We start from the raw sequence: 54985 nt of genomic DNA, 5'->3' as shown, positions 1-54985 counted from the left end.
TCAGCTGCTTCCTGACCTTTCAGGCCCCCGACTTCAGCTATGACGGCAAGGTCGCCTATGCCGCGATCACCTATTTCCTGCTCGCGCTGTCCTATTCGCTCAACAACGTGCCGTACTGCGCACTGATCACCCGGATGACCGATAGCGAGCGCGAGGGGGTGTCGTGCCAGTCGGTGCGCTTCGCGATGGTGGCGATCGCGTCCTTCTGCGTCTCGGTCGGGTTGCCGATCCTGGTGCGCCATCTGGGGGGCGCGGACATCGCGCGCGGTTACCGCGACGGGGTCGCGATCCTGAGCGCCGCCGCCGTCGTCATGTTCCTGATCTGCTTCCTGTTCGTGCGCGAGCGGGTGGTGGCCGCCGATACCGCGGACGTGCCGCTCAAGGTCGCGATCGCCAACACGCTGAAGAACGACCAGCTGCGCTGGACCTTCCTGATGACGCTGCTGCTGATCGCGATCTTCAATACCAAGGGCGGCGCGGCGCTCTATTTCATCACCTATGTGCTGAAGGGCGATGCGACCTATCAGGCGCTGTTCTTCGGCACCGCGACGGCGGGCGGGTTCCTGGGTTCGATCGTGGTGCAGGCCTTCACCCGGCGATACGACGTGCGCAGCATCTATATCTGGGTGAATCTGATCCTGGTCGCTGGACACTTCGCCGCCTTTTTCGTGCCGGGCGAGTATCCGACCCTGTGGCTGGTGCTGGTCGGGCTGTGCTGCATCGTGCTGGGCTGCACCCTGCCGCTGCACTTCACCCTGATCCAGCTGGCCGACCAATATGGCGAGTGGAAGCTGGGGATGCGCTCCTCGGGCATGAGCTTTGCCTTCAACCAGTTCTTCGTGAAGCTGGCCTGGGCGGTGGCGGGCGCGTTGATCAGCGGGGTGCTGGTCCTTGTCTCCTACAAGGCGGGGGCGGGCAACCAGACGCCGCTGTCGCTGACCGGCATCCGCCTGTTGTCGACGATCATCCCCGGCCTGATGCACCTGGCGCTGGCCCTTGCGATTTCCCGCCTGATCCTGAACCGCGACACGATTGCGCGCATGACCGCCGCCCGCGCCCTATGACCCCTATTCCGGAGCCCCGCCTCATGACCCAGCCGCTTCGCCGTTCCGCCTCCGTCCTGATCGCTGCGCTGCTCGGCTCGGTCGCCATGCCCGCACTCGCGCAGGAGAGGATGACGGTCGATCTGGCCAGCGACACCGGCGCCTTTCACGGCGGCGCGTCGGGCACGCTTTACGGCCTCTACGATGCGCGGCTGCCGCATCCCAATCTGGTCGAGGGCATCGGGCTGCGGACCGTTTCGACCAAGGCGCAGGACGGGCCGCAGCATCCCGGCGCCGATGCGCTGGAGGTGTCGACGCTGCTGACCGATGCGTCGGGCGGCGACACCTATATCTACATGACCGACATCAACCGCGAATTTCCCTATGACTGGAAGACCGGCGACTGCGCCCAGTCGGTGACGAACTATATCGAAAAGCTGCGCGCGCAGGTGCGTCAGGTAAAGGGCATGGCGCCGCGCTACCGCGACCGGATCGTCTTCGTCCCCTTCAACGAGCCCGACGGCAACATGTTCGCCGAAGGGCCCAAGAGCTGCAACAATGTACGCTGGCAGAAGGACCCGACCGCGTTCAACGACGCCTGGGACCGGGCGGTGCGGATGATCCGCCAGGAATTGCCCGGCGCGCGGATTGCCGGGCCGAACACCAGCATCCTCTATCCGGAGGTCGAGGGTTTCCTGCGCCACGCCATCGCGGCCGACACCATGCCCGACATCGTGACCTGGCACGAACTCAGCAACCCGGCGGCGGTGCGGACCAGCGTACGCAAATATCGCGAATGGGAGGACCGGCTGTTCAAGGGTACGAAGTGGCAGGGCCGCCATCTGCCGGTGAACATCAACGAATATGCCTATAACTACCACACCTCGGTCCCCGGCCAGATGGTGCAATGGGTCGCCGCGATCGAGGATTCCAAGGTCGATGCCGATATCGCCTATTGGAATATCGACGGCAATCTCAGCGACTCCGCCGTCCAGGCCAATCGCGGCAACGGGCAATGGTGGCTACTGAACGCCTATGCGACGATGAGCGGCCACACCCTGGCCGTCACCCCACCGCATCCCGACCGGAGCTATACCTTGCAAGGTGTCGCGACGCTCGATTCCGCGCGCCGCCAGATGCGCCTGCTGTTCGGCGGCAAGTCGGGTGACGCCACCATCGCGCTGATGCATGTGCCCGCCAGCTTCGGCGACACGGTGCGCGTCCGCGTGCGCGAGATCGACTGGACCGGCCAGCTGGGCGATTCTCCGCCGCCGGTGGTGGTCGGCGACCGCGTGATGCCGGTGAAGGACGGACAGATCGACCTGACCTTCGGCCGCGATGGCTGGCCCGCTTTGCGCGAGGAAGCGGCCTATGAACTGGTCCTGTCCCCCGGACAGGGCGTACGCCCCGCCGCCGTCGCCCCCCGCTGGCGGCAGGATTACGAAGCGGAAAAGGCGACCCGGCAGGGGCAGGGCCTGACCGTGCGCGGGCCGGAGGGTTCGCCCGATCATGTCGACCGCTTCCATGTCTCGAACGGCTATCTGGTCGAGGGGTTCAAGACCGGGGCCGACGCCGCGCTCGACTTCGCGGTCGATGTGCCGCGCGACGGCCGCTACGACCTGCGCGTCCTCGCCAATAGCTTCAACAAGGATCCGCTGGTCGAGCCGCAGGGGGCAACCAACGTCTTCCTGCGCATCGACGGCAAGCCGGGAGGCGAGACCGAGCTGTTCCTGCCGCTGGGCTACAAGCCCGCTGTGCTCGACCATGCCGATACGGTCGTCAACCTGACGCGCGGTCGCCATGTCCTGACGCTCGCCACCCGCACTCTGGACGGCACGCGTAGGACGCAGGGCAATGCGATGGTCGACCGCATCACCCTGACCGCCGCCGATCCCGCCGTGACCGCCACGCGCTATGACGTGGCGGATGCGGTGGTGAAGGGCGGCAGCGCGACCTTCTGGGTCTATGCCGCGAAGGACGGACTGGCGCGCCTGAGCCCGGACGCCAGCGGCGGCGGCGCGGTGCGCATGGCGGTCAACGGCCGTGAGACGAAGGGCCGCGCCTTCCTGCTCGGCGGGATCAACAAGGTGGTGCTGACCACCACGGGATCGGCGGCTGTTCGTGGCCTGTCGGTGACGCCGGAGAACGGATCCGCGCCCTATCTCTACGAGGCGGAGGATGCGCAGGTCGCCGGGACCGCACGGATCGGCACGGCCTCGCGCGCGAGCGGCGGCCGGGCGGTGTTCGCCATCGGCGGCGCGCCGGGCAACGGCAACACGCTGACCTTCCCCAGGGTGATGGCGCCGCGCGCAGGGACCTATGCGCTGACGCTACGCTTCTCGAACGAGGAACAGGCCAAGGCGACGCACTACAATCCCGATCCGCTCGCCCGCATCGCGCGCATTTCGGTGAACGGCGGCAAGCCGATGCTGGTCAGCGCGCCGCACAGCTTCAACGCCAACAACTGGTGGGAGATGACCGTGCCGGTGGCGCTGAAGGCGGGGGCCAACACCATCCGCATCGCGGGCGAGGAACAGCCCAATTGGGACGGCCGCACCTATGCCTCGCAGAGCTGGCCGGGTGTCCAGCTCCGCTCGGCCTATGCGCCCAATATCGACCGGATCGCTGTTACGCCGATGCCCTGAGGGCGGACCTGCCATGACGGGATGTGGCGGGAGGAGAGGGGTTTGGAAAAGGGGAGTGACATGAAAAAGGGATGGCGTGCGGGACTGGCGGCACTGGCCGTGATGGCGACGGGGGTCGTGCCCGATGGCGCGCAGGCGGACAATCCGATCATCCAGACGCGTTTCACCGCCGACCCGGCGCCGCTCGTCCATGACGGCGTCGTCTATCTCTATACCGGCCATGACGAGGACGATGCCGAAGGGTTCTGGATGCTCGACTGGCGGCTCTACAGTTCGACCGACATGGTCAACTGGACCGACCGGGGCTCGCCCGCCTCGCTCAAGACCTTTCCCTGGGCGCGGCAGGACAATGACGCCTGGGCGCCGCAGGTGATCGCGCGCGACGGCAAATTCTATCTCTACGCCCCGATCAGCGTCGCGGGCGATCCAAAGACGGCGATCGCGGTGGCGGTCGCCGACCGGCCCGAGGGACCGTTTCGCGACGTGCTGGGCAAGCCGCTGATCGCCGCGCGGCGCGGGGCGATCGATCCGACCGTGGCGATCGACGATGACGGGCAGGCCTATCTCTACTGGGGCAATCCCGACCTGTGGTATGTCAGGCTGAACCGCGACATGACCAGCTATGCCGGAGAGATTACCAAGGTCGCCAAGCCGATCGACTATCAGGAGGGCCCCTGGTTCTACAAGCGCGGGCCGCATTACTACATGGCCTATGCCTCCAGCTGCTGTCCCGAGGGGATCGGCTATGCGATGAGCGACCGGGCGACCGGCCCCTGGGTCCACAAGGGGCCGATCATGGACCCCAATGCCGCCTCGACCGGCAATCACCCCGGCATCATCGACTATAAGGGGCATTCCTATCTGTTCGGCTTTCACTACGAGCTGAACTTCGCCCTGACGCCGATCCATCACGAGCGCCGATCGGTGACGTTGCGCGAGTTCCGCTACAATCCGGACGGCACCATTCCGCGCCTGCCCTGGTGGACCGACGAGGGCGTGGCGCAGATCGCAACCCTCGATCCCTATCGCTGGGTGGAGGCGGAGACGATCGCCTGGACCTCACGCATCGGGCGCGACCGCGACCGGCCCTATCGCTGGGCACCGGGCGTCACGACCACGAGCGGGGCGGACGGGCGGGTTCACGTCACCCGCATCGCCGATCGCAGCTATATCAAGATCGGCGGCGTCGACTTCGGACGCGGCGCGGCCAGCTTCGCCGCCAGCGTGGCGAGGGTGCGCGGTCGCCCGACGATCACGCTGCATCTCGACCGGGTCGACGGGCCGCAGATCGGGACACTGGCCCTGACCGGCGGCGACGGCCCGGATTGGGGGACGCAAACCACGGCGGTAACCGGGGCGAACGGCGTGCACGACCTGTTCCTGGTCTTCCACGGCGATGGCGGCGGACTGTTCGACTTCGACCGCTGGCAGTTCCGCCGCCAGTAAGGGGCCGCGCTCAGGCGGCGCCGATGGTCAATGCGATCCGGTCCCCCGCGCGGGTGGCGATGCGCATGCCGTCCTTGGTCGTACGGATCGCTACGGCCCGGCCGCCACGCATGGCCGCGCGGACCCGGCGACCGGCGGGCAGGCGAACGACCAGTTCGCCGCCCAGCGCCGACAGCAGCTCGGCCTGTTCCAGTTGCCCCGCCGCCCAGCGCTGATCGACGGTCACGCCGCCGCGTGCGCGCAGGCCGTGGACGCGGCCGTCGCGCCACGCCGGGGGCAGGGCAGGCAGCAGGGCGATCGCACCGTCATGGCTTTGCAGCAGCATCTCGGCGATGGCGGCGGTGATCCCGAAATTGCCGTCGATCTGGAAGATCGGCCCCTTGTCGGACGGATGCGTGTCGAACAGATTGTCGAGCGTGCTGCCCTGGAAGAAGGCGTCGATCGAACGGCCCGATCGCGCGGCATCGCCCATCCGCGCCCAGATGCAGGTCGCCCAGGCCCGGCTCCATCCGGTCTGCGCCCCGCCATTGTCTTCGCGCCGCTGCATCGATGTCGCCGCCGCCCTGGCCCATGCGGGCGTGCGGCGGGGCGTGAATTCGTCGCCGGGATAAAGTGGGTAGAGGTGCGAGATATGGCGATGGCCTGGCTCCGCCTCGGCAAAGTCGCGCGACCATTCCTGCAATTGGCCGTGGCTGCCGATCCGATACGGCTCCAGCCGCTCGACCAGTCCGTGCAGCTTAGTCGCGAAGGCTGCATCGGTGTTCAACAGGGCGCTGGCGGCGATACAGTTGGCGAACAGTTCGCGGATCAGCGCCAGGTCCATGGTGCAGCCCGTGCTGATCGAGGCGGGCTTGCCGTCGGGGGCGAGGAACTCGTTCTCGGGCGAAATGGAGGGCGCGGTGGTCAGCCGCCCGTCCGTGCCGTTCGCCACCAGCCATGCCGCGCAGAACTCGGCCGCACCGCGCATCAGCGGCCACGCCCGATCGCGCAGGAACGCCCGGTCGCCGCCGAAGGTGTAATGCTGCCACAGATGCTGCATCAGCCAGGGTCCGCCCATCGGCCAATTGGCCCAGATCGGCGCGGCGCTGCCTTCGCCGACCGGATTGGCCATCGCCCAGATGTCGCTATTGTGATGCAGGCACCAGCCGGGCATCCCGTAATAGCTTTGCGCGACCCGTCTCCCGCGCACCGCCACCCGCTCCAGCCAGTCGAACAGCGGGGTATGGCAATCGGCGAGATTGGCGACCTCGGCGGGCCAGTAGTTCATCTCGGTATTGATGTTGGTGGTGTGGTTGCTGCTCCAGGGTGGCCGCACCTCGGCATTCCAGATGCCCTGGAGATTGGCGGGCTGGGTCCCGGCGCGTGAGCTGGCGATCAGCAGATAGCGGCCGAAGTGGAACAGCAGCGCGGCCAGACCCGGATCGCTGGCCCGCGCATTGCCCGCGCGGCGCTCCGCCGTCGTGCCCGTCATGCCGCCCGCCAGCTGCAATCCGGCCCGGCGATAGAGTGTCCGGTGGTCGGCGACATGCGCCGCCCGCAACGCCGCATAGCCGGTCCCCCGCGCCGCCGACAGCGCCGCCACCGCCTTGGCCTCGATCGCCTCGATCGGCAGGTCGGGCGACTGGTCGAAACCGCGAAAGCCGGTGGCGGCGTTGAGGCGGATCTCGATGCTCCGGGCACCGCGCACCACGATCCGGTCGCCCGATACCGTGGCCCGCCCGCCCTCGTTCATGACGTCTGCCACGGCGGCGAACATCATGCCGCGTCCGGCGGCATCGTCATAACGGACCGGATCGGCGACCGAATGATAGTTGGGCGCGGCATAGGAGGGGGCCTTGCCGTGCAGGATCAGCCGGTTGCCCTCCGCCCGTACCGATCCCTTCAGCAGCGTGGCCAGCGAGACGTCGGCGTCGATCGCCCCGCCTTCCGCCGTCATCCGCACCACGACCAGCTGCGCCGGGTGCGACACGAACACCTCGCGCCGGTAACGCGTCCGCCCTGCGGTATAGGCAATGTCGACCACCGCCTGGTCCAGGTCGAGCGCCCGGCGATAGGCGTCGTGCGTCGCGCCGTCATGGGGCAGTTCGATCACCAGATCGCCGATCGGCGCATAGCTGTTGGAATAGGCGCCTTGCAGCTTCTTCGCGCGCGTGTCGGCGGCGTGGTAATCGCCCGCCAGCGCGGCCTGCCGCACTCCCGCCAGCGATCCTTGCGCCTCCGGCTTGGCATCGCTGCCCGGATAGCCGGACCACAGGCTGTCCTCGTTCAGGGATATGATCTCGCGCGCGGGGCCGCCGCGCACCATCGCGCCCAGTCGCCCATTGCCGACCGGCAATCCGTCGACCCAGCGGGCCGCGGGCGCATCGAACCAGAGGCGGTGGGAATCATCGGCCGCAACCGGCTGCGCCCGCAGGGGCAGGGCGCCGATCCCGCCCGCCGCCATGGCGAAGGCACCCGCTTCCAATACGCCGCGTCGCGTTAGATCGGTCATGCATTCCCCTTCCGTCTCATCCCTGGTTCCGGGACGGTGGCGTATTCAAATGCATGAAGAAAGGACAAAATAACGGATCGGTGCGGGAGCATCGAAACCCTCCCGCACCGCCCGCGCATCAGAATGAGAAGCGCACGCCCGCGTCATAGCGCGGCCCGAAATTCTGGTAGCGCAGCAGCTGATTGTCGAACCGCCCGGTCGCAAAATACTTCGCGTTGAACAGGTTGGTGCCCTCGACAAAGACCTGGGCGAAGGGGGTGATGTTCACCGCCACGCTGCCGTCGAACTGGCCGTAGTCGCGCACGAACACCGGCTCGTTGCCCGGACCGCCCGCCAGCTGCTGCAGGAAGCGCTCGCGGCGGTTGTAGGCGATGCGCGCCGACACGCCGAACTTTTCGTAGAACAGGGTGGCGTTCTGCGAATTGCCGATGCCTTCCGCCGCGAAGGACTGGCCGACCTGGCTGACGTCGAACTCGCGATTGGTGGTCACGAAGGTCGCGTTGGCCTGCACGCCGAAGCCGCTCAGCACGCCGGGCAGCCAGTCGAGCGTATGGACCAGGTTCAGCTCCAGCCCCTTGATCTTCAGCGATTCCGCGTTGCGCGGGCGCCGGACGCTGAACTTCGCGGTATTCTGCCCGACGATCAGCCCGCCGACCGGCAAATTGCCCGCATTGGCGATGGTGAACAGTTCCTCGCCAAAGGTCTGGACGATGAAGTCGTCGACCGTCTTGTGGAACACCGCCGCCGACAGGGTGGTGGTCGACGTCGGATACCATTCGAGCGACAGGTCGAAATTGGTCGCGCGGTAAGGCTTCAGCGCCGGGTTGCCGCCGCTGGCGGTCAGTGTGGCGGGGCGCAGCGTGCCGATGTCCAGGCTGGGCGCCAGATCGCCGATGGCGGGGCGCGTCAGCGTCTTGTAGGCGGCGAAGCGCGCCTGCAGCTTGGGCGTCAGGTTCAGCTTGGCGTTCAGGTTGGGCAGGAAGTTGCTGTAGGACGAACGCCGGTCGACCGACACCGCCGCGCGGTTGTTGGCGAAGACGCCCGTATAGGTGGTCGGATCGCCCGGCACCGGCAGCAGGTCGGTCAGCTGCAATTGCTGCCCGGCCGAAACCAGTTCGGTATATTCGTAACGCCCGCCGACATTGATGAACCAGGGAAGCCCGGCGACCGTGCCCTCCAGATCGACATCGGCATAACTGGCGAAGACCTTCTCGCGCACCCGGGCCGAGGGCTGCTCGGTGACCGCATAGCCGTTGGTGCGTGCGAAGATCGCCGCCGTCGTGCCCACCGGCTGGCCGCGCGCCAGATCGAGCGCGGTCGTGGCGGCGGTGCTGGTCAGATAGTTGAAATAGGCCTGTGGATTATAGGTCAGGAAGGTGGTCGGCACGCTGCCGCCCTTCTGCCCCAGCGACCCCAGGGTGAAGGGCGAGAGCAGCGACGGATCGGCCAGCGTCGGATAACCGCAATAGAGGCAGCCGATATTGGGGTCGGATGAGAAGGGCACGTTGCGCTTGTCGCGCGAGGTGCCGGTCAGGCCGAAGCGCAGCGCGGTGACGATGTCCCAGCCGGGCTTCCATTCGGTGTTCCAGCGATATTCCTGGACCTTCTCGGTCACGTCGTTGCCGCTGCGCCCGGCGATATGGGTGCGGCCCAGCGCCGGGTTGGTCAGCACGCCGTTCGCATAACCCGAGGTCGAGGGGATGCCGTTCCCTTGCGCCGCGTTGAACGAATACTGCGTCGGCACGCCGATGACGGTGAAATAGGATTTGCCGCCGCCCGCATTCTTGGCCTGCGAATAGGTGGCGTCGAAGACCATGCGGACATTGTCGGCCGGACGCCATTCGGCGTTGAATCCGGCCTCATAGGTCGTCGTCTCGCGCACCCCGCCCGAGGCGATGAAGTCGGCATTGCCGTTTGTGGTCAGCGAGGTGACGGTGCGGTTCGAATCGATGCCCGCCGCCGTATAGCTGGTCGGCTCGAACCAGCTGCCCAGGCCGCGCGTCGTCGTGTCGCTCTTGAAGCGGTTGTAGAGGCCGTCGACGGTGAAGGTCAGTTCGTCGGTCGGCGCATATTGCGCGACCAGCGTCGCGCCCAGGCGGGTGCGATCGTCGCGCGTCTCGTTCACGTCCTGATTACGCGGCGCATAGACATTGGTGTAGAGCGGCGCGTTGTTGGGCCCGACCGAGGTGCCGGGGATATAGCCGTCGGTGCTGATCGCCCGGATCGAGGCGATACGCTTCTGATAGGACAGCGAGGCGAGCAGCCCCAGCTTGCCGTCGGCGAAGGTGTCGCTGAGCAGGCCGAAGAGCTGCGGCGTGACCTTCTTGCTGTTGCCCTCGTACAGCGCCTTGGCGGTGAAGACGCCCTTGAATTCCTTGAGGGCGAGCGGGCGCGGCGTCTGGACGTTGATCGTCGCGCCGATGCCGCCGCCCTGAAGCGGGGCCTGCGAGCTCTTATAGACCTGCGCGCCGCTGATCAATTCGGCCGGGATCAGGTCGAAGGAGAAGGCGCGGTTGTAATTGTCCGAGGCGAAGCTGCGACCGTTGAACAACACCGTGTTGAAGGCGGGCCCCAGGCCGCGCACGCTGACCGAGGCACCCTCGCCGTTGCTGCGGTCGATCGCGACGCCCGGAATACGCTGGAGCGACTCGGCGACATTGGCGTCGGGGAACTTGCCCAGGTCTTCGGAGGAGATCGCATCGAGGATACCGGCCGCGTCGCGCTTGATCGCGGCGGCCGATTCGATGCTGCGGCGGATGCCGGTGACGATGATGTCGGCCGAGGTGCCGTCGGCTTCGCTCTGGCTGGGCAGGGTGGCGGTCTGGTCCGCCGGTGGCGTCTGGCTCTGCGCCAGGGCCGGAGTGGCCACGATAAGTGCGACAAGTGCGCTGGCCAGCCCTTGGGCGGCGTAGCGGGCGCTGGTCTTTGGATTCCGGGCTTTCTTCAGCATAGCTCTCCCCTATGAAACCGGTGTTCGATGCTTCTTGGCGAGCATCTATGCTGCTCTTGTTAGAAGCTATGTCTGACAAGTACAAGGGTGGGCAGTTCTTCTAGGTATCGGAAGTTTTGGTATAAAAGGCGAAGAGCGGAGCGGGAGAGGCATAGGTGGGCGAGACGGAAGTTCGGCGCGTCGTCGTGGTCGGCGGCGGATCGGCAGGGTGGATCGCGGCCTGTCGACTGGCGGCGCAGGCCCGTCGAATCGGAAGCGGGGTGCAGGTCACGCTTGTCGAGTCGCGCCATGTGCCGACGGTCGGGGTGGGCGAGGGGACCTGGCCGACGATGCGCAACACGCTGGCGAAGATCGGCATCACCGAAACCGACTTCATCCGCTCTTGCGACGCCGCGTTCAAACAGGGTGCGCGGTTCGTCGGCTGGACCGACGGGACGCCGCAGGACGGCTATTACCATCCGCTCAACCCGCCTGCGGGCGCGACCGAGATCGATCTGGCGCCGCACTGGCTGCACGGGGCGGCGGAGAATGCCAGCTTCGCCGACTGGGTGGATTACCAAGCGATGCTGTGCGACGCGGGGCTGGGCCCCAAGACGATCGTGATGCCCGAATATGCGGGTCATGCGAATTACGCCTATCATCTGGATGCGGGCAAGTTCGCCACGCTGCTGCGCGAACATGGCGTCGGCACGCTGGGCATCGACCATGTGCTGGGCGATGTGGTGCGCCCGCAGATGAGCGACCATGGCGATATCGTGCATCTGGAACTGGCCGATGGGCGGACGGTCGCGGGCGACCTGTTCATCGACTGCACCGGCTTTGCCGCGCGGCTGATCGGCGGCGTCTATCAGGTGCCGTTCCGCCGTTGTGGCGATGTGCTGTTCGCCGACCGGGCGATGGCGCTTCAGCTGCCCTATGCGGATGAGGATGCGCCGATCACCTGCCATACGGTGTCGACCGCGCAAGACGCGGGCTGGATCTGGGACATCGGGTTGTGGACCCGGCGCGGCGTCGGCCATGTCTATAGCAGCGCCCACACCAGCGACGATGCGGCCGAGGCGGCATTGCGCGCCTATGTCGGTCCCGCCGCCGAGGGGCTGAGCGCGCGCCGGATCACCATCGATGCCGGACACCGAACGCGCTTCTGGCAGAATAACTGCGTGGCGGTCGGCTTGTCCGCCGGGTTCATCGAGCCGCTGGAGGCGTCGGCGCTGATGCTGATCGAGGTGTCGATGGATGCGATCGCCGACCGCCTGCCGCGCACCCGCGCCGCGATGGATGTGATGGCGCGCCAGTTCAACGCGACCTTCACCCATCACTGGATGCGGATCATCGAGTTCCTGAAGCTGCATTATGTGCTGACCCGGCGCACCGACACCGATTTCTGGCGCGACAATGTGGCGGCGTCGTCCATCCCCGACAGCCTGGCCGAGCGGCTGGAGCTGTGGCGGCACCATTCGCCCGGCCCGCAGGATTTCGATCATGCCCGCGAGGTCTTTTCCTGGCCCAGCTATCAATATGTCCTGCACGGCATGGGTTTCGACAGCCGCCAGCCGCGCATCGACGCGGCCGCTCCCGACACGGCGCTGGCGCAGCGTTTCGTCACGCGGATGGCGCGCGCCAAGGACGATCTGCGCACCCGCGCGCCTCGCCACCGCGAGCTGTTGCGCGCGATCCGCGAACATGGTCTGCAACGGGTATGACCGGCATCACCCCGCTTTCCCCGGCCGCGCATCGCGGGCTGCGCTATAACCGCCATGCCGCAGGAGGCATGCGCCGCTTCGCCCGGATCGGCCTGTCGGAGATTGCGGTCGCGGCCGCCGACATGCCCCTGTGCCTCGCCAAGGACGGCCAGACCGGGCGCTTCAACCTGATCGCGCTGATGAGCCTGGTCGAGCCCGCCAATCTCTTCGTCTTCGGCGGCGGGTTCCAGGCCACCTATGTGCCGCGCGCGGTGATGCTGGGCGGGTTCCGGCTCGACGCGCGCGGGGCGGCGGGGCTGGCCATCGATTCGGCCGACCCCAGCCTGGGCGATGCGGGTGGGCCGCTGTTCGCGGGGGAACAGCCGACGCCGCTGGCGCATGACATCGCCCGCGCGCTCGAACGGCTGGTGGCGGATGTCGAGGCCGCACAGGCGCTGGTCGATGCCTGGGCCGCGCATGGCCTGATCCGCCCGCTGGGCCTCTCGCTGGCCAAGGCAGATGGGGGCGCGCATGATCTGGCGGGGCTCTACACGATCGATGAGGCGGCGGTGCAGGCGCTGCCCGATGCCGATGTGATCGCGCTCCACCGGGCGGACCGGCTGGCCCCCGCCGCCGTCCTGACCGGCTCGCTGGCGCAGGTCGAGCGGTTGCGCCAGTTGCACAATGCCCGCTTCGCGCCCGCCCTGACCGGCTATTCGCTGGATTAGCTTGTTCGGGGCCCGGCGGCGGGGACTCGTGGTGCCGGGGCTTACCCTGATGACGGGGCAGGGGGGACGCAGACCACCAACCCCATGCTGAAGGCCCATGCGGCAGGCATTCGCGACGCCGCGATCACTCCGCGTTGCCCGCGGGGTGTGGTCGGCAGCGCTGGAGACGACGACCGCGCGTGGCTGGGGCATCCGGCGCGCGGATGATCGGCCGCATCGTCGTGCCGGGCAAACCGGTGTCGAGCAGGATACCGGCGAAGGACGCGGTGCCGCTGCCCTGATCGGGGGGCGCGCTATGGCTGGTTTTACGAAGCGATAAGGGTGTAGGGGCGGACCATGGCCGAGCAGAGTCCGCCCTTCCCGTCATTTCGCAAATGGACGCCCGCGCGTTATCGTGCGCTGCTGCGGGCGCAGGGGCCGGGATCGGTCAAGTTCCGCACCCGGCTGGCGATCCTGATCGGCGCGGTCGCGATCGGTCTGGCCGCGACGGTCTTTGCCGAGGCGGCGGATGCGGCGGGCGAGATCTTCAATCACTTCGCGCATCGTTATCACTGGGCGCCGCTGGTCGTGACGCCGCTGTTGTTCGCGGGGCTGGTCTGGATCACGCGCCGGTTCGCGCCGCTCGCGCGCGGGTCGGGCATTCCGCAGGTCATGGCCGCTCAGGCCGATCCCGAGCGGGCGACCGGCGGGTTGGTGTCGATCCGCACCGTCGTCGCCAAGGCCGGGCTGACGCTGGCGGCGGTGCTGGGCGGCGCTTCGATCGGGCGCGAGGGGCCGACGGTGCAGATCGCCGCTGCCATCATGGGGCTGACCCACCGCCTGTTGGGCGTGCCGCTTCGCGGTGCGGTGCTGATCGCGGGCGGCGCGGCGGGTGTGGCGGCGGCGTTCAACACGCCGCTGGCCGGGCTGCTCTTCGCGATCGAGGAATTGGCGTCTGCCTATGAGCAGAAGGTTACGCTGCTGGTCATCGCCGCCATCGCGATCGCGGGCATGGTCGCCCAGTCGGCGCAGGGGGATTATGTCTATTTCGGGCTGATCGGCGCGCATATGCCGATCGTCACCGCACTGGTCGCCGCGCCGGTCGCCGGGATCGTCGGCGGGCTGGCGGGCGGCGGCTTTGCCCGGCTGATGCTGATGATGGCGACCGGCACCAACCGCGTGACCCTGTGGAGCAAGCGGCGTCCCATTCTGTTCGCCGCGCTGTGCGGCGTCGCGGTCGCCGGGCTGGGCGTCGGCACCGGCCTGACCTGGGGTACCGGTTACGGCGCGGCGCGGGCGATGATCGTCGGGGTGGATGCGCCGCTCTGGTACGGCCCGGCCAAGTTCCTCGCGACCCTGTCGACCGCCGTCGCCGGGCTGCCCGGCGGTATCTTCGCGCCGTCGCTGTCGGTGGGCGCGGGGCTGGGCAATCTGTTGCGCTCGGTCTTTCCAGGCTCGCCCGCCTCGGCGATCGTGATCCTCGGCATGGTCGGCTATTTCGCGGGTGTCGTCCGCGCGCCGCTGACCGCCGTCATCATCCTGTCCGAGACGACCGCCAGCCGCGGCCTGATGCTGCCGATGTTCGCCACCGCCTTCATCGCCGACGGGGTCAGCCAGCTGGTGTGCCGCGAGAAGCTGTATCACGGCCTGTCGCGGACCTTCGCGATGCGGTGATCCGCTATTCCTCTCCTACAGGGGAGGGAGGCCTTGATGGACCCGACTGAGCGCGATGCCTGCCAAATTCTGCGTCCGCTTGATATGGCGCAGCCGGAAGCGGGGCGGGCGGGGGAGGGCCGACCACTCGGCGAAATGCGCGATATGCGCGGGGGGCACCCGTATCTTTCCGGTCGCTTGCGCCACCACCGCCGCCGCATCGCCCAGCAACAGCGCATCGGTCAGCCCCGCCTCATGCGCCGCCTGGGTCGCGGCGATCAGGGCCAGCCATTCGGCGGTCATGCTGGTGCCGGGCCCCAGGTCTCGGACGATGCGAGCCTGTCCGCCCATCACCACGGCATATTCCATGCCGCCGGGGCGAAGCCCGCCGTCGAAGAAAATCTTCAAGGCGTACCGATGCTGCGCGCGACCGCCTCGGCCGTCTTGATGCCGTCGACCGCCGCCGACAGGATGCCGCCCGCATAGCCAGCGCCTTCGCCCGCCGGGTAGAGGCCATAGGTGTTCAGGCTATGCCCATCCTCGCCACGCGTGAAGCGGACCGGCGAGGAGGTGCGCGTCTCGACGCCGGTCATCACCACGTCCGGGTGGTCGTAACCGGCGATCTGGCGGCCGAAGACCGGGATCGCTTCGCGCATCGCCTCGACCACGAAGTCGGGCAGGCATTCGGACAGGTCGGTGGGCGTCACGCCGGGGCGATAGGAGGGGGTGACCGAACCCAGGCTGGTCGAGGGCCGCTTGGCGAGGAAGTCGCCGACCCGCTGCGCCGGGGCCTTGTAGTTGGAGCCGCCCGCGACATAGGCGCGCTCCTCCCAATGGCGTTGCAGCGCCAGCCCCGCCAGCGGATCGCCGGGGAAGTCGCGTTCGGGATCGATCGCGACGACGAAGCCCGAATTGGCATTGCGCTCGTTACGCGAATATTGGCTCATGCCGTTGGTCGCGACGCGGCCCTCTTCGGACGTGGCGGCGACCACCGTGCCGCCCGGACACATGCAGAAGCTGTAGACCGTCCGCCCGTTCTGGCAGTGGTGCGAGATGTGATATTCGGCCGCACCCAGGATCGGATGCCCCGCCTGATGCCCGAAGCGCGCGCGGTCGATCCACCCTTGCGGATGTTCGATGCGCACCCCGATCGAAAAGGGCTTGGCCTCCACATAGACGCCCGCCGACTGGAGCATCGCAAAGCTGTCGCGTGCGCTGTGGCCGATGGCGAGGACGACGTGATCGGCCTCCAGATAGCCGCCGCCGTTCAGGTGCAGCCCGCGCACCCGGCGCGTGCCCGACCCGTCGGTCTCGACGTCCAGTCCGTCGACCCGGGTGGAGAAACGATATTCGCCACCCAGTTCCTCGATGGTCGCGCGCATGCTCTCGACCATCGTGACTAGGCGGAAGGTGCCGATATGCGGATGCGCCTCGGTCAGGATTTCGGGCGGCGCGCCCGCCTTGACGAACTCGGTCAGCACCTTGCGGTTCAGGTGGCGCGGGTCCTTGATCCGGCTGTAGAGCTTGCCGTCCGAAAAGGTGCCTGCGCCGCCCTCACCATATTGCACGTTGGATTCGGGATTGAGCACGCTGCGCCGCCACAGGCCCCAGGTGTCCTGAGTCCGCTCGCGCACCACCTTGCCGCGCTCCAGGATGATCGGCCGGTATCCCGCCTGCGCCAGCACCAGCGCGGCGAACAGGCCGCAGGGGCCCGCGCCGATCACGACCGGGCGCTTGGTGCCCGGCGGCGGCGCGCTGGGCAGGTGATAGCGGGTGTCGGGCGTGCGCTGGACATCGCGGTCGCGGCGGAACCGCTCCAGCACGGCTGCCTCGTTCTTCAGGTTCACATCGACCGAATAGACGAGCTGGATATTGTTCTTGTCGCGCGCATCATGCCCGCGCCGGGCGATCACGAAGCGGACCAGCTCGCGCGGCGTCACGCGCAACCGGCGACAGATGGCGGCGGGCAGGGCCTCGTCCGCATGGTGGAGAGGCAGTTTCAATTCACTGAGGCGGATCATCCCGCGCGCCATACAAAATTGCACGGGCTCCCGCCATCGCGCTGTGTGGCGGCAGATCAGTCGCCGGGTGGCATCTCGAACAGCTTCTGGATGATGCCGTCGCTTTCGCGATAGGTTCGGAAACCCATGGCTTCGTAATAGCGTAGCCCCATCGGATTGTCCGCCCCGATCGCAGCGTCGATACAGGCCAACCCTGCCTCGCTTGCAGCTTTTCGACTGCTGGCGAAAAGGGCTGTGCCAACGCCGCGTCGATGGGCGCGTGGACTGATATGGGTGCCGATGATGCCCCAGCCTTCCGGCACGTCATAGCGGTTGTTCGCCGCCGCGCGCTTCAGCGACTGGAACCCCATGACCCGGTTGTCCTCATCGACCGCGACGCTACACAAAATGCCATGGCGTGCCTCGATGTAATGGGAAAGCGTGAAAACGGGGTCATGCGGCCGGGTCCGGCCGGTGAGCGCAATGATCTCGATCAGGACGTCGCTCATAGCCTGGGCGTCGTCTCCCGTGGCGCGTCGGATCAGCATCGTGATATCCTGTGCATGATGATCGAGACGACCATCCTATCACGCGGCGATCCCGACACCAGCCGGCGAATCTACCGCCCGCCGACGGCGCGGCTCAGCGGGGTTTCGGGGAAGGTGGGTTCCGCCAGGATTTCGGCCTGGAGTGCGGGCCAGCGTTCGCCGAACCAGTAATCGCCGCGTTCGGCGCGCTGGATCGGGTCGTGTGCGGTCGCGACATCCTCGATCGCGACCGGCCCGTGGCTGGGAATGTCGAAGAAGACGCGCACGACCGGCATGGTCGGACATTCCCCTTCGCGAACCACGATGCCCAGCCGATTGGACCGCAGCCGGACCAGCGCGGCAAAGGGCTGGATGCCCAGATTGGCGATGAAGGCGCGCAGGGTCTCGGCATCGAAATGGCCGTCCCATTCCAGCATCTGCGCCAGCGCCTCGTGCGGTGACCAGGCGCGCTTGTACGGGCGGATCGAGGTCACGGCGTCATAGACGTCGCAGACGGACGAGATACGGACGAACTGGCTGATCTCGTCGCCGCGCAAGCCGTCGGGATAACCGGCGCCATCCATCCGCTCGTGATGATGGCGGCACACGTCCAAGATGCGCGGGTCGAGGTCGTTCATGTCGCCCAGGATCCGATGGCCCAGACCCGGGTGGCGGCGGATCTCCACCATTTCCTCGGCGGTCAGGCGACCGGGCTTGTCGAGGACATCGGCGTCGATCTGCATCTTGCCGATGTCGTGCAGCAGTCCGGCCATACCGGCGACGTGCACATCCTCTTCGCTGAGGCCCAGATGACGCGCGAGATTCATCATCAACGTGCCGACTGCGACCGAGTGGATATAGATATACTGGTCCCGGTCCTTCAGCCGCGTGACCGCGATCATCGCGGCGGCGGACTTGGCGGTCGTCTCGGCAATGTCCTCGACGATCGGGACCAGGTCGCGGGTGCGGATGGTGCGCCCGAGCCGGGCCTCGCCGAACAGCTGGGCCACGGCGGCGGCGGCGCGCGCGGATACGGCGCTGGCCCGCTCCACCTCGGTCGCGGGCTTGGCGCGACGCGGACGCAGGGCCGTGACGATCGGCTTGGTGATCGACTCGACGACGGGCGCGAGGACAGGCTCTGGCGTATCGGTGGCAGCGATCATCATGGGGCCGCGCCCCTTGGTCAGGTCGATGGTGACGGACGGCACCGATGCGCGAATCTTCTCCAGATCGTCCGGCTCGGTCAGGAGGAAGGACTTTCGCCAAAATGGATTGTGGATCCACGAGCAGTGCAACGCATGGACGTACATGCCGAGCGCGACCTGTCGGCTCTCGATCTGGAGGTATCGATTCGTGGTCGGCTGCTCTTTCATCCCGAAAATCTTACCGTTGTGTCGTAAAATTTTCGTTTCGGGAGAAGCGAAATCCGGATGCGGAAGGCGCCATGGAGCGACCCAGCCGATTGTCCATTTTCGGCAGTTCCGTCGGGTCTGCCCGACCGGGAGCGGATCGGTATGCTCAGCGGGCCGACTATAACATCAGCATGATAATCATTAGCAATCGCATTGACAGTGCGAATGTTTCGCAATAGCCGGTGCCCTCGAAGGGGAAACATTCATGTCGCATTCGTTCATCGCATTGTCGTGCGTGGGCTTTCTGGCCACCGCGCCGCATGTCGCCGCCGCAGAGACCGGCCCCCGCGCCGACAGCGCGCCGCCGCCCGCCGCTGTGGCCAAGCCCCAGGATTCGACCGGCGCGCGCGACGTGATCGTCACTGGCCAGCGCGGCACCGGCGCCGCAGTTCTGGAGAGCCCGAAGGCCACCGCCGCGCTGCTCGACACGCCGCAGACGATCACCGTGGTCAGCGAGCAGACCATCCGGAAGCAGAATCTCCAGACGCTTCGCGACGTGCTCCAGACGCTGCCGGGGATCACCTTCGGCGCGGGCGAGGGCGGGGGCGGTTACGGCGACTCTATCAACCTGCGCGGCTATTCGGCCAGCAACGACATCACCATCGACGGCGTCCGCGACAGCGCCCAGTATAGCCGCACCGATCCGTTCAACCTGCAACAGGTCGAGGTCTATAACGGCGCAAACAGCGTCTTCAACGGATCGGGTTCGGTCGGCGGCACGATCAACCTGGTTTCCAAGGTGCCGACGCCCGAGACGCTGACGATCATGCAGGGCTCGGTCGGCACCGACAATTATTATCGCGGCGCGATCGACAGCAATGTCCGCGTGTCGGACCTGGTCGCGGTGCGCCTGAACGGCGCATACCACCATAACGACGTGCCCGGCCGCGATGTCGAGAAGATGCAGCGCTGGGGCATCGCGCCCTCGGTCACGATCGGCATCGGCGGGCCGACCAGCCTGACTCTGGCCTATGTCCATCAGGAGGATCGCAACACGCCGGTTTACGGCATCCCCTGGTTCGACAATGGCCTGGTCGATGGCTTCGTGCCGGGGGCCAAGCGCTCCAGCTATTTCGGGATCGCCAATCTCGACCGGCAGGACAGCATTGTCGACCGCTTCACCGCGACCTTCCGCCACCAGATCGACGAGCATTGGAGCGTGCGCAACCTGACCCGCTGGCAGCAGGTGACGCAGGATAGCGTCACCTCCGCGCCGCAGGGGACCTTCTGTCTCGCCGCGACCAACCGCCAGCCGGTGACGGCGACGCCGGGCGCCACGATCGGTGCGGCATGCCCGGCCAATGTTCCGGCGGGCTTCTACCAGCCTTCGGGCCCGCGCGGACTGGTGCGCGATCAGCAGAACCAGATGCTGACCAACCAGATCGACCTGCGCCATGAGGCAGGCGCGAAGGGCGGCCTCCACAATGTCCTGAACATCGGCATGTCGGGCATGATCGAGAATTACCGGATCACCCAAGGCTCGCTGCTGCGCAATGCCGATGGCAGCGTGGTGGTACAGCCCGCGATCGAGATCGCCAACCCGAACACCAACTATACCGGCCCGATCAACTTCGTGGCCACCGCCCAGTCGCGCAGCGAGACGCGCAACCTGGCCGTCTATGCCTTCGACACGCTGGCGCTGAACCGCTTCTTCGAGCTGAACGGCGGCGTGCGTTGGGAATATCAGGAAGCGAATTTCCGTGCCCTGCCGCTGGCGGCGGCCAATGCGGGTCAGCTCGCCTATCAGCCGCAGGTCAGCCGGGAGAAGCTGTTCTCCTGGCGGGCGGGCGCGGTGTTCCACCCGGTCGAGAATGTCAGCGTCTATGCGGGCTATGGCAATGCCAAGACGCCGTCCTCGACGACCGTCCGGCTGGGCTGCGGCGTGCCGTCGACCGCGACCGCCGCCAACCCCTGCGCCGTGGCACCGGAAACCGCGAAGAACTATGAGGCGGGGGTGAAGGCCGGGCTGTTCGGCCGTCGCCTGGAGCTGACCGCCGCCGTCTTCCGCAACGAGCGGACCAATTACCGCGTGCCCTCCAACGATCCGGCGCTGCCGGTGGGCCTGCAGGTGCTGGACGGGCGCAGCCGGGTGGACGGCATCGCGCTGGGTGCGTCGGGATCGATCACCCCGGCCTGGACGATCTTCGCCAACTATACCTATCTCGACGGCAAGGTGCTGCAGAGCATCTCGAACCGCGACAAGGCGGCGGGCGTGCTCGATCCGCAGGCAGGCGCCGAGCTGGTCCAGACGCCCGAGCATTCGGGCAGCCTGTTCACCACCTACAAGCTGCCTTTCGGCCTGGAGGTCGGTTACGGCCTGACCTATCAGGGATCGTTCGCAACCAACTTCCCCGTCGCGGGGAATCGGGTGCAGTTCCATGTGGACGATTATCTGATCCACCGCGCCTTCCTGGCCTATACCATCGCCCAGCGCTGGACGATGCAGCTCAACGTCCAGAACTTCACCGACGAGAAATACGTCACGGGCGTGCGCAACAATATCAACGGCACGACGGGCAACATCACCGGCGGCTGGGCGATCCCCGGCGACCGGCGTCAGGCGACGCTGAGCCTGTTCTACAATTTCTGATCGGGCTAGCCTTCGTCCATGCTGATCGTCCTTCCCGATATCCTCGATCCCGCCGGGGTCGCCCAGGTCCGCCGCGTCATCGATGCGGGAGCCTGGGCGGACGGCAACGCCACCTCCGGCCCGCAGGCGGCGCTCGCCAAGCGCAACGAGCAGTTGCCGGAGGATTCGGGGGCGGCGGTCGAGGCGGGGCGGATGGTTCTCGATGCGATGGGGCGGTCGCCGCTGTTCGTGGCGGCGGCCCTGCCGCTCAAGGTCTATCCGCCGCTGTTCAACCGTTATGCGGGCGGACAGGCGTTCGACGTGCATGTCGACAATGCCGTGCGGCTGAAGCGGGGCAGCGATTTCCGGATGCGCTCCGACCTGTCGCTGACCCTCTTCCTCGAGGACCCGGACGCCTATGACGGCGGCGAGCTGGTGGTCGAGGATCTGTATGGCGAACAGCGGGTGAAGCTGTCCGCCGGAAGCGCGGTCCTCTACCCCGCCTCCAGCCTCCACCGGGTCGAGCCCGTCACGAAGGGCACGCGCGTGGCGTCCTTCCTGTGGATTCAGTCGATGGTCCGCGACGATGGCGAACGGCGCATCCTGTTCGACCTGGACCGCGCGGTGCAGCGGGTCGGCGCAGACAAGGGGCAGGGGGATCGTTCGGTCGTCGAGCTGACCGGCGTCTACCACAATCTGCTGCGCCGCTGGGCCGACGCATGACCGCCGCGACCCTTCCCAAGCCCAAGAAGCGCAAATGGCGCAGCTGGTGGTTGAAGCAGTTCCATACCTGGCACTGGATCAGCGCGGCGGTGTCGCTGGTCGGCATGATGTTGTTCGCGATCACCGGGCTGACGCTGAATCACGCTGCCAGCATCTCGGCCAGCCCGAAGACGGTGCAGAAGAGCGGGCTGCTCGCCCCCGGCCTGCGCCCGTTGCTGGCCAACCCGAAAACGAATGATGCCCCTCTGCCGCCCCGCGTCGCGGAAGCGGTCGAGCGTGCGGTCGATCTCGACCCCGCCGGACGGCCGGGGGAATGGTCGGACGGTGAGGTCTATGTCGCCATGCCCCGCCCCGGCGGCGATGCCTGGGTCAGCATCGACCGGGCAAGCGGCGCCATCACCTCGGAGCGGACCGATCGCGGTTGGATCTCCTACCTCAACGACCTGCACAAGGGGCGCAATGCCGGGACCGCCTGGTTCTGGTTTATCGACGTCTTCGCGGTCGCGTGCATCGTCTTCACCCTGACCGGGCTGCTGCTGCTCCAGATGCACGCGCGGCACCGGCCCTCGACCTGGCCGCTGGTGGCGGCGGGGTTCCTGATCCCGGCGGCGATCGCCGTCTTTGTCCTGCACTGATGGAGAATATCACGATGCGATCGACCGCTATTCTGGCGCTGGGCGCGGTGGCACTGCCGGGGGCGGCGAGCGCCGCGACGGTGAACGTCACCATTCCGCGCCTCAACGTCGCCGAATATCACAAGCCCTATGTCGCGATCTGGCTAGAGCCCGCCAACGGCGGCCCGGCGCGCACGCTTGCCATCTGGTACGACGTCAAGAAGACCGGCGGCGAGCCGGGCACCAAATGGCTGTCCGACCTGCGCGCTTGGTGGCGGAAAGGTGGACGCAGCATGGCAATGCCCGCCAGCGGCATCAGCGGCGCGACCCGTGCGCCCGGCACCCATGCCATTCCGCTGCCCGCCGATCTGAAGCCCGGCCAGTATGTCCTGAACGTCGAGGCCGCACGCGAAACCGGCGGGCGCGAACTGGTGCAGGTGCCGCTGACCGTACCCAATCCGAACGCGCGGGCGAGCGGCAGCCATGAACTGGGTGCCGTGACCGTTTCGGCACGCTGACACAGGGGAGGATCACCATGAAGAACCATCATATCAAGCTGCTCGCCGCCGCCGCGCTGCTGGCGATCCCCGGCCTCGCCTCGGCGCATCGTATGTGGCTGCTGCCCTCGGGGACGATCTTTTCGGGGACAGATAGCTGGGTGACGGTCGACAGTGCCGTCTCCAACGACCTGTTCTATGCCGACCACCAGCCCGGCCGGACCGAATGGGTGAAGGTATGGCAGCCCGATGGCACGCCCGGGCGGATCCAGAACGGCTCGACGGGACGCTATCGCTCGGTCTTCGACGTGCAACTCGACAAGCCCGGCACCTGGAAGATCGGCAGCGCCATGTCGGGCATCATGGGCAGCTTCAAGGTCGACGGCGTCGAGAAGCGAGTCGGCGGTCGCGGGGGGCCGCCGGGACCTAACGGCGTGCGCCAGCCGCCGCTGACCGTCGCCGACATCCCCGCCAATGCGACCGATGTGACGCTGACCGAGACGAGCGCGCGCAACGAGATTTTCGTGACCGCAGGCGAGCCGACCCGCACCGTTCTGAAACCCGAGGGCAAGGGGCTGGAGTTCGATCCCGTCACCCATCCGGACGAACTGGTCGCGGGCGAGACGGCGAAGTTCCGCTTCCTGGTCGATGGCAAGCCCGCGCCGAACCTGAAGGTCACGATCGTCCCCGGGGGCAAGCGCTACCGCGACGCCGAAGGGGCCAAGGAGGTGACCACCGACGCGCAAGGCGTGCTGTCCTACGCCTGGCCGGCAGCGGGCATGTACTGGTTGAACGCGACGCTGACCGACGACAAGCCCACGGCCCCGCGCGCGACGCAACGGCGGATGAGCTACACCACCACCCTCGAAGTCATGACGCCGTAACCATGCGCATCGTCCTGCCGCCCCGGATCGACCCGAACGCCGTGGCGAACGGCGATCCGGCGGCCATCGTCACGCTGGGCGGCGAGACGATGGGGACGATGTGGCGGGTGCTCTATGCCACTTGCGACGTGCCCGGCGCGCAAGGCGTCGGCGCGACCGTCCAGGCACGGCTCGATGATCTGGTCGCGCAGATGAGTCACTGGGCACCGGATTCCGTGCTTTCGCGATTCAACCGTTCGGCACCGGATAGCTGGTGCAGGCTGCCACCCGATTTCGCGGCGGTCATCGACACGGGGTTGCGCGTCGCGGCGCTGAGCGGCGGTGCCTTCGATCCGGCGATCGGCCATCTGGTCGATCTCTGGGGCCATGGGCCGAAGGGCCCGCAACCCGAGCCCGATGCGGCGGCGATCAAGCAGGCCCGGTCCAGCAGCGGCTGGCGGCATCTGCGCTGGAATGCCGAAGGGGCGACGCTGTGGCAGCCGGGCGGCGTCGCGCTCGACCTGTCGGGCATCGCCAAGGGCTATGCCGCCGATGCGGTCGCCGACATGCTGGCGGGGCTGGGCTTTCGGCATTGTCTGGTCGAGGTGGGCGGCGAACTGGTCGGGCGCGGCATGCGGCCCGATGGCGATCCCTGGTGGGTCGACCTCGAAACCCCGCCGGGCGTCGATCTGCCGCCGATGCGCGTGGCGCTGCACCAGATGGCGGTGGCGGGCAGCGGGACCTATCGCAAGGGCGAACATGGCCTGGACCCCCGCACCGGCCGTCCGCCGACCAACGGCGTGATCGCGGTCCATGTCATCGCCGAGACCGCGATGCTCGCCGATGCGCTGGCGACCGCCGTCGCGGTGTTGTTCCCCGACCTGTCGGCGCTGGCCCCGATGCAGGTCGCGGCACGCATCCTGGTTCGTCGGGGTGACGGGGTGGAAGAGGTTCTGACCGAGCCTCTTCAGGCGCTGATCGCCTAATTTTCCTCCCCTGCAAGGGGAGGAACAGGATCAGTTCAGAACCGCCCCCTGAGCGTCACGCGAACGTTGCGCGGCGCGCCCGGCATCGTCCACACATCGGCATAGCTGCTGGCGATGTAATAGGTGTCGAACAGGTTCTCGAGGTCGAGCCGCACATCGAAGCGCGGGTTCACCGCCCAGCTCGCATCCAGCCGCGCGATGGTATAGGCGGGCAGGCGATAGCCGCTGGCGAACGGATCGCCGTTGCGCGCACCCACATGCGTCACGCCGCCGCCCAGCGTCACCGTGCCCAGCCGCTGATGCAGGTCGAGCGCCGCCAGATGCTTGGGCACGTTGGACAGCATCGTGCCGATCAGCGCGGCATTCTTGTCGTTGCGCACGGTCGCATCGGTATAGGTATAGGTGGCGGTGCCGGTCAGCCCGCCGGTCAGGTGCAGGTCGGCGACCGTCTCGACGCCCCGCGACCGCTGGCGGCCGATCTGCGTTTTGACGAAGACGTCGATGGCATTGGGGTTCAGCACGTTGCGCTTGGTCATGGTGAACAGCGCGGTCTGGCCGGTCAGCGCGCCGCCGAAGAGGCTGTACTTGGCGCCGACCTCGGTCGAGCTGCTGCGCTCGGCATCGAAGCTGCTGACCCCGTCCGAGGGGTTGAGGCGCAGCGACTGGCCCCAGCTGGTGAACAGCGAAAATTGCGGACTCGCCGCCCAGGTCAGCGCGGCGCGCGGCGTGATGCCGCGATCGACGGTGTCGAGGACCAGATTGCCGCGCACATAATTGGTCATCGTCTCGCGGAAATTGTTCCAGCGCGCGCCGACCAGCGCGGTGAAGTCGCCGAAGCGGATCAGGTCCTGCGCATAGATGCTTTCGCTGCGGAAGGCGTGGTGACGGTCCTGAAACGCCGTGGGTACCGGCAGCGGCTGGCCATAGACAGGGTTGAAGGCGTCGATGGTCAGGATCGGCGCGCCCGGCCGGCCGCGCGCCTGGTCCATGCGGAAGTCCAGGCCGTGGCGCACCCGGTCCACCCCGACGCGGATGTCGTGCGACAGGCCCAGCCAGTCGACTTTGGCGGTCAGCTCCGCCCGCGCCGTCAGGTCCTGCCAGCGAAAGTCGTGGAAGCGCCGCGACCGGCCGATCGTCCGGCCATCGGCCTGCACCCCCCGCGCGCCGAAATCGATCTGGGTCGCATAGCCGGTCAGGAAGCCGTCGCGGCTCGACAGCCCGGCTTCCAGCGAGATGCGGTCGCTCAGCGCGGCGAAGACGCTGCCCTGCTGCCACAGCATACGCTGGGTCATGCGGCCATCGGCGGGCTCGCCCAGGAAGGTGTCCCGGTCCATCGCACGCGCATTGCCCCTGATCGCCGCCACGCCGCGGTCGATCGGCGCGCGGTTGCGCATGAACTCGCCCTGATAGAGGAAGCGCAGATCCTGGCTCGGCGTGAACGACAAGGACGGCGCGATCAGCAGGCGGTCGGTGTGGACGGTATCACGAAAGCTGTCGCCTTCCTCCGCCACGCCGATCAGTCGCGCCGACAGGGTGCTCGTCACCGGGCCGCTGATATCGCCGGTCGCCCGCACCCGGTTCCAGCTGCCATAGCTGAGCGAGGCCTCGCCCTGGCGGGTGGGCGTAGGCGCCTTGGTAACGATGTTCAGCGACCCGCCCGGCTCGCCCAGGCCCGACAGCGCGGCGGCGGCGCCCTTCAGGAATTCGAAGCGTTCGACCGTGGCGACATCGACCGGCGCGTTGAAGCCCAGATTGCTGCTGAAGCGGTTGATGAGGATATCGGGGCCGCTATTCTCGTTGCCGGCAAAGCCGCGAATGGCATATTTGTCCCACAGCCCGCCAAAGTCGTTCTGCCGCGATACGCCGCCCGCCAGGTCGATCGTATCGTCCAGTCGCGTCGCGCCGGTCCGGTCGATGATCGCACGGTCGATGACGCGCAGGGACTGGGGATAGCGGTTGGGCGCGGTGTCGGTGCCGGTGATGCTGGCATTGGCGTCACGCAAGGCCGTGACGACGATATCCTTCTGATCGTCGCTGCCGCCATCGACCGGGGCGGCCAGCGTCTGCGCCACCGCACCCTGGCTGATCGCCACTCCGGCCAGCAGAATCGCGCGCCAGATTACCTTCGACATATACGGCCCCCCAATCGATTTCGGCGCGGCCAATATCGATAATGCTAATAACTCTCAATCAGAAATTGGACCTGTTTTGGTTTTGGCGGCGTGATGACGAAGCGTGTCACGCGCATGCCATGTGATGCAGCCATGACCCGCGGGCGGCGTTGCGCCATGGTGTAAGTCTATGAGGGGTAATGGGAATGACGGTGGTGCGGCGGACGATTTGGGGTGTGGCGATGGCGGCGGCGGGGCTGTTCGCGGCGACGGGGGCGATGGCCGAACCGATCCCCGAACCGATCCCCGAACCGATCAGGGTCATGACCTTTAACATACGCTATGCCTCGGACGAGGGTGCGACGCGCTGGGCAGTGCGGCGGCCGGTGATGGTCGAACTGATCCGCCGCGCCGCGCCCGATGTGATCGGCACGCAGGAACTGCTCCAGCGGCAGGGCGACGACCTGACCCATGCGCTGCCCGGCTATCGCTGGTTCGGGCGCGACCGGCGGGGCGGGCATGACAATGAGCATATGGGCATCCTCTATCGCCCAGACCGGCTGACCCTGGTCGAGCATGGCGATTTCTGGCTGTCCGAAACGCCGGACGTCGTCGGCAGCCAGAGCTGGGGCACCGACCTGCCGCGCATGGCGAACTGGGCGGTGTTCGAGACCAAGGGGGAGAAGCCGCATCGCTTCCTGTTCCTCGACACGCATCTGGCCCACCGCGACGAGGATGCCGAAGCGCGCGACAAGGCGGCGGCGCTGATCCTGGCGCGGTTGCCCGCGCTGGCAAAGGACCTGCCGGTGGTGGTGGCGGGCGACATGAACGCTCGGCCGGATACGGCCGCCTATCGCCGTTTTGCGGCGACGCTGACCGACGCCTGGCCCGCCGCCGCGCGGCGCGAGGGGCCGGAGATGACCTTTCACGACTTCACCGGCACGCCCGACCGGCGCATCGACTATCTGTTCGTGAGCGGCTTCCGCACGCAGGCGATCGCGACCGATAGCTATCACCGGGGCAAGACCTATCCCTCGGATCATTTCCCGGTCGCAGCGACGCTGACGTTCGAGGATGAGACGCGCTGACCAAATCCGTTCCTCCCCTTCCAGGGGAGGAATGGTGAACATCGTTTCCCGATAGCGTTATCATTTGCCCGCTCCTATGATCGCGATACGAGCCTTGGCGGCACGGAATGGTGGTTTCGCCGGGCATAGGAGAGGGATGACATGCGGATGGGGCATTCATGGTCCGGCGCCGGGCGGCGTGTGGGTTTGGCGTTGCTGCTGGGCACGGCGGCGGCCTGGCCCGTCATGGCGGAGGCGCGACCGCGCATCCTGACCCCGATGAGCGCCCATGCCGTCCTCCAGCGCGACCGCCCGATCGTCGTCGAGGGCGCGGCCGATGCGGGCGAGGGCGTCACCGTGACGCTGGGTGGTGCCAGCGCCACCGCGACCGCCGATGCCAAGGGCCGTTGGCGCGCGACCCTGCCCGCCATGGCGGCGACCGCCACCCCGCTGACGCTGACCGCGACGGGCAAGGACGGCGCTGTCGACACGATGGACGACCTGCTGGTCGGCGATGTCTGGCTGTGTTCGGGCCAGTCCAACATGGAATATCCGACCAAGCAGGCGCTGAACGGCGAGGGGCTGGTCAAGGGCGCGGCCAATGACCGTATCCGCCTGCTCGATATCGCGCATCATGTCGGCCTGTCCGCCGACGAACCGCTCGAGAAGCGCCCGGTCTGGGCCGCCGTCTCGCCCGCCAGTGTCGCCGACTTTTCGGCCGCCTGCTATCTGATGGTCAAGGATCTGGCGGCCAAGGCGAATGTGCCGATGGGCGCGATCGATTCGAGCTGGGGTGGGACCAAGATCCTGCCCTGGATCGCCGCGACCGACGCGCGCAAGCTGCCCGGCCTGTCCGCCGATGCCGACCTGCTGGCGCTCTATGCCCGCGACCATGCGGCGGGCTTGCGCGCGTTCGGCGACCGCTGGGGCGAATGGTGGCGCAAGGCGAGCGGGACGAAACGCGGGCAAGAGCCGTGGAATGCCCCCGACCGGCTGAACTGGACCCCGGTGCCCAAATTCGGCCCGTGGGAGGAATGGGGCGTGCCCGAACTCGCCGACTATAACGGGCTGGTGTGGTTCCGGCAGGGTTTCGACTTGGCCCAAGCCCCGACCGGTGACGGCGTGATCGAACTGGCCGGGATCGACGAGCTCGACACCGTCTGGGTCAATGGCGTGGTCGTCGGCGCGACCTTCGGCTGGGGCGACTGGCGGCGCTACACCGTGCCGCGCTCGGCATTGAAGAAGGGCCGCAACGAGATCCTCGTCGGGCTGGGCGACACCTATGGCCCGGGCGGCATGTTCGGCCCCGGTGACAGGATCCAGTTCACGCCTGCGGGCGGCCAGCCGATCCCGCTCGGCACCGGCTGGCGCTATTCGGTCTATAAGGCGAATGACCAGAGTTATCCGCGCAGCCCCTGGGAAAGCCATGCGGGGCTGGGAACGCTATACAATGGCATGATCGCCCCTTTGGGACCGATCGGGTTGAAGGGCGTCGCCTGGTATCAGGGCGAATCCGATGTCGGCCGCGCCGATTATGGCGACCGGCTGGCGGCGTTGATGACCGGCTGGCGACGGCAGTTCCAGAGCCCCGAACTGCCGTTCCTGATCGTCCAGCTCGCCAATTTCGGTGCGCCGCCGGTGAAGATCGAGAACAGCGCCTGGGCGGCCCTGCGCGAGACGCAGCGTCTGGCGGTGCTGCGTGATGCGCATGCGGCGCTCGCGACGACGATCGACATCGGCGTGCGCAACGACATCCACCCGGCGGACAAGAACGAACTCGCCAAGCGGCTGGTCTTTGCCCAAGGCCGCCTGGAGGCGGGCGATCGCGCCAATGCGTCCGGGCCCATGATCGCCTCGGCCACCCGCGCGGGGGGCGAGGTCGTGCTGCGCTTCAACGGGGTGCAGGGCGCACTTCATGCGTGGAGCGCAGGCTCGCCGATCGGGTTCGAGCTGTGCGATGCGAGCGCATGTCGTTATGCGAATGCAAGCGTGAACGGGGCGGAGGTTCGGCTGGCCGATGCGCGGCCAGGCGATGTCCGCGTGCGCTATGCCTGGGCCGATGCGCCGGTGGTCAATTTCTATGACGAAGCGCCGCATCCGGTGGTGCCGTTCGAGGCGGTGATTACGGGGAATTGATCTGAAACACCCTCACCCTTCCCACCCGCTTGCGGCGGGCGGGCCCCTTCCCTCTCCCGGTGGGAGAGGGAGGGGGCGCGAAGTGCCGGAAGGGTGAGGGTGATTGAGGTGGACGAGGAAAAACACCACAACTCGACGCGTTACGCCGGACGAAGCGCCCAAAAGGCGCTTGAAATAAAATGTCATCCGGTTGAAAGATAGCAACGACCCGACATGAATCGGGCGAAGCGTTGAGGAGAGAGCATGGCCGTGCCGCCAGAAGGCATTTCGCGCGCCAACCTGGCCCCGTTGCAGCTGCATGTCCCTGAGCCGAAATTCCGGCCGGGCGATGCGGTCGACTTCGCCAGTGTCGAGGTTCCGCCCGCCGGTGCCCAGCGCCGCCCGGACACCGCCGCGCCCGCCGACAGCTTCCACGAACTCGCCTATACGCTCGTGCGCGTGCTGGATGACGAGGGGCGCGCCGTCGGCCCCTGGGACCCCCGGCTCTCGCCCGATCGCCTCCGCCGCATGCTGCGCCACATGGTGCTGCTCCGCGCCTTTGACGAGCGCATGTTCCGTGCCCAGCGTCAGGGCAAGACCAGCTTCTACATGAAGGCGCTGGGCGAGGAGGCGGTCGCGGTCGCCGCCGCCCATGCGCTGGATTATGAGGATATGTGCTTCCCCTCCTATCGCCAGCAGGGGTTGTTGATCGCGCGCGACTGGCCGCTGGTCGACATGATGAACCAGATCTATTCCAACAGCGCGGATCGGCTGGGCGGCAAGCAGTTGCCCATCATGTATTCGGCGAAGGAAGCCGGGTTCTTCTCGATCTCGGGCAATCTGACGACGCAATATCCGCAGGCGGTGGGCTGGGCGATGGCCTCGGCCGCCAAGGGCGACACCCGCATCGCCGCCGTATGGTGCGGCGAGGGCTCGACGGCGGAGGGCGACTTCCACTCGGCCTGCACCTTCGCCGCCGTCTACCGGGCGCCGGTGGTCATGAACGTCGTCAACAACCAGTGGGCGATCTCCAGCTTTTCGGGTTTCGCGGGGGCGGAGGCGACGACCTTCGCCGCGCGGGCGATCGGCTATGGCATTGCGGGCCTTCGGGTCGACGGCAACGACGCGCTGGCGGTCTATGCCGCCACCCAATGGGCCGCCGAGCGCGCGCGAACCAATCAGGGCGCGACGCTGATCGAGCATTTCACCTATCGGACCGAGGGGCACTCCACCTCGGACGATCCGACCCAGTATCGCTCGGCAGGCGAGCCGACGGCCTGGCCGCTCGGCGATCCGATCCGGCGGTTGAAGGATCACCTGATCGGCATGGGCGAATGGGACGAAGAGCGCCACGCCGCGCAAGACCGCGAAGTCGCCGAGGAGGTCCGCACCGCGCAAAAGGCGGCCGAGGCGAACGGTATCCTCGGCCACGGCCTGCACCAGCCGCTCGACAGTCTGTTCGACGGTGTCTTCGAAGAGATGCCCTGGCACTTACGCGAGCAGCGCCAGCAGATGCTCGACGAGGAAGAAGCGAGCGGACGGCCATGGGCGCGGAAATAATGGCCGCCCCCTGTTCCCCGGCGAAGGCCGGGGCCCAGTCGCCTCGCAGCCTGTGGCGCGCCAAGCCATCGCGTGGGAGGCAAACCGCCGCGCACCGCCGCGATGACACCGCAACTGGACCCCGGCCTTCGCCGGGGAACGGTGCTGGTAAGGGTTTTGTCCAGTGAACGAAGTCACCGAAACCGCGCCCGAAACGGGCGAAACCACCCGCATGAACATGATTCAGGCGATCAACTCCGCCATGGACGTGGTCATGGCGCGCGACCCCGATGTGGTCGTGATGGGCGAGGATGTCGGCTATTTCGGCGGCGTCTTCCGCGCCACCGCTGGCCTGCAGAAGAAATATGGCAAGACCCGCGTGTTCGACACGCCGATCACCGAATGCGGCATCATCGGCGTCGCGGTCGGCATGGGTGCCTATGGCCTGCGCCCGGTGCCGGAAATCCAGTTCGCCGACTATATCTACCCCGCGCTCGACCAGCTGGTCAGCGAGGCAGCACGGCTGCGCTATCGCTCGGCGGGCGAGTTCACCGCGCCGATCACCGTGCGCTCGCCCTTTGGTGGCGGAATCTTCGGCGGCCAGACGCACAGCCAGTCGCCCGAGGGCATCTTCACGCACGTTTCCGGCATCAAGACGGTGATCCCGGCGACCCCCTATGACGCCAAGGGGCTGCTGATCGCCGCGATCGAGGACAATGACCCCGTCCTCTTCTTCGAACCCAAGCGCATCTATAACGGTCCGTTCAACGGCCATTGGGATCGCCCGGCGGAGAACTGGTCCAAGCATCCCGGCGGTGAGGTGCCGACCGGCTATTACCGCATCCCGCTAGGCAAGGCGGCGACGGTGCGCGCCGGCGAGGCGGTGACGATCCTGTGCTACGGCACGATGGTCCATGTCTGCGCCGCCGTGGTCGCCGATATGGGCGTGGATGCCGAGATTATCGACCTGCGCACGCTCGTCCCCCTCGACATCGAAGCCATCGAGGCGTCGGTGAAGAAGACCGGCCGCTGCATGATCGTGCACGAGGCGACGCGGACCGGCGGGTACGGCGCGGAGCTGTCCGCGCTGGTCCAGGAACGCTGTTTCTATCACCTCGAAGCGCCGATCGCGCGCGTGACCGGCTTCGACACGCCCTATCCGCACAGCCTGGAATGGGCCTATTTCCCCGGCCCGGTCCGTATCGGCCAGGCGCTCAAGAACTTGCTGAAGGACGCCTGACATGGCTCGTTTCACCTTCCGCCTGCCCGATATCGGCGAAGGCATCTCCGAGGCCGAGATCGTTGCCTGGCACGTCAAGCTCGGCGACCGGGTCGAGGAAGACCAGTCGGTCGCCGACATGATGACCGACAAGGCGACCGTCGAGATGGAATCGCCCGTGTCGGGCACGATCGTCGAACTGGCGGGCGAGGTCGGCGATCAGGTGCCGATCGGATCGGCGCTGATGGTGATCGAGACCGATGCGGTGGAGGAAGCCGCCTCGCCCGCGACGGAAGAGGCCGTGCTGGAAGCCGAAAACCCCGGCGTCGAAGAAGCGCAACCTCCCTCTCCCCTCCGGGGTGAGGGGATGCCGCAAGCGGAAACCTCCGACGGATCGCCCGTGGCTGCCCCTCACCCCGACCCTCTCCCCGGAGGGGAGAGGGAGCAGGAGAAGAAGGTCTTGGCCTCGCCCGCCGTTCGGGCGCGGGCGCTAGATCTGGGCGTCGATCTCGCCAGCGTGAAGCCCGCCGAGGGCGACCGGGTGCGCCATTCGGACCTGGACGCGTTCCTGCGTTATGGTTCGGGGCAGGGCTATACCCCCGCCCGCGCCCCCCGCGCCGACGAAGCCGTGCGCGTCATCGGCATGCGCCGCCGCATCGCCGAGAACATGGCCGCGTCCAAGCGCGCCATTCCGCACTTCACCTATGTCGAGGAAATCGACGTCACCGCGCTGGAGGAGACGCGCGCGCAGCTCAACGCCGGGCGAGGCAATCGGCCGAAGCTGACCATGTTGCCGCTGCTGATCGTCGCGATCTGCAAGACGCTGCCCGATTTTCCGATGCTCAACGCGCGTTATGATGACGAGGCGGGCGTGGTGAACCGTTCGGGTGCGGTGCATATGGGCATGGCGACGCAGACCCCCGCCGGGCTGATGGTCCCCGTCATCCGCAATGCCGACAGCCGCAATGTCTGGCAACTGGCGACGGAGATCGGCCGCCTTGCCGAGGCGGCCCGCGCGGGCAGCATCGCCAGCACCGACATGGGTGGCGGCACGATCACCCTGACCTCGCTCGGGCCGCTGGGCGGCATCGCGACGACGCCGGTCATCAACCGCCCCGAGGTCGCGATCATCGGCCCGAACCGCATCGTCGAGCGCCCGGTCTTCCGCTCCGACGGGCGCGGCGGCGAGACGATCGCGCGGGCCAAGCTGATGAACCTGTCGATCAGTTGCGACCACCGGGTCGTCGATGGCTATGATGCGGCAAGCTATGTGCAGGCGTTGAAGCGGCTGCTGGAAACCCCGGTGATGCTGTTCGCCGATTGATCCTATGCGCTGGGCGGGGGCGGGGGCGGGGCATGCGCTTCGACTTCGCCCAGGCTGAACGGATGGGCGAAATCGAAACCAGCGACCGTTCACGCTGAGCGAAGTCGAAGCGCACGCGTGAACCTATCTGCCGGGCGCGCGTCCTGTCCCCGACACAGGAGGATGCCATGCGCGGAATGACGGCGGGTTCGCTGGAAGTGACGTCGGACGGGACGGTGCGCGGAATGGTCGGTGGTGACGTCCTCGTCGCCTCCGGTGTCCATGCGACCATCAAGGGCATGGTGGCGGGCGATGTCATCGTAGAGCGCGGGGCATCGGTGCGGATCACCGGCATGGTATCGGGCCGGGTCGTCAATCTGGGTGGCGCGGTCGAGGTGAGGGGCATGGTCGCCGGGTGACACCTGGCTTGCCATCCGCACCCCAAGCGTGAACAGGGGGCGGCATGACGACCGCTTCATCTGCTCGCACCGGCCTGCTGCTCGGCATCGGGGCCTATATCAGCTGGGGCATATTGCCGCTCTATCTCAAGCTGTTGAAAGGCGTGCCCGCGCTTCAGGTGCTGGCGCACCGCATCCTCTGGTCGCTCCTCCTGCTCATAGTCGTGGTGCTCGTCGCGCGGCGGGGCAAGGCTATTATCGCGGCAGCGCGAGGCCGCACCTTGCTGCTGCTCTGCGCCAGCGCGGCGCTGATCGGGGTCAACTGGCTGGTCTATATCTGGTCGGTCCAGAACAACCATGTGCTGGAGGCGAGCCTCGGCTATTTCATCAACCCGCTGGTCAATGTCGGGCTGGGCGTCGCGCTTCTAGGCGAGCGGATTCGCCGGATGCAGGCGGTGGCGGTGGGAATCGCCGCCATCGGCGTGGTCGTGCTGGCGATCAATGGCGGCGGGGCGATCGGCATTTCGCTGGCGCTGGCGCTATCCTTCGGTTTCTATGGTTTCGTGCGCAAGATCGCGGCGATCGATGCGCTGGGCGGCCTGACGGTCGAGACGTTGCTGCTCGCCGCCCCCGCGCTGTTCGTGCTGTTCCAGGCGAGCGGCAATGGCACGGCAGCGTTCGGGGCGGACCGGCATCTCGACATGCTGCTGATCCTGGCGGGCGCGGTGACGGCGGCGCCGCTCCTGATGTTCGCGGCGGCGGCGCGGCGGATGCGGTACGCGACGCTGGGCCTGCTGCAATATATCGCCCCGACCCTGCAATTTGCGCAGGCCGTGCTGCTGTTCGGCGAGCCGCTCAAGCCCGCCCACATCGTCACCTTCGTGCTGATCTGGGCCGGTTGCGCGCTCTACGCCTTCGACAGCGTGCGGGGGAGCCGGACGCCGGTGACGGCGGAATAGGTTCGCGCGGAGACGCGGAGACGCGGAGGGGGATCGCCCAGCCGCAGGCTGCCTGTTTTCGCCACAGCACGGCTTTGTCTGCCGATCGAAAGGAAGGAGGCCAGTGCGGCACGTCCAGACACCTCCGCGTCTCCGCGCCTCCGCGCGAACAAAACCTATCGCCGCCCGCTCTGAAGCTTGGCGACCGCCCGCCGCAGCACCCCGCGCGGTGCCACCCGCGTGCTGGCGGCGGTCAGCCGGTTGAGCAGTCCCGACACCATCACGGCCTGTCCCCGCTCCAGCGCGGCAAGGCCATCGCGCACCACCTGTTCCGACCCGGAGGCAAAGCGCTCGAACAAAGGCGTCTCGGCCATGCCCGCAACGTCGGCGAACTCGGTCCTGGTTGGCCCCGGGCACAGCGCCGTTACCGTCACGCCGCGTCCTTTCACCTCCTCGTGCAAAGCCTCGGAGAAGTGCAGAACGAACGCCTTACTGGCATAATAGACCGCCATATACGGCCCCGGCTGGAAGGCGGCGGTCGAGGCGACGTTCAGCACGCGCCCGCGCCCGCGCGCCAGCATCGGCGGCAGCAGCGCATGGGTCAGCGTCACCAGCGCCCGCATATTGAGGTCGATCATCCCCGTCTGCGTCGCCAGATCGCTGTCGGCAAAGTCACCCAGCGCGCCATAGCCGGCATTGTTGATGAGCGTGTCGATCCGCAGACCCCGGTCGGTGATCCCGTCGAGCAACGTCTTCACGCCCTCGGGGCGCCCGAGATCGGCGGAGATGACATGCACCTCGACATCCGGCCGCGTTCCCAACTCCTCCGCCAGCGCCGCCAGCCGGTCGGTGCGCCGCGCGGTCAGCACCAGCGTCACCGGCTTGTTGGCCAGCGCCCGCGCAAAATCCGCGCCCAGCCCGGCGGAGGCTCCGGTGATCAGGATGGTGTCGGGCATCGCCATATCCCCAAAAAGGGGCGGCCATCCCTTCGGCCAGCCGCCGTTCGATCCAGGTCTTTAGCAATCCGCGTGGAGCGGACGGGTTCCACCGGATCGCATGGGGGAGATTGGGCGGGGTGATGAAGGGGAAAAGGGCGGCCCGTTTTCCAGGCCGCCCGGCATCCCCTCCCGGCACGGAGCCCTTGGGCTCCCGATGCCTAGGCGTCGTCCCGTTATCGGCCGATCACCTGACATGGCCATTGTCTAGTCCGGTCGGGGTAACGGGCTCAAGCACCTGTTTGCGCTCGGCCGCTTTATGCCTTGCCGCTGTGTCTTTCGAGCAACGGGTATGGGTGCTGGCCACTGGTATCGAAGCCGGGTTAATAGGAGGGCATGACTATCGAAATCCGCCATGACGGGGCCGTCGCTATCCTGACCCTACGGAATCCCCCAAATAATCATCTGGGGCTGGGAACCATTTCGCAATTGGCCGAAGCGTTCGACGATGCGGATTCGGACCCCGCGATTCGCGCCATCCTGCTTCGATCCGAGGGTCGGGTATTCTGTGCGGGCGCCGACCTGGTCCATGCGAACCCGGTCGCCGAGCCGCTGCCGCCGGGCGAGCGCAGCCCATTCTACATGGCGGCGGCACGGCTGTTCGGGGTGGCGACGCCGGTGGTCGCGGCGGTGCAGGGTGCGGCGGTCGGTGCCGGACTGGGGCTGGCGCTGGTCGCTGATTTCCGCATCGCGACGCCGGAGGCGCGGTTCGTGGCGAACTTCGTCCAACTGGGGCTGCATCCGGGCTTCGGCATCTCGGCAGTGCTGGAGCGGGTGATCGGGCGCCAGCGTGCGGCGATGATGCTGCTGACCGGGCGGCGCATCCGGGGCGACGAAGCGGAGCGCTGGGGGCTGGTCGACCAGCTGGTGTCGCCCGATGCGTTGGAGGCGACCGCACTGGCCTTGGCACATGAGATCGCAGCCGCCGCGCCGTTGGCGGTGGCATCGACGCGGCGCACGATCCGGGGGGATTTGCGCGCGCTGGTCGAGACGGCGACCGATCACGAACTGGCCGAGCAGGCGAAGCTGATGCGGACCGAGGATTTTGCCGAAGGGGTGCGTGCGGTCACCGAGCGGCGGCCGGGGCGCTTTGTGGGGCGGTAAAGCCACCTCGCACCCGATCCCGCCCTCCGTTCAGCCTGAACGAAGGGCGGGAAGGCCTCAGCCCTTGCGGGCCGCCAGTTCGGCCTGACGCGCGGGCAGGGCCGCCAGGATCGCGCGGCGTTCCTCGGCGGGCTTGGCGCTCCAGTTGGAAATCTCGCGGATGGTGCGCGCGCAGCCCAGGCACCAGCCGGTCGCCTTGTCCATGGTGCAGACCAGGACGCATGGGCTGGCGAGACTTGCCGGCTGGGGTTCGACAAAGCTGATGATGTCGAGCGACATGGGCGGCGTCAGATCCCGAACGAGACCTTCAGGAAGTCCGGGATCGGGCCGTTCCAGCCGCCGTCATCGGGCGTCTCGTCGGTGTGCGAGCGGCGGCGGTCGCGACGACGATCGTCGCTGCGTGTCTCGCGCGGTTCCTCGCGACGCGCCTGTTCGCGCTGGGGCTGTTCGCGACGGGTTTCCTCGCGACGCGGACGGGCGCGGGGCGCTTCCTCGACCGTTTCCGCCATGGGGGCGTTCGCCTCGACCTCGACCTCGGCCGTGCGGGGCGCGCGGTCGCGGCGCGTGCGGCGGGCGGGGCGCTCCTCTTCCGCCGGGGCGGGGAGTTCGAGACGGTCGATCTTCTGGCCGGTCAGCTTCTCGATATTCTCGAGATTCTCGGCGTCATCGGGCGCGACGAAGGTATAGGCGGTGCCGGTGGCGCCGCCACGCCCCGTCCGGCCGATGCGGTGGACATAATCGTCCGGATGCCAGGGCGCGTCGAAGTTGAAGACGTGGCTGACGCCCTTGATGTCCAGCCCGCGCGCCGCGACGTCCGAGGCGACCAGGATGTTGATATCGCCGCGCTTGAACAGCTCCAGTTCGGCCAGGCGCTGCGGCTGTTCCATGTCGCCATGAATCTCGCCCGAGCGGAAACCGTGCTGCTTGAGCGACTTGTTCAGCTCGCGCACCGTCGTCTTGCGGTTGCAGAAGATGATCGCATTGCGCACCTCTTCCTGCCCCAGCAGCTGGCGCAGGCGCTTGCGCTTCTCGAACGACTGGGGCGCGACCGGCACCACGAACTGGGTGATGTTGGTGTTGGTCGAGGCGGGACGTGCGACCTCGATCGTCTTGGGATTTTGCAGGAACTTGTCGGCCAGCTTCTTGATCGGCGGCGGCATGGTCGCGGAGAACAACAGCGTCTGGCGCTGCGCGGGCAGCTTGGTGCAGATTTCCTCGATATCGGGGATGAACCCCATGTCGAGCATCCGGTCCGCCTCGTCGATGACCAGCATCGAACAGCCGGTCAGCAGGATGTTGCCGCGCTGGAACAGGTCCATCAACCGGCCCGGCGTCGCGATCAGCACGTCGACGCCCTTTTCCAGCGCCTTGATCTGATCGCCCATCGACACGCCGCCAATGAGGAGGGCCATGGAGAGCTTTTGACCAGCGCCGTATTTTTCGAAATTCTCGGCGACCTGCGCGGCGAGTTCGCGCGTCGGCTCCAGGATCAGGCTGCGCGGCATCCGGGCGCGGCTGCGGCCATGCGCCAGGATGTCGATCATCGGCAGCACGAAGGCGGCGGTCTTGCCCGTGCCCGTCTGCGCGATGCCGATGATGTCGCGCATCATCAGCACGGAGGGGATGGCGGAGGCCTGAATCGGCGTCGGCTCGGTATAGCCGGCGTCGGTGACCGTCTTGAGAAGTTCGTCGGAGAGGCCGAGATCGGCAAAGCTCATGCAATTTTCCGGAATTTGGTGCGGAATGGGAATCGCCCCGCACTCGCCCAGCAGCCTATGCCGCTTGCGGATTTGGTGGCGAATGTCAAGTTTTCCACATGGCGGAGGGGGTGGCGGTCGTGGAAATTCCCGTCTTCTTCTCCGTTTCTTCCTCCCCTCCCGCAGGCGGGAGGGGCCGGGGGAGGGCAGGGGGTCTCACCGAGATCGTCGCCTGTGGCGCTCCCTCCCCCATCCCCTCCCGCCTGCGGGAGGGGCGTGCCCGTGGAGTGGGCATGGCGATTTCGATGGCGTCTCGGCTGGCAGAATCGGTTCAGCGCGCCGGGACCAGGGATCGGAACCGCTCGATCTCGCATGTGCGGCCTGCACGGGTGCGGATCGGGTCGCGGTCGGCGCAAATCTGGCCGTCGGGACCGGGGCGGATATAGAAGCTGGAATAATAGTCGAGCTGGCGACAGGCACGCACCAGTCGCGCGCGTACCCGCTTGCCGCCGGTCAGCACGATATCGACCGCACCTTCCTCGGCGGGCAGCGCACCCGCCAGATCCTGGGCGGGGATGCAGCGGGGGCCCTTGCGTTCCTTCCACCGGATCGGAGTGACGGGTGCTGGCGCGGCGCGGGGGACGCGGATGACGACACGCTCGCGGATGACGACCTGCGCATAATGCACGGGTTCACGCCGATCGGCCGCACCCAGCAGGGCGGGCGTCATCAGGGCGATGGCGGCAAGGTTTCGATGGCGGCGCAGCATGTCAGCAGGATCCCTTCATAGGGCCGATGATTGAACGCTTTATGAACCTGGCCTAGGCGATCCCCGTCATGACTCCTGCCCAGACCGCTTTGCTTCAGGCCCTGACCCCCATTTTGGGCGACAAGGGCATCGTCACCGACCCCGCGCTGATCGCGCCATGGGAAGTGGACTGGCGGCGGCGCTTTTCCGGCCATGCCCCCGCGATCCTCGCCCCCGCCGATACGGGACAGGTGCAGGCGGTGCTGCGCGCGGCGACGGAACACCGGGTGAGGCTGGTGCCGCAGGGGGGGAACAGCTCGATGGTCGGGGGGGCGACACCGCCTGACGACGGATCGGCGCTGATCCTGTCCATGCGCCGGATGAATCGTATCCGGCGCATGGACGCGGACGCAGGCATGGTCGTCGCCGAGGCGGGGGTAATCCTGGCCGACCTTCACGCCGCTGCCGAGGCGGAGGGCGTACGCTTTCCGCTGACGCTGGGGGCCAAGGGCAATGCGACGGTCGGCGGTCTCGTCTCGACCAATGCGGGGGGTACGCAGGTGCTGCGTTTCGGTACGATGCGCGGCCTGACGTTGGGTGTGGAGGCGGTGCTGCCCGACGGATCGCTCCATGACGGGCTGTCGGCGTTGAAGAAGGACAATCGCGGTTACGATCTGGGCCAGTTGCTGATCGGCGCGGAGGGGACTTTGGGCATCGTCACCGCCGCCGCGCTGCGGCTGGCACCGGGGATCGCACGCTCGGCGACTGCCTGGGTCGGACTGTCCGATCCCGCCGCCGGTCTGACCCTGCTGCGCCGGTTGCAGGCGGCGACCGACATGATCGAGAGTTTCGAGATCATGCCCGCCGAAAGCCTGGCCGCCGCCGTCGCGCATCTGCCCGGCGCACGCGCGCCGCTAGAGGGCACGCATCCCTGGCATGTCCTGATCGAGGCGGTGACCGGCGATGCACAAGCCGATCCGACCGCGATGCTGGAGACGCAACTGGCCCGTGCGCTGGAGGATGGAGTCGTCGCCGACGCAGTGATCGCCGCCTCGGATTCGCAAGCCGAGGCCTTCTGGCTGCTCCGCCACTCGCTGTCCGATGCCGAGCGCGCGCTGGGTCCGGCGGTGCAGCATGATATCGCCGTGCCGGTCGATGCCATGCCGCGCTTCATGGTCGAGGCGGCGGCGGCGTGCGACGCGCGCTTCCCCGGTACCCACGCCTCGGGCTTCGGCCATCTGGGCGACGGTAACATTCATTTCCATGTCCGCGCCGCGCCCGGCACCGATCGCGACCGTTTCTATGCCGAGGATGCCGCGACCATAACCCGCTTCGTCCATGATCTGGTCATGGCGGCAGGCGGCACCATTTCGGCCGAGCACGGCATCGGCCAGATGAAGCGCGACGAACTCGCCCGCCTGTCGCCCGAACGGGTCGCGGCGATCCGCGCCATCAAGACGGCGCTCGATCCGCACGGTCTGTTCAATCCGGGCAAGCTCGTCGCTTGCGCATGAGGCGCTAGGCCCATAGACACGGACGCAGGACACGCGGCCGGGGGGCTCGCGTGGATCGAGTTTTTTGGAGAATATCATGGCGAGCGCGCCGTCCCTTCCGCTTTTCTACAACGGCCTGGAGCCGCTTTCGAGCGAGGCTCATGCGAACTACAAGGTTCGCCCGCAGGAGACCGCGCCCTTCCTGGTCGGCCAGCACGCCATCCCCGTGACCGTGGACGAATTCCCGCTGGTGCAGCGTTTCATGCCGATCGTCTTCTCGGTCGGCGACCAGCCGATCCCGCTGGCGCTGATGGGCCTGAACGAGGGCGTGAACGTCTTCGTCGATGACGAAGGCCGCCTGACCGAGACGAACTTCTACGTTCCCGCCTATATCCGCCGCTATCCGTACATGCTGGCGCGCCTGCGTCCGGAATCGGAAGAGCTGTCGCTGTGCTTCGATCCGACCTCGCCGACCATCGGCGCGTTCGACGACGGCGAGTCGCTGTTCGACGGCAACCAGCCGAGCGAGCTGACCAAGAATATCCTCCAGTTCAACGAATCGTTCGAACAGGCGGGCGCCCGTACCCAGAACTTCATGAAGGAACTGGGCGAAATGGGTCTGCTGATGGACGGCGAAGTCTCGATCCAGCCGGACGGCGCGGATCAGCCCTTCGTCTATCGCGGCTTCCAGATGATCAACGAGGAAAAGCTGGTCGACCTGCGCGGGGACCAGCTGCGCAAGATGAGCCAGTCGGGCATGCTCCCGCTGCTCTATGCGCACCTCTTCTCGCTCTCGCTGATGCGCGACATCTTCGCCCGTCAGGCGCAGCTGGGCAAGATGCCGCAGCCGCAGCTTCAGCCGGTCGGCTGATCCGATGCGCGGGCCGGTCGTTTCCGCCAGTCCGCGCTACAGCCAGGTCGCGATCGTCTTTCACTGGACGATCGCGGCGCTGGTCGTGGCGAACCTCGCCATCGGGCTGCTCCATGAGAGCCTGTTGCCCGGCACCATTCCGCTGCACAAGGCGATCGGCCTGACCGTGCTGGCGCTGACGGCGGCACGGATCGCCTGGCGCCTGAGCCATCGCCCGCCGCCGCTGCCCGCCGAAATCCCGGTCTGGGCGCGCGGAAGTGCCCATGCGCTCCACGCCACGCTCTATGCTCTGATGATCGCCATGCCGATGACCGGCTGGGCGATGGGCTCCGGCCGCGACGTGCCGCGTCCCGTCAGCTGGTTCGGCCTGTTCGACGTACCGCCACTCCCCATCGGCAAGGCCGCCGCCGGTGTCGGGCACGAGGCGCATGAGATTCTCGGCTGGGCGATGCTGGTGCTGGTGGCGATCCATGTCGCCGCAGCGCTGCGCCACCATTTCCTGCTGCGCGACGGCCTGCTCGCGCGGATGAGTTTCCGGCGGGGGTAAGCCCGTTTGTGGGGTCCCCGATAAAAGGTGCTTGGCTGATTGCTCGCAGCTTGGTTTTTTGCGCATATTGGTGCGCTTCGGAACCAGCATAGGCGGCCGGCGTCGGTGGAAAGCTGTCTTTTCGGTGCCGCTAGACCGTGATCATGCCGCTCGCCCGCAAAATCATCCTGCACGCGCCCATTTCTGACGAGGCGCTTCTCGACGCCTTCGTTGAGCAATGCCTTCGCGATGACGTTTCTCTGGTTGCGGTTGTCGGGCCCGGCTGCTCGCGGATCGAGGACGTTATCGACGAGATTGTCGTCGGCGACGGTAAGGATCCAACGCGTTTTCTCTGCACCACGTCTCATCCCGACCAACCGTTTGAAGACGTAATGAACATGGCGATCATCTGGGAATACGAACAAGGTGATCCAGTGGAAGAAGTGCGGCTGTAGCGAAGTTCACAAGTGGGCGACCACAGATAGCGCGTGTATTGCGTGCCATCGCCTGACGCTCCCGGCGAGGCCGCACGCCCGCTCCGCCACCACCCGTTACGAAAAAATGACGAATTGTGGGGCGGGGGGTTGAACCAAATAGGCCCCTTCTTATTTATATCCTGTACGACGTCGTGTCCCCCCTTTCGCGATGTCGTATGACACGCTTTCAGCGTGTCTCCTCCCTGAACCTTGGCCGCCTCGCGCTCTTCCCCCTTGCGCGAGGCGGTTTTTTATTCGGCGGCCATCGCGGCCGGCTGGCCCAGCGCTTCGGCCGCCAGCGCAGACAGGATGCGGCGGACCAGCATGACCGTGGCGTCGAAACCCGGCCCCGGCGCCTCCAGCGCGGCATCGAGATAGAGCGAGCGGTCGAGCTCCAGCTGGATGGCGTGAATGCCGCGTCGCGGATCGCCATGCCGCTCGACGATATGGCCCCCGGCATAAGGCGCATTGCGGGTGACGGCGAAACCGGCCCCGCGCGTCTCCGCCTCGATCCGGCGGACGAAGCGGGTGGCGGCCGTCATGCCATGCCGGTCGCCGATGACGATGCGTGGTACCAGCCCCGGTGCCCCCAGCGGCGGCATCGAATGCAGGTCGAGCAGAACCGCCACCCCGAACCGCGCCCGCGCCGCCGCCAGTCGTTCCGCCAGCGCGCGATGATAGGGGCGGTGGTCGTTCTCGATCCGCGCGACGATCTCCGCATCGGTGAAGCGTCGGGTCCAGATATCGCCATGCCCCGCCACCCGGCGCGGCACCAGGCCCAGCCCGCTGCGCAGTTTGGCCGAAGCACGGGGCGCCATCCGCGCGCCCTCGTCGATCAGCGGATCACGCTCACGCTCGTCACGGTTCAGGTCGATCCATGCGCGCGGCATATCCTGCACCAGCATCGGCTCGTCGCCGCGCGCCGCCATGCCGACCAGATCGATCAGCCGGTCCTCCAGCGCCATCACGGCGGCGACCGGCACCCGCAGCGCCGCGACCAGCTCCGGCGGATAGGCGCGCCCGCCATGCGAAACCGAGAGGACCACCGGCCCCGAGGGCACCGGATCGCCAAAGCTCTGAAAGGATGCGCCGAAGCTCGGGCTGGCCATTGGCGGCGATCCTATGGCGGCAATCCAATATGGGCAATGGTCTGGAAATCTTAACCGCGCCGCCGCTAAGCTGACCGCCAACATGAATCGGGATGACGCGATGTTCCATATCCTGCTGGCCGAAGACGACGAGGTCATGCGCGAATATCTGACACGGGCGCTGACGCGGTCCGGCTACCGGGTGACGGCGGTCGATCGCGGCACGGCGGCGCTGCCTTTGCTGGAAAGCGAGCGGTTCGACCTGCTGCTGACCGATATCGTCATGCCCGAAATGGACGGCATCGAACTGGCTCAGCGCGCCGCCTCGCTGGTCCCCGACCTGCGGGTGATGTTCATCACCGGCTTCGCGGCGGTCACGCTGAAGGCGGGGCAGGCGGTTCCCAATGCCCGTGTCCTGTCCAAACCCTTCCACCTGCGCGACCTGGTGATGGAGGTGGACCGACTTTTTGCAAAAGAATCGGCGGATGGTGCGATTTAGGGCTTGCCAGCCCCGCCGAAACTGCTAATTGCCCGGCCTCCGGCGGGCGTGTAGCTCAGTGGTAGAGCACTGTGTTGACATCGCAGGGGTCGCAAGTTCAATCCTTGCCACGCCCACCACCCTAAAACGTTGCTATCCGGTCATAAAAACCTCCCACCCCGGAGGGACCGGATAGCGATGTTTTTGGCGCACTTTCGGCGCATCGCGCCGTCAGAGCGCACATCGATTTCCCCGGTAATGTCCTCGAGAGCCTTCGCCACCGAGCCGAACCGACCGACCGCATAGATTTCGGTCGTGCTGTTGGCGTCGTGGCCGAGGAAGCCCTCCAGATCCCATTTGTGCACGCCGCGATCGCGCAGCAGCGTCGCGAGGCTGTGCCGAATCACATACGGCTTCCATTCCCGCGTCGTCGGGAGCTTCAGCTCGCGCAGCATGGTCCGCCAGGACGTGTCGACGTCCAGGATCGACCGGCCGTAGTAATTGACCAGGAAGCCCGCGCCCTTGCGCTTGTCGGCGTCGAGGCGCTGATAAGCGTCCAGCTCGGCCGCCAGCCATTCCTGGAGGATGGGCACGACGGGTATGACGGGGCGGTGCTTGTTGGTCTGCTCGCGGCCGAAAGGATTCAGGTCGAGCGTCGCAGATCCGCGATACCATTGCTCCCGCTCGGGGGCGACGCAGATGTCCACGACGCTATCGGGGCGGGCCAGCGTGCAGATCGAGGCGACGAGGAACGAATGGAGCGAAGCACGCTTCTTCTCCGGCTCGGCCGCATAGGCGACCATGTCGGCGATCGCAGCGACATCGATACGCACCTTACGCGGGCGCGATACCTGTTTGCGGGGCTTCGGCTTGTAGACCGGCCTGCGCTCCGACCTGGGCGGATCGGCGTCGGCCGCGTGATTCAGAGCGGCCGCGATCTGCAACACAGATTCCTCGGTCGTCGCGGCCGCCCGGGGCCGCGATGCCGTTATGTCACCGTCCTTGTTGCGCCAGACGACCGGCTGGTCTTTCGACCAGGCCCTGAACGCTTCGATGAACGGCGTGCCGCATGCGACGGCGCAGGTCGTCTCGATGCCGAACATGCCGCCGGACGCCTCCTGGGCGTCGAGGAAGTCCGCGATGTGCTTCAGCCGTGCGGAAATGCTGCTCGCCGAATCCTTCAGCGCGCCGTGCTCAATCTCATAATCGGCCATCGCGTCGGTCAGCAGGTAGGCAGCGGCCGATGCCAGCGGCTGGCCGCAGGCATGACAATAGGCGGCGGCCTCCCCGCGATCGGCGAGGTAGCGCTGGTCTAGCGCGCAGATTGCAGCTTCGTCTTCCGCTGTACGCGTTGACGCGCTTGCTTCGCGTCGCGCGTCGGGATCGTACCAGAAGATGTACCAGCTGCGCGAACGCTCCGATCCGTCTTCCCGGCGGAGCTTGTCGAGCCAGTATTTGCCTCTGCGATAGAGTGGGCCCGGGCGTGGCGGCATCGTGCTTGTTCCCCCAGATATTCAGTTTTTGCCGTGTGGAGCATGGCGATCAGCCCGAGGCTGACCAGCAAGTCCAGATCGGTCGCAGTCAGGTCGACACCACGGCCGTTCATCGACGCGCGCGAAACGCGTCGGTCGAGTTCGACAATGTGCATCAGATCCTTCTCCTGGGGTTGGGGGTGACACCGGCGGCGCGTTCGAGACGCCGCCATAATCGGTTGAAGTGGGCTTGGCCGATCGCCGGTCCGGGCGAGCAGCAGGCCAACCGGCGCAGGCGCGCCCAGGCGGGCCGCGTCGCCGGGGCGACCAGCTTGCGATGCGGGAAGCAGATCCAGATCGTGAATCGCCCAGCCGGGGTAGTGCGACGGCAACCAGGTACGCGGCAGTTTAGGCGTTCGGTCACCCACGCCCTCCGACCGTGTCCTGCACCTTTTCGGGCGCAATCCCGAGCCGCTGGCGCAGCACCTGGTTGAATTCGCCGTATAGACCAGCCGTCCAATGGACGTTGTCCCAATCGATCGGCCGCACGATCCGAGGGGCGTGCTGATATTCGATGATGAAGGGACGCGGTGCCGCGTGCCGGGTGAAGTGAAAGCCCGCCAGGAGATCGCCGAGCGTCGTGCCCTGCCCGGGCAGCGCGAAGCGATCGAGCGCGAAGATCATTTCTTCGGCACCCTGGTGCCACAGCTTCAGCATGACGGCATAGGCCTCGGTAGGCGGCACCGCCAAGGCGACCACGGTCAGCGTGCCCTCTCGATTGCGGACCAGGGCATGCGGCACCGGGAAGCCCTCCGGATCGACGGTCGAGGCAACCCATTCGTGGAAGACTTCCGTCAGGGCTTTTTCAGCTTGGGTGTTCGACGTCATGCGCGGGCCTCTTCCATGTGGCGATGATGGGCACGCATCAGGTCGCCAATCTCGTCGACGCTGTAGTCGTCGGGCGCTGGCTGGGACCGGAATCCCATCGGGTGGTGCTTCGGCGCGGCCGGGGGGCGGCCGGGGATGTCGAAGCGATCAAGGTCGATCCCCGCCGCCTCTGCGATGGTGATGCCGTGTGCGATCGCCGTGTCCCGCTCGGCCGGGAAGGTGGTCGAGCGTGCCAGGGCGAAGCAGCGCTCGGCGCGGGCGATGTCGCGCGCGGTGCGGGGATTGCCAGCGCTGGTCATGTCCGGGCTTCCAATGCTGCGCAGGCCTTGGACCACATGGTATCGGCCACTGGACCATGACGCGACATTGCCAGCTTGCTGCGGGATGCGCCGGGGATTTCCGCCCAATGCGCCTGGCATACGCGCTGGCCACGCCGGATGATCGTGGAGCAGCTGGCGACCTGACATATCTTCGGCGCCGTTGCCCGGTCGTCAGCCAAGGGTCTTGCCCTCCGCCTTCAGGGCCTCGTACTTCGCGAGGATAGCCGGTCGCGACTCCAGAAGCATGGCCGAGAGGCTTGCGATCCACATGTCGCACATCTGCTCAGGCGTCCGGTCATCACGCTTCACCTGAAGCGAATAGAGCGTGCCAGCTCGGCCGAGATTGGCCGTCACCCGCATCAGGACATAGGCCACCTTATGCGGCTGCAAGGCCAGCTGGGCCGGACCCAAGATGCTATTCACGACCCCCTCGACTTCCTGACTGATGAGGCGATGCAGCGCATCGACGGCATCGGGGACCTGGTCGGACTGATCAACCACGGGTCGGCTCCTTGTTCGCATGGTCGGCGGCGGCGCGGGCGGCGAGGATGCGTTCCTCGGCTGCGAGCTGCTTCAGCAGCTTCGCTGCGTCCTTTGCGGCCGCGATCTGAAGATCGGCGGCGGGGAGCTTTGCTTTCCAAGCCTCCACATAGGCCCGCTTAGAGGCGGGGATCAGCTCGGGTGGCAGCTTGACCACCTCTGCCGCCGCGCGAAGGCCCATCGCCATGTCGATGCTCATGTCTGCGAAGTGCGCAAGCACGTCCGCTTTCGTCACAAGGACCGGGATCTTATCGACGGGGAGTAGGATGAAGCTCACAGGCCCAGCTCCGGGATGACGCCGGGGCCAGCGATCATCCAGTCGACCAGCTCGGCGAGGATCAGGCCGACGATCACGCCGGCGATCGCCAGCAGGGCGATGTCATTCGGGCGGAGGTAACTGTCGGCGGGAGTTTCGACGGGGCGGCAGTCGGTGCAGCGGCACGTCATCGGGTGCAGCGAGGTGGGCGCGGTCGGCTTCATCAGCGTGGGTCCCGTGAATGGAGGGCGGCGAAGGCGCGCAGCGTCTCGATGGCGATGACTTGCGCGAAGATGATGGCGATGACGGCGGCCAGCGCGATGTGCGGGTGCCCCATCAACAGAAAGGCCAGGGCGATACCGGCGGCGATCGCCGTGCCGATGGTCAGGGAGCGCAGCGTAATCGTGACGCGGCGGTGCAGCTCAGCGCTCATGCGGTGGCACCGGCGGACTTGGGTGGCGCGGTCCAGCGGCACGCGGCCTCATGGCCAGCCGTGCATTTGGTCCGGTCCGTCTTGCCGCACAGGATGCAGAGCGGCGTGGTTGCCTCCTCGATGCCGCTGCGATGCCGCTCCAGCTCGAAGATGACCGCGATGTCGAACGGATAGACGCGGCTCAGGACGGCCAGCGTGCTGAGGTCCATCGGCACGATATCAGCCTCAATCCGCTCCAGCCATCCGGCCCGCTCGAAATCGGTCAGGTGGGGCACCGTGTCGATGCGTGCCGCCATGTCATTCAGGGACAGGCGGGCGCCGCGACGCAGGGCCTTCAGATAAGCGCCTGGCGTAATCACCAGCGCCGCTCCGGGGTGATGTCGACGACGATCGGCCGCTGAGGCTGCTGGCTGTCCAGCAGGGTACGCAGATCGAACGTCAGCCGCGATACCTTGAGGAACAGCTCATTCAGCTGCGGCAGCAGAACGGTCTGCTCGGGCGTGTCCAGCACGCAGCCTTCCGGCAACTGCCGTGCGATGCGGTCGCGTGCGACCCGCAGTTCCCCGAATGCGACGTATAGCTCATCGAGATCACACAGCATGGGACGGCCAAGGCTCCGGGCAAAAATTCACCGCTCCGCCGATCGCGTGGGATCGGCGGGGGCGGCTTCGGGTGGGGTGGTCGTAGGGAGTACGATCGGTGGGAGTACGGTCGGCGGCGGCGGTCATGGGGGCTGCTGCACGATCAGGTGCGGCAACGTTGCCTCCAGTACCGCGATGTTTTCGGCTACTTCCCGAGACGCCTCGCGGCGCTGAAGATCAGTCGCGCCCGGCAGCATCGCGATGACGAGGGCGGCTTCTGCCTCCGCTCCCTCATGGATGCACTGGACGGTCAGGTCGGACAGGCTGCCAAAATTGCCGCCCATCACGATTGACGCCGACGCCTCAAAGAGACGCCGATAGGTGTCGAGCATCGGCGCGCCTGCCCCACCGGCGGCGCGCCAGGCGCAGTCGAGCGCCAACGCGGTCTCGATCGGCGGCGTGCGTCGCGTTTCCGGATGACGCCAATCGTCGATGGTCCGCTGCGCCCGGCTGGCAATCTGTCGCACGGTATGGCTGCCGAGATGCTTCTCGATCACCGCCAGCGCTCCGGCGAAGGATGTGGGATCGCGGGGGAGGGTCATCGCGCCGATTCCCCAAATGGTCGGCGGCGCGCAGCCCCGGATGAATTTACCCACCGCCGACCCACGACGGTCCGTCGACCGCCGAGACGATTTGCGGAAACGCTGGACGACCGCAAACGCATTTCACCGCGATCGGCGGTATCGCCGTGCGATGCGGAACAGGTCGCCAGCAGCATCAACCCCCGAGGAAGGCGCTGCTGGCGCTCGCCACCCGACTGGCGGACGAGATCGGAATGGATTCGGCGCATCACGACCGCGCCTGCTCGATCAGCGGCGGGGCGGCTGGCGTCGGGGTCGCATCTTCGCGCGGATACAGGTCCGGGCGAAGGTCGTGGCGAGACACTTCGCTGGCGGCTTCCATTCCCAGCACATGCTCTGGAGGGCACTTCTTCGCTTTGCGAAGCCAGTTGTGCACTGTGGGCTGCGACACCCCGCGACACCGCGCGGTGGCCGACTGTCCGCCTATCCGGCGGACAGCCAGCTCAAGCGCTGCGAGCATCGTGAGATTCGAGTCCATGCACGCAACTATAAGGTTGCTTATAGGTGAGTCAACACGAGACTGATGTGGCACCCTATAATTTCGTTTATAGGGTGTGTAGCCGATGATCGGCGAACGCATCCTCTTACGCCTTAGCGCCCTAGGGAAAAGTCAGTCCTGGCTGGCACGGCAGGTCGGTATTACCCAACCAGCTATCAACGGATTGATCCGCGGGACATCCCGTTCATCGGCGCACTTGCACAAGATCGCACGGGCGCTGCTGACCTCGCCGGAGTATCTGACCGGCGAAATCGACGACCCGGATGAAAATGCGGCACCTCCGCTTCCGGAGCCTCAGTTTCAGCCAGTGACCTTCGAAGTCATGTTCCCGAGCCAGCCAGCGCTGGAGCAGATGTTTGCGGGGCTTCTTCTGGCGTCGGAGGGGATGTCGACGGACGAACTCGCTCACGAGTTATCAGTGCAGCTTCCCAAAGCGCTCGCGCTCGCGCGATCCGCTCGGCCGTCGCATCGGGCCTACCAGCCCGTGCATCGTGAAGAAGATTCTGAAGCGTCGCATGACGCTCGCTCAGCGCCTTTGCGATAGTGGCGCATCTCAGGGGGCATTGGGGGCAAGCCAGGGGGCAGGCGGGATTCGACAACAGGTACTCATTCACGAATTTGCAGGCCTCCAGAGGGTGGCCGGATGGGAGGGGGCGGCGGACTAATTTTGGTTAGTTAACCGTCGAAGACAGTCAGGGGGGACGATGGCACAGGGGCAATCGAACATTCCGAATTTGCTCGGGATGGCACGCACGGCAGTCGAGGCCGGGAATGACGAGGAGGCGATCGCCTACTTCAACCGGGTATTGGAAGCGGATCCAACCGTTTCCGAGGCATGGTGGGGCAAGGGTCTGGCCGTTGCCCGGCTGTCCAGCCTGAAGAACATCAGACTACGTGAAACGGCGGTGGCGTTCGGTCATGCGATCGGCACTGCCGCCGATGACGAAAAGCCGGGTATAGCTTCCCAAGCTGCTGCCGAGCTGACCAAGCTCGGGTCCACGATTTTTACGAACGCTCAGCTCCATTGGCGCGAGTTTCGCACGACGGATGGGGCCTGGTCGACTTGCGTCAATGCGGGGCTGGAGGTCATCGAGGCGCTTCAGACCATCCAGAAATGGCAGCCGGGCTATGTTCCGGCGCAGCTCGAGATCGTGACGATCTGTGTCACCCTGCTTAATCAGGGCGTCGGGCCGAAGCTGGATGCGCAGTGTCGGGAAACGCTGGATCAGACGGTCGCGGACATCCAGGTGCAGGACCCGGAATATGTCCCGCCTGCGCTGGCGGCTGAAAGCGCGGCCGCCAAGGAGGCGCGTGCCGTTGAGGCGAAGGCCAATTCGGACGCCATCGGTTACGTCGTGCTGTTCATCGTTCTCATCGTTGGCGGCATCATCACTGCGATGGCGCGTGCGAAGGGCTGAACTGATCCTTGCCGCTGCGTTTTTAAGCGTCGCATCATCGCCAGCAATGTCGAGGTCTGTTGCCTGTTACGCGATTGATGGCGACACACTGCGTTGCGGTCAGGAGCGCATCCGCCTGATCGGCATCGACGCGCCCGAGATGCCGGGTCATTGCAGGCGAGGGCGGTGGTGCGTTGCGGGGGATCCCTTTGCCGCGCAGGCAAGCCTGCAGCGTGCACTCGTCGGGCCGATCGCCATCGAGCGCGTCGGCCGCGATCGATACGGCCGGACGCTTGCATTCGTCACCGGCGCTGGCGTAAATTTATCGTGTCACCAGCTCCGACGCGAACAGGCGGCCTATCGGCGCGATTGGGATGTAGATGAACGCATCGGTCGATGTCTAAAGGGTGGCCTACAGACGGCGCCCAAGGGGAGGCCATAATAGCGGCAAACCCCAGGGTGACGTAAGCTACAGCTTGTCCGTGACATCCCAGCCCATATGGTTTGCCATGCGCTTTGCTAGGGCACTCCAGCGCAAGATTTCCATGAGATGGGCTATCATCCTGTCTTTTGCATCGGACTCGGTTGGCACAGGTCGGATACCACCTAGGCCTGAGTCATCCAGCTTTCGGGAGATTGCGAGGGGGTTTGGTATGTAGACGGCATCACCCACCGGACCAGTCCAATTGCTTGCACTGCGTTGCATCACAATGATCCAAGCGCCGTCGTCCTGTTCCAGCAGAGTTAAGTCCGACCAAGTATCACCTTCTGGGACCTCATCGTGCTTAGCGGTTATTACCGATAAAACCCGCCCCTCAACACGAACATCTGGCTTACCGAGACGCTGAACAACCAATTTGACCTTAGGATATGCCATAATTTTCCTCCCAATGTGGTGTTTCAGCGAAAGATGGTCAGCTTGTTTTATACACTTGCGAGTGAGATTCATAGCGAAGTGGTGTGACGTACCGCTTAGTCCAGCAAGGCTGGCAGCATTTTAATACACACTATACACATTATCCCCTTGCCCTCCTATGACGCAGTGTGTATATACACACTTATGAAGGGGGAAGGAGATGACGAGTAGGGAAGTTATAAAGCGGATCGGAGCCGACGGATGGTACGAGGTCCGGCAGAGTGGAAGCCACAAGCACTTCAGGCACCCCACGAAGCCCGGAACAGCCACCGTCCCCCACCCGAAACGTGAGATGCCAATCGGGACTTTAAAGAGCATCGAGAGGCAAACGGGGGTGAAGCTGACCTAAGGGTCAGCGGATCCCCCCGACTCCCAACCATCTCTCCACCCAAGGCGTAGAAAGGATGTGTCATGGCCATCGCATATTATCCCGCGATCATCGAACGCGCCCCGGACGGGTATGGCGTTTTCTTCCCGGACGTTCCGGGATGCACCTCGCACGGCAGCACGCTGCAACAGGCGGCGCGTAACGCCGAAGTCGCGCTGAACGGGCATATCAAGGTGTCCGTCGAATATGGCGACGAAATCCCGGCTCCGTCCGATCTGGATGCGGTTGCCCGCGATCCGGATGTGGACGAGGCGGCACGCATCCTGGTGCGGGCCGATCTGCCCGGCAAGCAACGTCGGATCAACGTCACGATGGACGAGGGCCTGCTGGCCGCAATCGACCGGGCTTCGACCAACCGTTCGGGGTTCCTGGCGGAAGGGGCGCGGATGCTCCTGGCGGCGCGCGGCTGAGCCGAACGCGAGGGCGCATGACCATCCAAACCATCCCCTTCGACGCGGCGGAATATCTGACCGGCGACGACGACCAGGCCGAGTTGCTGGCCGACGCACTGGCGGAAGGCGACCCGGCCTACATCGCGGCCGCGCTCGCTACTATCGCGCGTGCAAATGCCCGCCAGCCCAAGGGAGTGACGTATGAGTAAGCCCGAGGTCTGGCACTTTTGTAACCCTCTCGGCGTGCAATGCGCGCTAGAGACTCTGTACGTCTGGCAGACCATGATTACGGGTGTTCTGGCTGTCACCGCCGCCTTGATTGCAGCCGGTCTTGCGAACAAGCAACTGCGCATAGGCAGGGATCAGGTTCAGGCTGCGCGAGACCAAATCAAGGCGCAGATTGACGATGAGGAGGACCGGCGGCGGCGAGCGCTGCGCGCAGCCCGAGCATCATTGCCCGGTGTTTTGACAGCAATCTGTGACCATGCAGAGGACGTCTTGACGGCGCTTACTGACGCATGGAACGTTAGGTCGCGCCGGGCTGGTGGTGGGCCGGTGCGCGATCTTGACGTTGTTACTGTTGATGTGGCGCGCTTTCCTGAAAGCCTAGTGAAGCCCTTGCAGGAAATCCTGTTGCACGTCGATGACGATGCCGTCCACGACCGGATCGCGAGCATATTCCGAGAGGCGCAAGTTTTAGATGCGCGCACCCGGCCTCTTGCCGCAGGAAGAGACATAACTGCTTCTTGGCACAAGGAAATGCTAATTCAGGCGCTCGCGCTACACGCGCGCGCAACATCTCTCTTCGCCTTTGCGAGGGGTAGCAGCGACACGGTCGAGGATGACCTATGGGATCGCGTTCATTCGGCGGTGAGTGTTACGCATCTCGACCTGCATTTTCTGATCGATCAGATCGAACGAGACAGGGATCAGGGGCTGTCGCCTGGGGAAGGCGATATCAAATCCATAGCCCAGATTTTACAGCAGCGACGTGGCAGGATGGTTGCCAACCGATAGAAATATTGGACTTGCCTTAATAAGTTTGTTCCGTTTTCGTTCTGCCATGAACGATCCTGTGATTGTGCAAGCGCCGCGCCATTACTCGATCACGATCGTCGGAAGCGTGGACGCGGTCCGTTCGCGAAACGCCGTCAATCGCCACGCGCTGGCCTATCTGCTTGATCGCCTTTTCTGTAAGCGTCCGGTGTTCCCCGCCTTGCTGACGAGGTGATGCGCAAGCCACAGGTGCGGCACTGTGGCAGGCACCGGTGCGGCATTATGGCGACGC

Annotated in this window: 56 protein-coding genes and 1 tRNA gene (1 of these 57 cut by a window edge); 33 read left to right on the top strand and 24 right to left on the bottom strand. The window is 66.5% G+C overall.

The window, feature by feature from the left end; translation table 11 throughout:
* The 3 genes in view from GGQ89_RS09330 to GGQ89_RS09320 are tightly spaced (at most 60 nt apart) and all read left to right on the top strand, a layout consistent with a single transcriptional unit that may run on beyond the window.
* Positions 1 to 1064: the 3' portion of an MFS transporter gene (locus GGQ89_RS09330; RefSeq protein WP_240456393.1), read on the top strand. The gene continues 343 nt to the left of window position 1, outside the view; 1064 of the gene's 1407 nt are visible here — the last part of the coding sequence; its start codon lies beyond the left edge, outside the window; its stop codon occupies positions 1062 to 1064.
* 23 nt (positions 1065 to 1087) lie between these two features.
* Positions 1088 to 3688, top strand: coding sequence for a carbohydrate-binding protein (locus GGQ89_RS09325; protein WP_184105568.1), 2601 nt, complete (start codon positions 1088 to 1090; stop codon positions 3686 to 3688).
* A 60-nt stretch (positions 3689 to 3748) separates the two neighbouring features.
* Complete coding sequence (locus GGQ89_RS09320; protein WP_184105567.1) at positions 3749 to 5134, top strand: glycoside hydrolase family 43 protein; 1386 nt, start codon at positions 3749 to 3751, stop codon at positions 5132 to 5134.
* Between the two features lie 10 nt (positions 5135 to 5144).
* On the opposite strand, the gene GGQ89_RS09315 is transcribed toward GGQ89_RS09320, so the two are convergent.
* Complete coding sequence (locus tag GGQ89_RS09315) at positions 5145 to 7625, bottom strand: glycoside hydrolase family 95 protein (RefSeq protein WP_206362720.1); 2481 nt, start codon at positions 7623 to 7625, stop codon at positions 5145 to 5147.
* 118 nt (positions 7626 to 7743) lie between these two features.
* Complete coding sequence (locus tag GGQ89_RS09310) at positions 7744 to 10575, bottom strand: TonB-dependent receptor (RefSeq protein WP_206362719.1); 2832 nt, start codon at positions 10573 to 10575, stop codon at positions 7744 to 7746.
* A gap of 155 nt (positions 10576 to 10730) precedes the next feature.
* On the opposite strand from GGQ89_RS09310, the gene GGQ89_RS09305 reads away from it, so the two are divergent.
* The 3 genes from GGQ89_RS09305 (at position 10731) to GGQ89_RS09295 (ending at position 14638) form a co-directional block, all read left to right on the top strand.
* Complete coding sequence (locus GGQ89_RS09305; RefSeq protein ID WP_184105565.1) at positions 10731 to 12278, top strand: tryptophan 7-halogenase; 1548 nt, start codon at positions 10731 to 10733, stop codon at positions 12276 to 12278.
* Positions 12275 to 12985, top strand: a complete 711-nt coding sequence (locus GGQ89_RS09300; RefSeq protein WP_184105564.1) for a SapC family protein — start codon at positions 12275 to 12277, stop codon at positions 12983 to 12985. The genes GGQ89_RS09305 and GGQ89_RS09300 overlap by 4 nt, the downstream gene beginning before the upstream one ends.
* 336 nt (positions 12986 to 13321) lie before the next feature.
* Entirely contained in the window at positions 13322 to 14638 is a 1317-nt protein-coding gene (locus GGQ89_RS09295) for a chloride channel protein (RefSeq protein WP_184105563.1), read from the top strand.
* 15 nt (positions 14639 to 14653) lie between these two features.
* Here the strand turns inward: GGQ89_RS09295 and GGQ89_RS09290 are convergent, their stop codons facing one another.
* The 4 genes from GGQ89_RS09290 to GGQ89_RS09275 all read right to left on the bottom strand — a co-directional run bounded on the left by GGQ89_RS09290 (position 14654) and on the right by GGQ89_RS09275 (position 18517).
* The gene (locus GGQ89_RS09290; RefSeq protein ID WP_240456392.1) at positions 14654 to 15025 is read right to left on the bottom strand and encodes a reverse transcriptase-like protein; all 372 of its coding nucleotides are present in this window, start codon (positions 15023 to 15025) and stop codon (positions 14654 to 14656) included.
* A complete protein-coding gene (locus GGQ89_RS09285) occupies positions 15022 to 16638 on the bottom strand; it encodes an NAD(P)/FAD-dependent oxidoreductase (protein ID WP_184105562.1) in 1617 nt (538 codons plus the stop codon). The genes GGQ89_RS09290 and GGQ89_RS09285 overlap by 4 nt, the downstream gene beginning before the upstream one ends.
* Before the next feature lie 56 nt (positions 16639 to 16694).
* The gene (locus GGQ89_RS09280; protein ID WP_184105561.1) at positions 16695 to 17165 is read right to left on the bottom strand and encodes a GNAT family N-acetyltransferase; all 471 of its coding nucleotides are present in this window, start codon (positions 17163 to 17165) and stop codon (positions 16695 to 16697) included.
* Between the two features lie 71 nt (positions 17166 to 17236).
* Positions 17237 to 18517 carry a cyclic di-GMP phosphodiesterase gene (locus GGQ89_RS09275; RefSeq protein WP_184105560.1) on the bottom strand — a complete coding sequence of 427 codons (1281 nt, stop codon included), beginning with the start codon at positions 18515 to 18517 and terminating at the stop codon, positions 17237 to 17239.
* A 244-nt stretch (positions 18518 to 18761) separates the two neighbouring features.
* Here GGQ89_RS09275 and GGQ89_RS09270 point away from each other — a divergent pair, with 244 nt between their 5' ends.
* From GGQ89_RS09270 to GGQ89_RS09245, 6 genes are read left to right on the top strand one after another with little or no spacing between them, the layout of a single operon-like run.
* Positions 18762 to 21146, top strand: a complete 2385-nt coding sequence (locus tag GGQ89_RS09270) for a TonB-dependent receptor (RefSeq protein WP_184105559.1) — start codon at positions 18762 to 18764, stop codon at positions 21144 to 21146.
* A gap of 18 nt (positions 21147 to 21164) precedes the next feature.
* Positions 21165 to 21848 (top strand): Fe2+-dependent dioxygenase, encoded by a 684-nt coding sequence (locus GGQ89_RS09265; RefSeq protein ID WP_184105558.1) that lies wholly within the window; start codon positions 21165 to 21167, stop codon positions 21846 to 21848.
* A complete protein-coding gene (locus GGQ89_RS09260) occupies positions 21845 to 22483 on the top strand; it encodes a PepSY-associated TM helix domain-containing protein (RefSeq protein ID WP_184105557.1) in 639 nt (212 codons plus the stop codon). The genes GGQ89_RS09265 and GGQ89_RS09260 overlap by 4 nt, the downstream gene beginning before the upstream one ends.
* Positions 22484 to 22497: 14 nt before the next feature.
* Positions 22498 to 22980: a DUF2271 domain-containing protein gene (locus GGQ89_RS09255; RefSeq protein ID WP_184105556.1), complete on the top strand. Its 483-nt coding sequence runs from the start codon at positions 22498 to 22500 to the stop codon at positions 22978 to 22980.
* Positions 22981 to 22997: 17 nt separating this feature from the next.
* Positions 22998 to 23843, top strand: a complete 846-nt coding sequence (locus GGQ89_RS09250) for a DUF4198 domain-containing protein (protein ID WP_184105555.1) — start codon at positions 22998 to 23000, stop codon at positions 23841 to 23843.
* A gap of 2 nt (positions 23844 to 23845) precedes the next feature.
* On the top strand, positions 23846 to 24808 hold the full coding sequence (locus GGQ89_RS09245; protein WP_240456391.1) for an FAD:protein FMN transferase: 963 nt from the start codon (positions 23846 to 23848) through the stop codon (positions 24806 to 24808).
* Positions 24809 to 24843: 35 nt separating this feature from the next.
* On the opposite strand, the gene GGQ89_RS09240 is transcribed toward GGQ89_RS09245, so the two are convergent.
* Positions 24844 to 26940 carry a TonB-dependent siderophore receptor gene (locus GGQ89_RS09240; RefSeq protein WP_184105554.1) on the bottom strand — a complete coding sequence of 699 codons (2097 nt, stop codon included), beginning with the start codon at positions 26938 to 26940 and terminating at the stop codon, positions 24844 to 24846.
* Positions 26941 to 27125: 185 nt separating this feature from the next.
* On the opposite strand from GGQ89_RS09240, the gene GGQ89_RS09235 reads away from it, so the two are divergent.
* The 7 genes from GGQ89_RS09235 to rarD all read left to right on the top strand — a co-directional run bounded on the left by GGQ89_RS09235 (position 27126) and on the right by rarD (position 35519).
* The gene (locus GGQ89_RS09235; RefSeq protein WP_240456390.1) at positions 27126 to 28007 is read left to right on the top strand and encodes an endonuclease/exonuclease/phosphatase family protein; all 882 of its coding nucleotides are present in this window, start codon (positions 27126 to 27128) and stop codon (positions 28005 to 28007) included.
* 141 nt (positions 28008 to 28148) lie between these two features.
* The gene (locus tag GGQ89_RS09230; RefSeq protein WP_184105553.1) at positions 28149 to 30122 is read left to right on the top strand and encodes a sialate O-acetylesterase; all 1974 of its coding nucleotides are present in this window, start codon (positions 28149 to 28151) and stop codon (positions 30120 to 30122) included.
* Positions 30123 to 30365: 243 nt separating this feature from the next.
* Positions 30366 to 31661: a 3-methyl-2-oxobutanoate dehydrogenase (2-methylpropanoyl-transferring) subunit alpha gene (locus GGQ89_RS09225; protein ID WP_184105552.1), complete on the top strand. Its 1296-nt coding sequence runs from the start codon at positions 30366 to 30368 to the stop codon at positions 31659 to 31661.
* Positions 31662 to 31872: 211 nt separating this feature from the next.
* The gene (locus GGQ89_RS09220) at positions 31873 to 32880 is read left to right on the top strand and encodes an alpha-ketoacid dehydrogenase subunit beta (protein WP_056431918.1); all 1008 of its coding nucleotides are present in this window, start codon (positions 31873 to 31875) and stop codon (positions 32878 to 32880) included.
* 1 nt (position 32881) lies between these two features.
* Positions 32882 to 34183, top strand: a complete 1302-nt coding sequence (locus tag GGQ89_RS09215) for a dihydrolipoamide acetyltransferase family protein (protein WP_184105551.1) — start codon at positions 32882 to 32884, stop codon at positions 34181 to 34183.
* Positions 34184 to 34350: 167 nt separating this feature from the next.
* Entirely contained in the window at positions 34351 to 34581 is a 231-nt protein-coding gene (locus tag GGQ89_RS09210) for a hypothetical protein (RefSeq protein WP_056431785.1), read from the top strand.
* Positions 34582 to 34625: 44 nt separating this feature from the next.
* Positions 34626 to 35519 carry an EamA family transporter RarD gene (gene rarD, locus GGQ89_RS09205; protein ID WP_184105550.1) on the top strand — a complete coding sequence of 298 codons (894 nt, stop codon included), beginning with the start codon at positions 34626 to 34628 and terminating at the stop codon, positions 35517 to 35519.
* Positions 35520 to 35674: 155 nt separating this feature from the next.
* Here rarD and GGQ89_RS09200 read toward each other — a convergent pair whose 3' ends face one another.
* Complete coding sequence (locus GGQ89_RS09200) at positions 35675 to 36454, bottom strand: SDR family NAD(P)-dependent oxidoreductase (RefSeq protein WP_184105549.1); 780 nt, start codon at positions 36452 to 36454, stop codon at positions 35675 to 35677.
* Between the two features lie 375 nt (positions 36455 to 36829).
* Between GGQ89_RS09200 and GGQ89_RS09195 the strand changes: the two genes are divergently transcribed.
* Positions 36830 to 37597 (top strand): enoyl-CoA hydratase/isomerase family protein, encoded by a 768-nt coding sequence (locus GGQ89_RS09195; protein ID WP_184105548.1) that lies wholly within the window; start codon positions 36830 to 36832, stop codon positions 37595 to 37597.
* A 57-nt stretch (positions 37598 to 37654) separates the two neighbouring features.
* Here the strand turns inward: GGQ89_RS09195 and GGQ89_RS09190 are convergent, their stop codons facing one another.
* From GGQ89_RS09190 to GGQ89_RS09180, 3 genes are all read right to left on the bottom strand, one after another.
* On the bottom strand, positions 37655 to 37876 hold the full coding sequence (locus GGQ89_RS09190) for a DUF1289 domain-containing protein (protein ID WP_058716795.1): 222 nt from the start codon (positions 37874 to 37876) through the stop codon (positions 37655 to 37657).
* Positions 37877 to 37884: 8 nt separating this feature from the next.
* The gene (locus GGQ89_RS09185; protein ID WP_184105547.1) at positions 37885 to 39315 is read right to left on the bottom strand and encodes a DEAD/DEAH box helicase; all 1431 of its coding nucleotides are present in this window, start codon (positions 39313 to 39315) and stop codon (positions 37885 to 37887) included.
* 310 nt (positions 39316 to 39625) lie between these two features.
* Positions 39626 to 40063, bottom strand: a complete 438-nt coding sequence (locus tag GGQ89_RS09180; RefSeq protein WP_056431799.1) for a hypothetical protein — start codon at positions 40061 to 40063, stop codon at positions 39626 to 39628.
* A gap of 68 nt (positions 40064 to 40131) precedes the next feature.
* On the opposite strand from GGQ89_RS09180, the gene GGQ89_RS09175 reads away from it, so the two are divergent.
* The 4 genes from GGQ89_RS09175 (at position 40132) to GGQ89_RS09160 (ending at position 43387) form a co-directional block, all read left to right on the top strand.
* Entirely contained in the window at positions 40132 to 41556 is a 1425-nt protein-coding gene (locus GGQ89_RS09175; RefSeq protein WP_184105546.1) for an FAD-binding oxidoreductase, read from the top strand.
* Between the two features lie 76 nt (positions 41557 to 41632).
* Positions 41633 to 42406, top strand: coding sequence for a SapC family protein (locus GGQ89_RS09170; protein WP_056431924.1), 774 nt, complete (start codon positions 41633 to 41635; stop codon positions 42404 to 42406).
* Between the two features lie 4 nt (positions 42407 to 42410).
* Positions 42411 to 42953 carry a cytochrome b gene (locus GGQ89_RS09165; protein WP_184105545.1) on the top strand — a complete coding sequence of 181 codons (543 nt, stop codon included), beginning with the start codon at positions 42411 to 42413 and terminating at the stop codon, positions 42951 to 42953.
* Positions 42954 to 43096: 143 nt separating this feature from the next.
* Entirely contained in the window at positions 43097 to 43387 is a 291-nt protein-coding gene (locus GGQ89_RS09160) for a hypothetical protein (protein WP_184105658.1), read from the top strand.
* A gap of 272 nt (positions 43388 to 43659) precedes the next feature.
* Here GGQ89_RS09160 and GGQ89_RS09155 read toward each other — a convergent pair whose 3' ends face one another.
* Positions 43660 to 44517 (bottom strand): N-formylglutamate amidohydrolase, encoded by an 858-nt coding sequence (locus GGQ89_RS09155; RefSeq protein ID WP_184105544.1) that lies wholly within the window; start codon positions 44515 to 44517, stop codon positions 43660 to 43662.
* A gap of 100 nt (positions 44518 to 44617) precedes the next feature.
* On the opposite strand from GGQ89_RS09155, the gene cpdR reads away from it, so the two are divergent.
* Both cpdR and GGQ89_RS09145 read left to right on the top strand, forming a co-directional pair.
* On the top strand, positions 44618 to 44995 hold the full coding sequence (gene cpdR, locus GGQ89_RS09150) for a cell cycle two-component system response regulator CpdR (protein ID WP_056431930.1): 378 nt from the start codon (positions 44618 to 44620) through the stop codon (positions 44993 to 44995).
* A gap of 44 nt (positions 44996 to 45039) precedes the next feature.
* Positions 45040 to 45114, top strand: a tRNA-Val gene (locus GGQ89_RS09145).
* 21 nt (positions 45115 to 45135) lie between these two features.
* On the opposite strand, the gene GGQ89_RS09140 is transcribed toward GGQ89_RS09145, so the two are convergent.
* The 11 genes from GGQ89_RS09140 to GGQ89_RS20265 form a co-directional block, all read right to left on the bottom strand.
* The gene (locus GGQ89_RS09140; RefSeq protein ID WP_184105543.1) at positions 45136 to 46467 is read right to left on the bottom strand and encodes a site-specific integrase; all 1332 of its coding nucleotides are present in this window, start codon (positions 46465 to 46467) and stop codon (positions 45136 to 45138) included.
* Positions 46468 to 46866: 399 nt separating this feature from the next.
* Positions 46867 to 47334: a hypothetical protein gene (locus tag GGQ89_RS09135; RefSeq protein ID WP_184105542.1), complete on the bottom strand. Its 468-nt coding sequence runs from the start codon at positions 47332 to 47334 to the stop codon at positions 46867 to 46869.
* On the bottom strand, positions 47331 to 47633 hold the full coding sequence (locus tag GGQ89_RS09130; RefSeq protein WP_184105541.1) for a hypothetical protein: 303 nt from the start codon (positions 47631 to 47633) through the stop codon (positions 47331 to 47333). Before GGQ89_RS09130 ends, GGQ89_RS09135 begins: the two co-directional genes overlap by 4 nt.
* 192 nt (positions 47634 to 47825) lie before the next feature.
* On the bottom strand, positions 47826 to 48155 hold the full coding sequence (locus GGQ89_RS09125) for a hypothetical protein (RefSeq protein WP_184105540.1): 330 nt from the start codon (positions 48153 to 48155) through the stop codon (positions 47826 to 47828).
* Positions 48148 to 48393 carry a hypothetical protein gene (locus GGQ89_RS09120; RefSeq protein WP_184105539.1) on the bottom strand — a complete coding sequence of 82 codons (246 nt, stop codon included), beginning with the start codon at positions 48391 to 48393 and terminating at the stop codon, positions 48148 to 48150. Before GGQ89_RS09120 ends, GGQ89_RS09125 begins: the two co-directional genes overlap by 8 nt.
* Positions 48394 to 48467: 74 nt before the next feature.
* Entirely contained in the window at positions 48468 to 48674 is a 207-nt protein-coding gene (locus GGQ89_RS09115; RefSeq protein WP_184105538.1) for a hypothetical protein, read from the bottom strand.
* Positions 48674 to 48883, bottom strand: coding sequence for a hypothetical protein (locus tag GGQ89_RS09110; RefSeq protein WP_184105537.1), 210 nt, complete (start codon positions 48881 to 48883; stop codon positions 48674 to 48676). Before GGQ89_RS09110 ends, GGQ89_RS09115 begins: the two co-directional genes overlap by 1 nt.
* The gene (locus GGQ89_RS09105; protein ID WP_184105536.1) at positions 48880 to 49242 is read right to left on the bottom strand and encodes a helix-turn-helix domain-containing protein; all 363 of its coding nucleotides are present in this window, start codon (positions 49240 to 49242) and stop codon (positions 48880 to 48882) included. The genes GGQ89_RS09110 and GGQ89_RS09105 overlap by 4 nt, the downstream gene beginning before the upstream one ends.
* The gene (locus GGQ89_RS09100; RefSeq protein ID WP_184105535.1) at positions 49239 to 49484 is read right to left on the bottom strand and encodes a hypothetical protein; all 246 of its coding nucleotides are present in this window, start codon (positions 49482 to 49484) and stop codon (positions 49239 to 49241) included. The genes GGQ89_RS09105 and GGQ89_RS09100 overlap by 4 nt, the downstream gene beginning before the upstream one ends.
* A gap of 123 nt (positions 49485 to 49607) precedes the next feature.
* A complete protein-coding gene (locus GGQ89_RS09095; protein WP_184105534.1) occupies positions 49608 to 50066 on the bottom strand; it encodes a hypothetical protein in 459 nt (152 codons plus the stop codon).
* A 247-nt stretch (positions 50067 to 50313) separates the two neighbouring features.
* Positions 50314 to 50565, bottom strand: coding sequence for a transcriptional regulator (locus tag GGQ89_RS20265; protein ID WP_280529163.1), 252 nt, complete (start codon positions 50563 to 50565; stop codon positions 50314 to 50316).
* Between the two features lie 103 nt (positions 50566 to 50668).
* On the opposite strand from GGQ89_RS20265, the gene GGQ89_RS09085 reads away from it, so the two are divergent.
* On the top strand, positions 50669 to 51148 hold the full coding sequence (locus tag GGQ89_RS09085; RefSeq protein WP_184105532.1) for a helix-turn-helix domain-containing protein: 480 nt from the start codon (positions 50669 to 50671) through the stop codon (positions 51146 to 51148).
* Positions 51149 to 51347: 199 nt separating this feature from the next.
* A complete protein-coding gene (locus tag GGQ89_RS09080; protein ID WP_184105531.1) occupies positions 51348 to 52022 on the top strand; it encodes a hypothetical protein in 675 nt (224 codons plus the stop codon).
* Between the two features lie 448 nt (positions 52023 to 52470).
* Here the strand turns inward: GGQ89_RS09080 and GGQ89_RS09075 are convergent, their stop codons facing one another.
* The gene (locus GGQ89_RS09075; RefSeq protein ID WP_184105530.1) at positions 52471 to 52950 is read right to left on the bottom strand and encodes a hypothetical protein; all 480 of its coding nucleotides are present in this window, start codon (positions 52948 to 52950) and stop codon (positions 52471 to 52473) included.
* 127 nt (positions 52951 to 53077) lie between these two features.
* On the opposite strand from GGQ89_RS09075, the gene GGQ89_RS09070 reads away from it, so the two are divergent.
* From GGQ89_RS09070 to GGQ89_RS09050, 5 genes are all read left to right on the top strand, one after another.
* A complete protein-coding gene (locus GGQ89_RS09070) occupies positions 53078 to 53266 on the top strand; it encodes a type II toxin-antitoxin system HicA family toxin (RefSeq protein ID WP_184105529.1) in 189 nt (62 codons plus the stop codon).
* 62 nt (positions 53267 to 53328) lie between these two features.
* Positions 53329 to 53715, top strand: coding sequence for a type II toxin-antitoxin system HicB family antitoxin (locus GGQ89_RS09065; protein WP_184105528.1), 387 nt, complete (start codon positions 53329 to 53331; stop codon positions 53713 to 53715).
* 17 nt (positions 53716 to 53732) lie between these two features.
* Positions 53733 to 53906 (top strand): helix-turn-helix domain-containing protein, encoded by a 174-nt coding sequence (locus GGQ89_RS09060; protein WP_184105527.1) that lies wholly within the window; start codon positions 53733 to 53735, stop codon positions 53904 to 53906.
* Entirely contained in the window at positions 53899 to 54714 is an 816-nt protein-coding gene (locus GGQ89_RS09055) for a hypothetical protein (RefSeq protein ID WP_184105526.1), read from the top strand. The genes GGQ89_RS09060 and GGQ89_RS09055 overlap by 8 nt, the downstream gene beginning before the upstream one ends.
* Before the next feature lie 46 nt (positions 54715 to 54760).
* Positions 54761 to 54928 (top strand): hypothetical protein, encoded by a 168-nt coding sequence (locus GGQ89_RS09050; protein ID WP_184105525.1) that lies wholly within the window; start codon positions 54761 to 54763, stop codon positions 54926 to 54928.
* Positions 54929 to 54985 lie beyond the last annotated feature (57 nt).

The organism is Sphingomonas yabuuchiae, assembly GCF_014199595.1.
Taxonomy (GTDB): Bacteria; Pseudomonadota; Alphaproteobacteria; order Sphingomonadales; family Sphingomonadaceae; genus Sphingomonas; species Sphingomonas yabuuchiae.
This window is presented reverse-complemented; position numbering and strand designations above follow the sequence as displayed.

What these genes read in the sequence shown, in the direction of transcription:
- GGQ89_RS09325 (WP_184105568.1), top strand. Translation starts at nt 1,088, where the DNA reads ATGACCCAGCCGCTTCGCCGTTCCGCCTCCGTCCTGATCGCTGCGCTG.
- GGQ89_RS09320 (WP_184105567.1), top strand. Translation starts at nt 3,749, where the DNA reads ATGAAAAAGGGATGGCGTGCGGGACTGGCGGCACTGGCCGTGATGGCG.
- GGQ89_RS09315 (WP_206362720.1), bottom strand. Translation starts at nt 7,625, where the DNA reads ATGACCGATCTAACGCGACGCGGCGTATTGGAAGCGGGTGCCTTCGCC.
- GGQ89_RS09310 (WP_206362719.1), bottom strand. Translation starts at nt 10,575, where the DNA reads ATGCTGAAGAAAGCCCGGAATCCAAAGACCAGCGCCCGCTACGCCGCC.
- GGQ89_RS09300 (WP_184105564.1), top strand. Translation starts at nt 12,275, where the DNA reads ATGACCGGCATCACCCCGCTTTCCCCGGCCGCGCATCGCGGGCTGCGC.
- GGQ89_RS09295 (WP_184105563.1), top strand. Translation starts at nt 13,322, where the DNA reads ATGGCCGAGCAGAGTCCGCCCTTCCCGTCATTTCGCAAATGGACGCCC.
- GGQ89_RS09285 (WP_184105562.1), bottom strand. Translation starts at nt 16,638, where the DNA reads ATGATCCGCCTCAGTGAATTGAAACTGCCTCTCCACCATGCGGACGAG.
- GGQ89_RS09280 (WP_184105561.1), bottom strand. Translation starts at nt 17,165, where the DNA reads ATGCTGATCCGACGCGCCACGGGAGACGACGCCCAGGCTATGAGCGAC.
- GGQ89_RS09275 (WP_184105560.1), bottom strand. Translation starts at nt 18,517, where the DNA reads ATGAAAGAGCAGCCGACCACGAATCGATACCTCCAGATCGAGAGCCGA.
- GGQ89_RS09270 (WP_184105559.1), top strand. Translation starts at nt 18,762, where the DNA reads ATGTCGCATTCGTTCATCGCATTGTCGTGCGTGGGCTTTCTGGCCACC.
- GGQ89_RS09265 (WP_184105558.1), top strand. Translation starts at nt 21,165, where the DNA reads ATGCTGATCGTCCTTCCCGATATCCTCGATCCCGCCGGGGTCGCCCAG.
- GGQ89_RS09260 (WP_184105557.1), top strand. Translation starts at nt 21,845, where the DNA reads ATGACCGCCGCGACCCTTCCCAAGCCCAAGAAGCGCAAATGGCGCAGC.
- GGQ89_RS09255 (WP_184105556.1), top strand. Translation starts at nt 22,498, where the DNA reads ATGCGATCGACCGCTATTCTGGCGCTGGGCGCGGTGGCACTGCCGGGG.
- GGQ89_RS09250 (WP_184105555.1), top strand. Translation starts at nt 22,998, where the DNA reads ATGAAGAACCATCATATCAAGCTGCTCGCCGCCGCCGCGCTGCTGGCG.
- GGQ89_RS09245 (WP_240456391.1), top strand. Translation starts at nt 23,846, where the DNA reads ATGCGCATCGTCCTGCCGCCCCGGATCGACCCGAACGCCGTGGCGAAC.
- GGQ89_RS09240 (WP_184105554.1), bottom strand. Translation starts at nt 26,940, where the DNA reads ATGTCGAAGGTAATCTGGCGCGCGATTCTGCTGGCCGGAGTGGCGATC.
- GGQ89_RS09235 (WP_240456390.1), top strand. Translation starts at nt 27,126, where the DNA reads ATGACGGTGGTGCGGCGGACGATTTGGGGTGTGGCGATGGCGGCGGCG.
- GGQ89_RS09230 (WP_184105553.1), top strand. Translation starts at nt 28,149, where the DNA reads ATGCGGATGGGGCATTCATGGTCCGGCGCCGGGCGGCGTGTGGGTTTG.
- GGQ89_RS09225 (WP_184105552.1), top strand. Translation starts at nt 30,366, where the DNA reads ATGGCCGTGCCGCCAGAAGGCATTTCGCGCGCCAACCTGGCCCCGTTG.
- GGQ89_RS09220 (WP_056431918.1), top strand. Translation starts at nt 31,873, where the DNA reads ATGAACATGATTCAGGCGATCAACTCCGCCATGGACGTGGTCATGGCG.
- GGQ89_RS09215 (WP_184105551.1), top strand. Translation starts at nt 32,882, where the DNA reads ATGGCTCGTTTCACCTTCCGCCTGCCCGATATCGGCGAAGGCATCTCC.
- GGQ89_RS09210 (WP_056431785.1), top strand. Translation starts at nt 34,351, where the DNA reads ATGCGCGGAATGACGGCGGGTTCGCTGGAAGTGACGTCGGACGGGACG.
- rarD (WP_184105550.1), top strand. Translation starts at nt 34,626, where the DNA reads ATGACGACCGCTTCATCTGCTCGCACCGGCCTGCTGCTCGGCATCGGG.
- GGQ89_RS09200 (WP_184105549.1), bottom strand. Translation starts at nt 36,454, where the DNA reads ATGCCCGACACCATCCTGATCACCGGAGCCTCCGCCGGGCTGGGCGCG.
- GGQ89_RS09195 (WP_184105548.1), top strand. Translation starts at nt 36,830, where the DNA reads ATGACTATCGAAATCCGCCATGACGGGGCCGTCGCTATCCTGACCCTA.
- GGQ89_RS09190 (WP_058716795.1), bottom strand. Translation starts at nt 37,876, where the DNA reads ATGTCGCTCGACATCATCAGCTTTGTCGAACCCCAGCCGGCAAGTCTC.
- GGQ89_RS09185 (WP_184105547.1), bottom strand. Translation starts at nt 39,315, where the DNA reads ATGAGCTTTGCCGATCTCGGCCTCTCCGACGAACTTCTCAAGACGGTC.
- GGQ89_RS09180 (WP_056431799.1), bottom strand. Translation starts at nt 40,063, where the DNA reads ATGCTGCGCCGCCATCGAAACCTTGCCGCCATCGCCCTGATGACGCCC.
- GGQ89_RS09175 (WP_184105546.1), top strand. Translation starts at nt 40,132, where the DNA reads ATGACTCCTGCCCAGACCGCTTTGCTTCAGGCCCTGACCCCCATTTTG.
- GGQ89_RS09170 (WP_056431924.1), top strand. Translation starts at nt 41,633, where the DNA reads ATGGCGAGCGCGCCGTCCCTTCCGCTTTTCTACAACGGCCTGGAGCCG.
- GGQ89_RS09165 (WP_184105545.1), top strand. Translation starts at nt 42,411, where the DNA reads ATGCGCGGGCCGGTCGTTTCCGCCAGTCCGCGCTACAGCCAGGTCGCG.
- GGQ89_RS09160 (WP_184105658.1), top strand. Translation starts at nt 43,097, where the DNA reads ATGCCGCTCGCCCGCAAAATCATCCTGCACGCGCCCATTTCTGACGAG.
- GGQ89_RS09155 (WP_184105544.1), bottom strand. Translation starts at nt 44,517, where the DNA reads ATGGCCAGCCCGAGCTTCGGCGCATCCTTTCAGAGCTTTGGCGATCCG.
- cpdR (WP_056431930.1), top strand. Translation starts at nt 44,618, where the DNA reads ATGTTCCATATCCTGCTGGCCGAAGACGACGAGGTCATGCGCGAATAT.
- GGQ89_RS09140 (WP_184105543.1), bottom strand. Translation starts at nt 46,467, where the DNA reads ATGCCGCCACGCCCGGGCCCACTCTATCGCAGAGGCAAATACTGGCTC.
- GGQ89_RS09135 (WP_184105542.1), bottom strand. Translation starts at nt 47,334, where the DNA reads ATGACGTCGAACACCCAAGCTGAAAAAGCCCTGACGGAAGTCTTCCAC.
- GGQ89_RS09130 (WP_184105541.1), bottom strand. Translation starts at nt 47,633, where the DNA reads ATGACCAGCGCTGGCAATCCCCGCACCGCGCGCGACATCGCCCGCGCC.
- GGQ89_RS09120 (WP_184105539.1), bottom strand. Translation starts at nt 48,393, where the DNA reads ATGAGCATCGACATGGCGATGGGCCTTCGCGCGGCGGCAGAGGTGGTC.
- GGQ89_RS09115 (WP_184105538.1), bottom strand. Translation starts at nt 48,674, where the DNA reads ATGAAGCCGACCGCGCCCACCTCGCTGCACCCGATGACGTGCCGCTGC.
- GGQ89_RS09110 (WP_184105537.1), bottom strand. Translation starts at nt 48,883, where the DNA reads ATGAGCGCTGAGCTGCACCGCCGCGTCACGATTACGCTGCGCTCCCTG.
- GGQ89_RS09100 (WP_184105535.1), bottom strand. Translation starts at nt 49,484, where the DNA reads ATGCTGTGTGATCTCGATGAGCTATACGTCGCATTCGGGGAACTGCGG.
- GGQ89_RS09095 (WP_184105534.1), bottom strand. Translation starts at nt 50,066, where the DNA reads ATGACCCTCCCCCGCGATCCCACATCCTTCGCCGGAGCGCTGGCGGTG.
- GGQ89_RS20265 (WP_280529163.1), bottom strand. Translation starts at nt 50,565, where the DNA reads ATGCTCGCAGCGCTTGAGCTGGCTGTCCGCCGGATAGGCGGACAGTCG.
- GGQ89_RS09085 (WP_184105532.1), top strand. Translation starts at nt 50,669, where the DNA reads ATGATCGGCGAACGCATCCTCTTACGCCTTAGCGCCCTAGGGAAAAGT.
- GGQ89_RS09080 (WP_184105531.1), top strand. Translation starts at nt 51,348, where the DNA reads ATGGCACGCACGGCAGTCGAGGCCGGGAATGACGAGGAGGCGATCGCC.
- GGQ89_RS09075 (WP_184105530.1), bottom strand. Translation starts at nt 52,950, where the DNA reads ATGAATCTCACTCGCAAGTGTATAAAACAAGCTGACCATCTTTCGCTG.
- GGQ89_RS09070 (WP_184105529.1), top strand. Translation starts at nt 53,078, where the DNA reads ATGACGAGTAGGGAAGTTATAAAGCGGATCGGAGCCGACGGATGGTAC.
- GGQ89_RS09065 (WP_184105528.1), top strand. Translation starts at nt 53,329, where the DNA reads ATGGCCATCGCATATTATCCCGCGATCATCGAACGCGCCCCGGACGGG.
- GGQ89_RS09060 (WP_184105527.1), top strand. Translation starts at nt 53,733, where the DNA reads ATGACCATCCAAACCATCCCCTTCGACGCGGCGGAATATCTGACCGGC.
- GGQ89_RS09055 (WP_184105526.1), top strand. Translation starts at nt 53,899, where the DNA reads ATGAGTAAGCCCGAGGTCTGGCACTTTTGTAACCCTCTCGGCGTGCAA.
- GGQ89_RS09050 (WP_184105525.1), top strand. Translation starts at nt 54,761, where the DNA reads ATGAACGATCCTGTGATTGTGCAAGCGCCGCGCCATTACTCGATCACG.